Genomic DNA, 57,671 nt, shown 5'->3' with positions numbered 1-57,671 from the left:
ACAGCGCGATGATCGGCACTTGCGGCCGCTCGCGCGCGGCGCGCAGGCCGGTGGTGCCCGACGCCGTATAGGTTATGATCGCCGACAGTTTCAGAGTCTCGGCAATCTCGCGGGCGGCGAGCGAAATGGCGTCGGCGCCGGTTGCTTCCGGTTCCGAGCGCTGCGCGTTGATGATGCCGGCATAGGTCGGGTCGGTTTCGACCTTGGTGGCGATGCGGTTCATCATCGCCACCGCCTCGACCGGATAGGCGCCGGCAGCGGATTCGGCTGAAAGCATGATGGCGTCGGCGCCCTCGAACACGGCGATCGACACGTCGGACACCTCGGCGCGGGTCGGCACCGGCGCGGTGATCATCGATTCCAGCATCTGCGTGGCGACCACCACCGGCTTGCCGGCGCGGCGCGCGGCGCGCGTGATCTGCTTCTGGATGCCGGGCACCGCTTCCAGCGGCATTTCCACACCGAGATCGCCGCGGGCGACCATCAGCGCGTCGGAGAGTTCGATGATTTCGGCCAGCCGGGCGACGGCCTGCGGCTTTTCAATCTTGGCCATGATCAGTGCCCGGCCGCGCGCGATCTTGCGGGCTTCCGCCAAATCCTCCGGCCGCTGCACGAAGGACAGCGCCACCCAGTCGACGCTTTCCGCCAGCACCGCATCGAGGTCCTTGCGGTCCTTTTCGGTCAGCGCACCGACCGGCAGGTCGGTGTCGGGCAGGCTGACGCCCTTCTTGTCGGAAATGGTGGTGCCGGCGACGACGGTGCAGGTGATAGACTTGCCGTCGCTCTTCACCGCCCTGAGCTCCAGCTTGCCGTCATCGATCAACAGACGGTGGCCGGCCTCGACCGAGCTCAGGATTTCGGGATGCGGCAGGTAGACCCGGGTCGACGTGCCGGGCTCGGGATTGTTGTCGAGGGTGAAGGTCTGGCCCGGCGTCAGAACCTCCTTGCCGTTGGCGAACTTGCCGACGCGCAGCTTCGGTCCCTGCAAATCGGCCAGGATGCCGATCGGACGGCCAACTTTCTCCTCGACCGCGCGGATGCGGCCGACCAGCGTGCGCATCAACTCGTGATCGGTGTGGCTCATATTGATGCGGAAGACATCGGCGCCGGCTTCGAACAGCTTCTGCAGCATCTCCTCGGACGAGGAGGCAGGACCGATGGTGGCGAGGATCTTGACCTTGCGGCTACGTCTCATTGACTGTTTGTTCCCGGGGCGGCTGGAGCGCCTCCCGTTGTGGACTCATCGGTCAGCTGGACCATCCAGCTTGCCTGCTCGCCCGTGTCATATTCCTGGAATCCGGCGCGCTGGAAGCCCCGAGCGACGCAATCGGTAACGCCTGCGATCTTGAACTCTTTTTCAGCCACGCACATGTTGATCGGGCCATCCCAGCGCCCGCCGCGCTCGGCGTCTTCTGCATAAAGATAGTAAAACCTCGATGACAGCGGACCTTCGATCAGCGTCTTGCAGCTCGATCCTTCGATGTGCCACCACCCCTCGGTGATCCAGCCTGCCTTGGCGCGGTAGCCGATGCCGACGCCGACCAGGTTCTGCGTGGCGTTGCAGACGCGGAAATCGGCGCGGGCGGGCGAAGCCGCGACCAGCGCGGTGAGCCCTAGCGTCAGGGTCAGGAGCGGCACGGCAAAGGCGGTGCGCGCACGCGGCCTGCCGGCGGAACCCATCCCGAAACCCCTCAATAACGTCATCTGCATCTCTCAACGCCCCTTTTCGGAAAAGTCCGGGCGCATGTCAACGCGCCGTTCTGTCCAATTCCAATCGATTTAGAAAGGCCCCCGACACGCGATCTGCCGCGCGTCACAGGATTTTCGCAGAAACCGTGGCCAAACAACGGCATTGCGCAACAGTCCTCTTCGTGGGAATGACGATACCACCCTCCCCGGAAGCCAGCGAACAGACCTTTCCAGCCAATGACCCGATCCACAGTTTTCGCGCCTTTCGATATCGTCGAAGGCGACCGCAAGCGAGGCATCGTGCTTGTCGCCGACCATGCCCGCCGCGACCTGCCGGAGGAGTATGGCAGTCTCGGCCTGCCGGCGGCGGAACTCGATCGCCATATCGCCTACGACATCGGTGTCGAGACGGTGACGCGCGAACTTGCCGCAGCGCTCGACGTGCCGGCGGTGATCGCCAATTTTTCGCGGCTGCTGATCGATCCCAATCGCGGCGAGGACGACCCGACGCTGATCCGCCAGCTCTATGACGGCACCGTCGTGCCGGGAAACTATCCCATGGCACCGGCCGAACGCGAAAGGCGGCTCGACGGCTTCTACCGGCCTTATCAGGACGCGGTCGGCGCCATGATCGCGTCGGTGGCGCACGCCTCAGGCAAAGCGCCGTTCATCTTCTCCGTACACTCCTTCACCCCTGTCATGCAGGGCTTCATCCGCCCTTGGCATGTCGGCATATTGTGGGACCTCGACGACCGCGTGGCGCGGCCGCTGATCGACATGCTGGCGCAGGATAAAAACCTCGTCGTCGGCGACAATGAACCCTATGACGGCGCGTTGCGCGGCGACACCATGTTCAAGCACGCCATCGTCAACGGCTTTGCCCATGCGCTGATCGAGATCCGGCAGGACCTGATATCAGACCGCAAGGGGGCGCTGGCCTGGGCGGAACGGCTGGCGCCGATCGTTGACGCCATCGACCGCCGTCCCGATATACATCAGGTGAAGATGTTCGGCTCGCGCACCGGGCCGCTGTGAGGATCCAAGGCAATGACCGAACTCAGCGATGACCAGAAACGCGATTTCGAGGCCGCGGCCTTCCGCCGGCTGGTCGATCATCTGCGCGAGCGCAGCGATGTGCAAAACATCGACCTGATGAACCTCGCCGGCTTCTGCCGCAACTGCCTGTCGAACTGGTATCGCGAAGCGGCCGAGGCTGAGGGCGTCGATCTCGGCAAGGATCAGTCGCGCGAAATCGTCTACGGCATGCCCTATGCGCAATGGCAGGCGCTGAACCAGACCGAGGCTTCGGACGCCAAGAAAGCGGAGTTCGAGGCAAGACGGCCGAGGGATCACTGAAGTAGCGCGCGGTTCACAGGATTGACGTCGGCGGGACAGCGCCTAACGGTTTCCCCTTAGATGTGGCCACAAGCTTTTCGCAGCCCAGCGCTTGACGAGAAATTGAATCGATCTAATTTGCCGCGCAAAGCCATTCCTTGACCGGATTCGGGCCATGAACGCGCAAAACACCATGCAGAGCGCCCTTCAGGGGCGATGGGCCGTAGCCGCGATCTTCCTCGCCAACGGATTCCTGACCGGCAGCTGGGCGCCGCAGATTCCGGTGTTCCTGACCCGGCTCGACATCTCGAAATTCACCCTCGGTCTGCTGATCCTTCTGTTCGGCGTCGGCGCGGTCGCGGCCATGAGCTGGTGCGGCCATCTGATCTCCAGGCATGGCTCGCGCACCGTGTTGCGCTGGTTCGGCCTGTGCGGCAGCCTCGGCCTGCTGATCGTGGCGCTGGGGCCCAACGTCCCGCTGGCGGCGATCGCCATGATCATCTTCGGCGGCTCGATCGGCGGCATGGATGTCGCCATGAACGCCAATGCGGTGGTGGTCGAGCGCCGGCTCTCCCGCGCCATCATGTCGTCGTCGCACGGCTTCTGGAGCCTCGGCGGTTTCGCCGGTGGCGGTCTGGGCGGTTACGCCATCCAGACTTACGGCCACCTCGCCCATGCGGCTGTAGTCACGATCATTGCTTTTGCCGTCATCGCCGTGGCGGTCGGCTACCTCATCGCCGAGGACAAGCCGCAGGCCGCCGAGCATCACAGATTAACGCTGCCGGCCAACCCGCTGGTCTATCTTGTCGGGCTGATGGCGCTGCTGACGATGATTTCCGAGGGCGCCGTGCTCGACTGGGCAGCGCTTTATCTCCGGCAGGAGCTCGGCGCCGACCTCGCCATCGCCGGCCTTGCCTACGCCGCCTTCTCCGGCGTCATGGCTGTCATGCGCTTTTTCGGCGACGGCGTGCGCAACCGCTTCGGCGCGGTGGCGACGCTGCGCGGCTCGGCGGTGGTCGCCGCCGCCGGCATGCTGGTCGCCGGCCTGTCGCCTTCGCCCTGGATCGCCATCGCGGCTTTTGCCCTGTGCGGCTTCGGCATCGCCAATATGGTGCCGATCATCTTCTCGGCCGGCGGCAACCAGGAAGGCATGTCGTCGGGCACCGGCATGAGCGTGGTCACCACCATGGGCTATTCCGGCATATTGGTAGCGCCGTCGGCGATCGGCTTCGTCGCCGAGCATTCCAGCTTCGGGCCGATCTTCGTCGCCATGTCGGGGCTGTTGATCGTCGTGCTTTTGATGGCCGGGCTCGCTCACCGCGCCGAATTCGCGGCCGCCCCCGCCGAATAGCGCTTCAGCTCCTCATAGAGGAAATCCGCGACGCGGCGGATGCGCACGCTGGTGCGCACGTCACGATGCATGGCCAGCCACACCGGCAGGCTGGGCAGTGGCAGGCCGGGCAGCAGTTTCTCCAGCGACGGGTCGCTGTCCGCCAGCGGCTCCTGGCCAAGACCGACGCCGTTTCCCGCCCGCAGCGCTTCCCACAGAACGATCTGGTTGTCGGCCCTGAAGCGGAAGCTGCTCCGGGTGACGGGGATGCCGGCCTGGGTAAAGCCCCGGATCATCTCGTCGCTGCGGTCGAAGCCGATCAGCGGATGGTCGAGAAGGTCGGCGGGCTTGAGCGGGCGGCCGTGCCTGTCGAGATAGGATTTCGCCGCGCAGCAGCAGAGTTTGATATCGCAGACCTTGCGCGCCGTCAGCTCGTTCTGCGCCGGCTTGACCATGCGGATGGCGATATCGGCATCCCTTCGCAGCAGGTTCTCGACCTGGTTCGAGGCGACGATCTCGACCTCGATGCCGGATTCCTCGATGCCGAGCCGCGCCGTCATCCTCGGCAGCACATAGGCCGCCACCACCTCGCTGGCGGCAATGCGCACCGTGCCTTCGATCGCCTCGACCGAGCCCAATGCCAATAGTGAGAACGCGCTCGCCTGCTCGCTCACGGCCTTGCCGCGTTCGAACAGCGTGGCGCCTGCTTCCGTCAGCGCATAGCCGCGCCGCCCGCGCCGGAACAAGGTGACGCCCAACGCCTGTTCGAGCTCACCGATGTGACGCCCGAGCGTCGGTTGGCTGGCCGACAGTTTGCGCGCTGCGGCCGACAGGCTGCCGGTCTCCGCCACGGTGACGAAACTCTTGATCAGGTTCCAGTCGATGTCTTCCATTCATTTATGAATAACAAATCTGCATCCATAGTCAATTTTCATTCGCGTATGAACGCATCATATTCGCCGTGCAAACACAGACACGGAGAAGAAAAATGACCAAGATCGCAATTCTAGGCGCCAATGGCCGGCTCGGCCGCGTGGTTGGGAAAGCCTTCATCGACGCCGGTTTCGACGTCCGCGCCGTCACCCGCAGCGGCAAGGTCCCAGCCGAACTCAAGGGCGCCACCGCCGTCGCCGGCGATGCGCTCGACCGCGAGGCGCTGATCCGCGCCACGCAGGGTGTCGACATCGTCTTCAACGGTCTCAACCCGATCTACACCGACTGGAGCAAATGCCTGCCGATGGCGGAGAACGTCATGGCCGCCTGCCATGCCAACGGCGCGCTGCATCTTTTCCCCGGCACTGTCTACAATTACGGCTCGCCGATGCCTGAGGTGGTCACCGAAGACGCGCCATTTCGTCCGACGACCGAGAAGGGCCGCATCCGCTGCGCCATGGAAGCGCTGTTTCGCCGCGAGGCGGATGCCGGCCGCGTCCGCACCATCATCCTGCGCGCCGGCGATTTCTTCGGCGGCACGGGCAGCGGTTCATGGTTCGACCTCGTCGTCGCCGCCAAGATGAACAAGGGCGTCTACACAGCGCCTGGCCCTGCCAACCTCGTGCACGAATGGGCCTATTTGCCGGACTTCGCCATCGGCTTCGTCGGCCTGGCGCGCAATCAGGGCAAGCTCGGCTTCTTTGAGGCGCTCAACTTCCCCGGCCACGCCGTCACCGACATGGACATAAAGGCCGCCGCCGAGAAGGCGCTGGGCCGTCCGCTGAAACTGACCTTCATGCCTTGGTGGGTGCTGCGCGCCGGCAGCCCGTTCGTGGCGATGTGGCGCGAGATCGTCTCGATGTCCTATCTGCGCTTCGAACCGCACCGGCTCGTGTCCGACCGGCTGGCAAGCATCATCGGCGAAGTCCCGCACACGCCGCTGGACGAGGCCGTGGCCGAGGCATTGAAGGACATCGGCATCAGCCTCGACAATGCAAAAGACGCCGCTTAAATGCATGTCGCCCAGAAGTGTGCGCGGTTCTGGGACAACGACATGCATCAAAACAAAGACTTTAGACAAAAATCTCTCTCGCGGTGCTGGCCCAATCGCTGGAAATCAGCAACCGGATGGTCATTATGAGGAGACTGTTTATAACGGTCGGCGAGATCACCATCACCAAGGGGAGACGATGCGTTACATACGTCCGCTTTCAATCGAAGACGCCGTTGGCCTGCTGGCCGACGCTTCCGGCACATCAGCCATTCTCGCTGGAGGCAGTGACCTCCTCGTTCGGATGAAGGGCGGGTTTGTCGATCCCGACCTGATCGTCGATATCAAGGCGATCGAGGGCTTGAGCGAGATCAGGGAGACGGCCGACGGCTTCAGCATCGGCGCCACCGTCCCCTGCGCCGTCCTGGGCGAGAGCGCGGTTCTGAAGAAGGCCTGGCCCGGTGTCGTCGAAGCGTCGAAGCTGATCGGCTCTAAACAGGTCCAGGGCCGCTGCACCATCGTTGGCAATCTGTGCAACGCATCGCCGGCCGCCGACAGCGTCCCGGCCTTGGTGGCCGCCGCCGCAAAGGCCGTGGTTGCCGGTCCGTCGGGCAAGCGCACCATTCCGGTCGAGGCTGTGCCGATCGGGCCTGGCAAGACCTCGCTCACCAAGGGTGAGATCGTCGAGGCGATCCTGCTCGACAAGCGCGCGCCGCGTTCGGGCGACGCCTACCTCAGATTCATCCCGCGCACCGAGATGGACATCGCGGTGGTCAGCGCCGGCGTGAAGCTGTCGCTCGACGAGCATGGCGTCATAACAGCCGCCCGCGTCGCGCTGGGCGCCGCGGCCCCGACCGTGCTTCTGGTGGAAGAAGCAGCCGAGGCTCTCATCGGCAGGAAGCTGGATGAGGCGGCACTTGAGCGGCTCGCCAAGATCTGCGCTGGGGCCTGCCGCCCCATCGACGACAAGCGCGGCACCATCGAGTTCAGACGAAAAGTTGCGGGCGTGCTGGCCGGACGGGCCGCGACGACCGCCTACGCACGCGCAGGAGGCAAATGATGGCCGGTGTAGCAGTTTCAACGACGATCAACGGCGATCAAGTCGAATACCTTTGCCAGCCCGACGAGACGTTGCTCGACGTCCTGCGCGATCGGCTCGGGCTGACCGGCGCCAAGGAAGGCTGCGGCACCGGCGACTGCGGCGCCTGCTCGATCATTCTCGACAATCGGCTGGTCTGCTCCTGCCTTGTGCTTGGCGCTGAAGCCGAAGGCCGGCATATCGAAACCGTCGAGGGCATGGCGCATGGCGATCAGTTGCATCCGCTGCAGCAGAAATTCCTCGAGCATGCAGCCTTGCAATGCGGCATCTGCACGCCGGGCTTCCTGATCGCGGCGAAGGACCTTTTGGCCAAGAACCCCGATCCGACCGAGGAAGAAATCCGCTTCGGCCTCGCCGGAAACCTCTGCCGCTGCACCGGCTACGACAAGATCGTGCGCGCGGTCCAGGATGCGGCCAATGTGATGAAGGGAGCGCACGCATGAACTTCGATCCACGCTTTTCGGGCCGCAAATTCTCCTCCGTCGGCACGCGGCCTATCCGTCCCGACGGCGTCGACAAGGTGACGGGCCGCGCGCGCTACGGCGCCGACTTCAACATGGCGGGACAGCTGGTCGGGCGTGTCCTGCGCAGCCCGCATGCGCATGCCAGGATCCTCAAGATCGACACTTCGAAAGCGGAAAAGCTCGCCGGCGTGAAAGCGGTGATCACCGCCGCCGACCTGCCCGATCTCACCGATGGCGATGCCGCCATGTACGACGTCCTCGACAATTGCATGGCGCGCGGCAAGGCGCTCTATGACGGCCACGCCGTGGCCGCGGTCGCCGCCGTCGATGCCCGCACGGCCAGGCAGGCGCTGAAGCTCATCGAGGTCGAATACGAGCTGTTGCCGCATGTGACCGATGTCGACGAGGCGATGAAGCACACCGCGCCGTTGATCAACGACACGATCTTCACCGAGGGTCTCGAGGAAAAGCCGGCAAAGCCGTCCAACGTCACCAAGCGCAGCCAGTTTGGCCATGGCGATGTCCATCAGGGCTTTGGCCACGCCGATGTCATCGTCGAGCGCTCCTTCAAGACCGAACAGACGCATCAGGGCTATATCGAGCCGCACGCCTGCGTTGCGAGCGTCTCGTCCGACGGCACCGCCGACCTCTGGGTCTGCACGCAGGGCCATTTCGTCTACCGCCAGCATTGTGCGCAACTGCTCGGGCTGGAAGCCTCGAAGCTGCGCGTCACCTCGTCTGAAATCGGCGGCGGCTTTGGCGGCAAGACCCACGTCTGGGCCGAGCCGGTGGCACTCGCTCTGTCGCGCAAGGCAGGACGGCCGGTGAAGCTGGTGATGACCCGCGACGAGGTGTTCCGCGCCTCGGGTCCGACCAGCGCCACCTCGATCGACGTCAAGATCGGCGCCCGCAAGGACGGCACCATCACCGCCGCCGAAGCGACGCTGCGCTACACCAGCGGCCCCTATGCCGGCACATGGGCCGAGATCGGCGCCATGACGGCCTTCGCCTGCTACAAGCTCGATAACGTCAAGACGGTCGGCTTCGAAGTGCTGGTCAACCGGCCGAAGACCGCGGCCTATCGCGCACCCTCCGCACCGATGGCGGCGTTCGCGGTGGAAAGCGCTGTGGATGAGCTGGCCAAGGAACTCGGCATGGACCCGGTCGAGTTCCGCATCAAGAACGCCGCGCAGGAAGGCACCCGCTCTTCCTATGGCCCCGTCTACGGCCCGATCGGCATCGGCCCGACGCTGGAGGCGGCCAAGCACCATCCGCACATGAAGGCGCCGCTGGGCAAGAACCAGGGCCGCGGCATGGCTTGCGGCTTCTGGTTCAACTTCGGTGGCCAGACCTGCGTGGACCTGAACATCGGCATGGACGGCTCGGTGTCGCTGGCCGTCGGCACGGTGGACGTAGGCGGTTCGCGCGCGTCGCTGTCGCTGGTGGCGGCGGAGGAGCTCGGCATCGACTATGCCCAGCTCAAGGCGGTGGTCGCCGACACGTCCTCGCTCGGCTACAACGACATGACCGACGGCAGCCGCGGCACCTTCTCGTCCTCGATGGCGACCATCTCGGCTGCCCGCAACGCCATCAAGATCCTGCGTGAGCGCGCCGCCCAGACGTGGGACATCCCTGTCGACGACGTGGTCTGGGAAAACGGCCACGCCATCGCCAAAGGCGAGAAGTACGGCAATCTTGCAGCCCTGTCGCTGAAGGAGATCGCCGCCGCTTCCGGCAAGACCGGCGGGCCGATCGCCGGCCACAGCGAGCTCGTCGCCGACGGCGCCGGCGTCTCCTTCGCCACCCACATCTGCGACATCGAGGTCGACCCCGATACCGGCTCGACCAGGGTGATCCGCTACACGGTGATCCAGGATGCCGGCAAGGCGGTGCACCCGACCTATGTCGAGGGCCAGTACCAGGGCGGCGCCGCGCAAGGCATCGGCTGGGCGCTCAACGAGGAGTACATCTACGGCAAGGATGGGCGTCTCCAGAACGCCGGCTTCCTCGACTACCGCATCCCGGTCTGCTCGGACCTGCCGATGATCGACACGCAGATCCTCGAGATACCCAACCCCAACCACCCCTATGGCGTGCGCGGCGTCGGCGAAACCTCGATCGTCCCGCCGCTGGCGGCCATCGCCAATGCCGTCTCGAACGCAGCCGGCGTGCGCATGACCCACATCCCGATGTCGCCGCCACGGGTTCTCGCCGCGATCGAGGCGGAACGGGGAGGCTAGGGCAAAAATGAGGTTCTTGCCCTAATGGTCGAAGTGACGCTCTGGGGCGCGCTGGGCCAGCTCGCCGGCGGCCAGAGCAAGGTCGAGGTCGAGGCCAAGGACATAAGGGAGCTGTTCAGGAAACTGGCTGAACAGTATCCCGGCATCGAGCCCTGGATCGAGAAGGGCATTGCGGTGGCGATCGACGGCACGATCTATCGCGATACGTGGTCGAAGGAATTGCCGCCGGGGGCGGAGATTTTTCTGCTGCCGCGGCTGGCTGGGGGGTGATGGGGAGCTGCCGCCGCATCGCCTGGCATCAAGGCCTTGAACGTCTTGGATTGGGCCCGCAAGCAGACTGTCAGGTTTAGCGAATTGGGGTTTGGTGAACTGACATTTGGGAGAACCAGCAACATGGTTAGCCGCCGGTAAGAATTCCAAAACCACCAATCTAGTGGCATCTCATTGAAACCTGCCCTCTATTAGACGATTGTATAACTACCAGTTTTTCATCGCCTCTTGAGATTTACGCGTATCTCATCACCCAGGAACCAACCACCTCCCTCGCTCCACGAAGAGATGATTCCGCGAGTCTCAAGCCATTGGACCAATGCACGATTTTCATCTGATCTTGGCAATCTTGGAGTGTGATATCCTGTCGTGATCTCAGAGAACGGATCTGGAAGCGCCGCAAGCACTTCGCGCGCTTCGTCGACCGCCATAGTCGAGTGAAACTTGTTGAACAGGGAAATCTGCGTCTCAACGGGCCTTGAATTCAGGATCAGTGACCGCGCTTTAGCCGCATCAATGCCGGATATACGAACGTTGGTTCGGTCAAGAATCGGGCCTATGAGTGCCGCTCGTTTGGGCAGTTCCGTTAGCGTATTCAAATCGATCAGGTCGATTATCGCGCGCTTATCGTCATCTGTTATGTCGGCTTGAAGGAGCCCTTCTCGGAAGACGTCGTCGAGACCAAACATTCCGGGATCGGTGAGATAAGCTTCGATGTTTTCTGCCAAGAAAAGGACCGGCAAGCCTGTATTGGCGTCTAGGCTTTCAAGAGTCTCCTTTGAAAAGGTGATTTTACGCTCCTCTATGAGAATAGTATTTTTCGAAGAATCTAGGCTTTTGGGAAAATTATTGAACGGATTGGGCAACGCTCGGACATACTCCCGGTAACTGTCATCGCTCAGTGCATTCGCGTTAACAAGGAATTGGCGTAGCGGCAGTGTCTCGGGACCGTTACGCAGACTGTGCTTCAGAATTACCGCGCGCACATCTTTCTGATCAAGATAGGCCACCAGGATTTCCGCTGCGAAGCCACTGCCTCCCATGAACGAGATACAATTGTCCCATTTCGGCTCGATACGTCGCAGCTCAAATACCGTGGCGTGCAACTTCTCCGGAACACCCTCCAGCGCTGGCAGGAGAGCGGTCTGTCGACCGAGAAATTCACGAAGATTGTCTTCGTCAAGTCCCTCGCGACCTAGGAGATCGGTTATCGCTGCCGCATCTTCTTCAGAATTGTCGTGAAGCTCAAGGAGCACGTCGCTAAGATAGATATCAAGATCGCGTTCGACCCTGGTGATCAAGGCAGGATCTGTGAGCGAACGCAGCGTAGTGTAATTGCGCTCGCGAAACGCCATGAGATTGGTCTCGCCTATGACCTCGCGATAGATGTGTTCCACATTGGCAATCGAGAGTTCAAAAAGACCTCGTCTTGCCATGAAGCGCACGATGCCGGTGAACTTCCCTATTGCCGGAAGGTCTCGAACCTCGAAGCCAATGCGCTCGAGGCGTTCGGGTGCCAAGTCAGGTGCAAGTGCCAGAATTTCAGGGAGTTTCGCCGCGACGAAATCAGGGAACTCGTCGCCATCGCGCGCTAGTGTTTCTAGCGCCCTTTCCGGCAGGTTGGTTACCAATTGTGTGATATGGTAAAGATTGCGCTTGCTGGCGATTGCCATCGGAACGAACTGCCTCCATTCGTCAGCCAGGCGGGAAAGCAAGTTGGGGACGGCGCGTCCCGTGGCGTAGTAGGCCTCTAAGAAATCTTCGCAGCCTTCGAACTGGGACGCGATAACTCGAAAAACTTACGAGTCTGATCGCTGTAGCGGCTCGCCTCGTTTAGAAGGCAGTCAACCAATTTGACGTTAAGAACATAGCTTTGCCCGAAATCTGCTTCGCGCATCGCTGCGATGACCTCATCCGGGTTGTCAATCTGAAAGTCGGGGTCGGGAGTAAGGAACGCCCGTATCTGGATCAGAAACTTGTTGTCATTAGGCGACAGCCGACCAGAATGGAACAGTGACGTATATTGATAATACGTATCGTCGAGATGGCCTTCTAGAATCAAGAAGCGAGCCAGCTCGCCCTTTTCGCCGAAGCCGTCGAAAAGATCAGTTACACGGTCGGCGCTTGAACGCACGAGTTCATTGAACTTGGCTGTTCGAAGTGTCGCGATCTTCGCTCTAAGCTCGCGAATCCGTTGCAAGCTCTCGCTCTTGTTGGCCTCAGATTTGCTTTCAACTTCCGCCTTGCGCTGAAAGTAGGTTTTCTTGCTATCCACTTCGCTCTGCAAGGCGGAGATATCGATCCGCTGTCGGTTATTATAGAAATCGGGGTAGGTAATATGCGGAACTGCGACTAACTGTTCAAAGGCGTCGTGCCCAACAAGCGACTGAAATGCGATCCAAGACTGCCCGTCAAGGCTGATGCTATTGACGTTCGCAGGAAGCATCTGAACGAGCGTCATTGCGTAGATTTGGCGCAATTCTTTCAGGTCAGAAGGTGTCTGCCTTTCGGCAACGTCAATCTTTCCTTCGATTTCCGCTATCTCTGCCTTACAGGCCACCTCCTCGTGCGCAACGAGTTCATCGTGGCGGCCTAGAATGTCAGCGAGATTGCCTTCGCCCCGGTGCAGTTGTTCGAAATCCCTGGGGTAGACGTTCTTATATATCAGGACCGCGAGAAGCTTGTTGGCGTTGAGAGTATTTTCGTCGTCGGTCTCCAAATTGGCGACGTAGATGGCGTATTCATTGAAGATATTCTGAATAAGTCTCAGGTCGTCCAGATACCGTGAGACTTCTAGAAGGAACTGTCGATCAAGACGACCGTCGAGCTCAAGCCTCTTTCCCTGCTCCAGCACCATATCAATCGAATTCGAAGCGTTTATGATGGGGATAACAGGAATGACGAATTCGAAGAACTTGGTCCGGTCTGTATTGATAAATACGTCGTCGCGCAGAGCGTAAAGAAATCTAATAGTTCGCCTGACTCCCGCGTTCGCATTCACCAAGCCGTTGATTTCACGCAACGTCACGAATATTTCTGTATCTTCGAATCGGTCCAGATCCTCAATTATTACGAGATCGTATTCTGTTGACTGAAAGAAGTAGATAATTTCATCCAAATGACGGTTAAGTATTGAATCGAGATTGTCTGATGCTGGCCTTATTTCTATGTCTTTTAGAGAGATACTTTTGAGTGACAGCCCAAAGCTGGCGACATAAAAGTTGTGCAGCGCGACCCACAAAAAAAGCAACGAAAACCCGAATATCGTGAAATTCGGCCAATTGCTGAATTCGAGTGGATCGAAAAAGGTGCCGCTGATTATCGCTTCCCGCTTTGTGAATACGTACCAAATCGAAAGTAAGCCGAACATGATGTACAGCGATTTGAAGATCGACAGGACGCCTGGGGATTGAATTCGCTTAAAGCGCGACAGTGGAAGTTTGTTGGCATCTGCACCATACAGCATTTGCTGTAGTATGCTTCTTTCAATCTCCTGCTGGCTCACTTTGAGGCTTGGGGTGCTAGCTTCTTTGTCGCTTGGTGGGCTGGCCTCTTTCACGAACGCCGCGAGAGATATGTGAAGTGAAGGTCTTCGGTATCTTTTCAGGAACGATTGGATGATGCTGCTTTTTCCTGAACCATAAGGCCCCGTCAGCGCTATATTGTTCACCTTCGGGTCTGTCGTCGCGAATAGCAAAGCTTCGGAATATACACCGGCCTTGTCAGCTTGGTCGGTCGGTGCAAGATTTACAAATTTTGCCTTTGTAACGGCGGGTCGCCCAATACCTTCCAAGAAGGCGCCGAAACTAGTGAACCAGCCACCCAGCCAATTTGTTAATGTTGGAATTCGTTCGCCCATAAGTAACCTAAATATCACTGATCCAAGCGAACAATATCACTGAGGAGCCGGAAAACACCTACTTTTCGTCTCCAAGAGCTCCGCATTGGGAATCGATCAGTAGAGCCCCGCGCCCGCAATCATAGCGGGAAGTAGCCAAAGGCAATAGTCTCGATGATTGGCAGCTTTCGGGCGCTCACGGTATCAGCCGCAACGACCGAGATTGGGCGCAAAGCGGCCTGTCATGTACGACGGAGCTAAACTGCGGGTAAACGCGGTCTCCGAGGCCGAGGCCCGCATCACCTATCGCGGCCTCGCCCCTAAGCCCCCAGCGTCGGCTCGGTATTCACCTCCAGCGCCTCTTCCGCTTCATCCTCCTCGCCCAGCACCTCGCCATGCACCCCCAGCGGGCGCCCGATCCAGAGGGGATCGACCAGATGGTCGCGCTTGGGGTTGGTGGTGTTGGGGTGGATGAGGATGCTCAGGCCGCCATGGTTCAGCATCAGCCATGGGACCAGCGTGGCGAAGATCTCGGTGGCGAAGGAGACCTGGTACATGGCCTGCTCGTGCGGGCCGACCGGCTCGTCGCGCCAGTTGCCCAGGCGCACGCGGAAGCGTTCGCCGATGCGCAGGCGCAGCCATTCGGCCTGCTGCCGTTCGGCTTGCCCGTCATAGTAGATGTGGGCGTGATAGCTGGCGATCTCGGCGAGCGGCCTGGGCGGGCTGGCGGTGTTCACCTTGATGGCTCCCTCGGTGATTGTGGTGCGGGCAGCGTATACGCAAGGGTGCGGGGTGGCCAAGGGGGCACAGCGTGTCCTCGTCATCTCGATTTCGGGCCAATCGCATATGGAGCTCCCCCACTCCGTCTCGGCTTCGCCGAGCCACCTCTACCCCCACATTCGTGGGGGAGAGGAAATGCTAATCGCCGAGGTCGCTGCCTTGAAAAGCTTGGCATTTCCTCTCCCCCATGGACATGGGGGAGAGGTGGCCGCGAAGCGGACGGAGTGGGGGCGGGCGCCGCCGTATGCCTATTGCCAGCACTTCATCGGGCGAGGAACCGCTGATCGCAGAGGTCTCTTGCCCCAATCAAACCCTGCCCATCAGCACCAGGATCAGCAGCACCACAAGCACAACGCCGACTATTCCGGACGGCCCATAACCCCAGGAGCGCGAATGCGGCCAGGCCGGTACGGCGCCGATCAGGATCAGGATCAGAACTATGATGAGAATGGTGCTGACGGTCATAAGAGTCCCTCGCTTTGCTCTTCAGATGCGAGGGGACAATGCAAAAGGCCGCCCGGTTGTTCCGGACGGCCTTTTGTCTGCCTGGGGAAAGCTGGGCTATTCCGCTGCTTTCGGAAAGGCGATTGCAGGCTCGTCGAGCGGACCCGGTCGCGGCCCCATAGGCGCATCGGGCTTCTTGTCGCGGCCGAACAGCCGGCGGAAGAAGGCATAGAAGCGGCTGTTCTTGCTGCGCGTGAAGATCATCAGCATGGACGGCGTCACCACCAGCGTCAGCAGCGTGGCAAAGGACAGGCCGAAGACGATCGCCGAGGACAGCGAAATCCACCATTGCGTCGACGGCGCGTTGATCGTCGTCTCGTGATGGAAGATTTCCAAGCCGAGGCCAAAGGCGATTGGCAGCACGCCAAGGATGGCCGAGACCGCCGTCAGCACCACCGGACGGGCACGTTCGCGGCAGGTCTGCAGCACCGCCTCCATCTTGTCCCAGCCCTCTTCGCGCAGCCGGTCATAGGTGTCGATCAAGACGATGTTGTTGTTCACCACCACGCCGGCCAGCGCGATGACGCCGATGCCCGACATGACGATGCCGAAGGCTTCGCCGGTCAGCAGCAGCCCCAGGAACACGCCGATCGTCGCCATGACCACGCAGGACAGCACCAGCAGCACGCTGGTGAACTTGTTGAACTGCATCAACAGCACCAGGAAGATCAGGAAGATCGCCGCACCGAAGGCCTTGCCGAGGAACGCGCTGGCTTCGGCGCTGTCCTCGTTCGACCCCGCCAACTTCCAGCGTATGCCGTTGTCGAGCTTCATGTCGGTGACCGCCTTGGTCACCTCCGCCTGCACCGCCGCAACCTGCGTGCCGGCGGCGACGTTGGCCTGGACGACCACGGTGCGGGCGCCGTCGATGCGGTTGAGGATGCCGACGGTCGGCTCCGGCTTGCGCACGACGAAGTTCGAGATCGGCACCGAGCCTTGCGCGGTCTGCACCCGGAGTTCGTCGAGCGTCGACAGCGTGCGCCGGTCTTCGGGCAGGCGCAGCCTGATGTCGACGGCATCGTCGGCGCCGGCCGGCCGGTACTCGGACAGCTTCAACCCATTGGTCACCAACTGCACCACGGTGCCGACGGCGGTCGGGCTGATGCCGTACTGCGCCGCCTTGGCGCGGTCGACCTCGAGCGCCCAGTCGACGCCGGGCGGCGGCAGGCCGTCGGAAACGTCGATCACGCCGGGCACCTTGGCGATGCGCGCCGCGACCGCGCGGGCCTGGTCGTCGAGCCCTTTTGGATCGATGGCCGAAAGCCGGAGCTGGACCGCCTTGCCTGTGGGAGGACCGGCCTCCGGCACGCGCACTTCGACATCGACGCCGGGAATGCCGGCCATGACGGTGCGCAGCTCATCCAGGATATTGTTCGCCGATTTGCGCTCGCGCCAGTCGATGAACTCATACTGGATGACGCCGACGACGTCCTCCGGCACGTCCTGTCCGCCGCCCTGCGTCTTGCCGACGCGGGTATAGACCGATTTGACGCCAGGCCAGCCAAGCAGCCGGTTTTCGGCGATCCTGGTCGCCGTGTCCATTTCGGCCAGCGAGAGATTGCCGCGGGCGTGCACATAGAGCAGGCCGTAATCGGGCTCGACGCTGGGGAAGAACTCGACGCCGGCGCCATATTTCGAATAGGCGAAGCCGACGCCGGTGAGCAGCACGGCTGTGAGCACCAGCACAGTGATCGGGAAGCGCACCGCCTGCTTGACCAGCGCCATGTACCAGCCGTCGCGATTTTGTTCCTCGTGATGCTCCGGCGCCTTGGCGAAGAGCGCGCCCAGCGTCGGCGCGAACACCAGCGCATAAAGCATCGAGGCCGACAGCGTGACGATCAGCGTGATCGGCATGTATTTCATGAAGTCGCCGATGATGCCGGGCCAGAACAGCAGCGGCGAAAACGCCGCGATGCGCGTCATGGTCGCGGCGATGACCGGACCGGCCATGCGCTTGGCGGCAAGCGTGAAGGCTTCCGCCTTCGGCATGCCTTCGCCCATGCGCCGTTCGGCGAATTCGGTGACGATGATGGCGTCGTCGACCAGCATGCCGACCGCCAGGATAAGGCTGAACAGCACGATCATGTTGATCGTGTAGCCCATCATCGCCAAGAGCAGGATGCCGATCAGGAAGGATGACGGAATGGCAAGCCCGATCAGCAGCGAGGCGCGGCCCGACAGCGCATAGAGGATGACGATGAACACCAGGATGACGGCGATCATCACGTGGTTCTGCAGGTCGCCCAGCAGCTGGTTGACGAAGACAGACTTGTCCTGCGTGTAGGTGATGTTCATGCCTTCCGGCATCGTCTTGACGTAGGCGTCGGACACTTCCCGCACCTTGGCCAGCGTGTCGATCAGGTTGGCGCCGATGCGCTTCTTGACTTCGATGGCGATGGCCGGCTTGCCGTTGAGGCGAGTGATGGTCTCGGCGTCGGCGAAGGTCGAACGCACCGTGGCGATGTCCTTCGCCTGCACGACGGCATTGGGGCCGGCGACCACCGGCAAGGACGCGACATCCTCGGGTGTCTCGATCAGCGACGGCACCTTGACCGCGTATTTGCCTTCCGAACCCTCGATATTGCCGGCGGCGACCAGGCTGTTGGAAGCGCCGACCGCGCCGATCAACTGGTCGAGCTGCAGGCCGTAGGAGGACAGCTTCATCGGGTCGATGACGACCTCGACGAGATCGTCGCGCGCGCCTTGTATGGTGCCCTCAAGAACGCCCGGGACTTCCTCGATGCGGTCGCGCAGTTCGCGCGCCGCCGCCGTAAGCACACGCTCGGGCACATCGCCGGACAGCGTGACGACCAGGACGGGAAACTCGGAAATGTTGACCTCGGTAACAACCGGTTCTTCTGCCGCTTGGGGAAGGTCAGCCTTCGCGTCCTGAACCTTCGAGCGTGTATCAGTCACCGCGGTGTCGACTTTTATAGACGGCAGAAACTCAAGGAAGACAAAGGCACCGCCCTGATAGGCGGATGATTTCATCTCCTTTAACCCCTTGAGACTCTTAAGCTTTGCCTCCAGAGGCCTAAGCAGAAGTCTTTCAGCGTCTTCGGGCGCGATGCCTTGATAGGCAACATTTATATAAACATAAGGGGTAGGAACGTCGGGTTCCGCTTCCTTCGGTGTCGACTGATAGGCGACCCAGCCCGCCAGCAGCAGGAAGACCAGCACCGCAATGGTCAGCCGGGCATTGTTGATCGCGAGTTTGACGATATCCATGGCCTGTTCTCAAGATTTCAGGAGCCGCATTGCGGCCGGTTGCCCCCGTCCGGGGCCACCCGGCGCTACTGCGTTGTCGCTTCGCCCAACAGTTTCTGGATGGTCGCCTGGTCGGCCTCGACCGGCTTGACGACGTCCCCTTCCTTGACGAGCTCCTGGCCGGCGACGATGACGCGGGCATCGGCTGGAATGCCGCCAAGCACCAGGCCCTTCGGCGAGTCGTCAACGAGGTCGATCGGGAAGAACACCACCTTGTTGTCCTTGTCGACGGCACGGATGCCAAGGTCGCCCTTGTCGCCCAGCGTCACCACGGAGCGCGGCAACATGACGGCATCGGTCGGCTGCGCGCTGAGCGAAATCTCGGCCGTCATGCCGGCCGGCACGGAGCCATCGGCATTGGGCACGGCAATCTCGACGCGGAAGGTGCGGGTCGCCGACGAGGCGTCGCGGCTGATGTAGCGCACCGTGCCTTCGACGGTCTGGCCGCTGACCAGCCGCACAGCAGCCTTGTCGCCGAGCTTGAGATAGCCGAGGTCGCGTTCGCTGACTTCGCCGCGCGCAATCACCGGATCGAGCTTGAGGATGGTTGCCACCTCGCCGCCCTGCATGACGGAACTGCCGAGCTCCACCGGCACCCGGTCGATGACGCCGTCGAAGGGCGCCTTGACCAGATTGCGGTCGAGCTCGGCCTGCGCCGTTTCCAGCTGCGACTGCGCAGCGGTCAGGTTCGAACGCGCCGTGTCGAGCTGTAGCTTGGGCAGATTGCCGGTCTTCATGAGCCGCAGCGATGCGTCGAGTTCAGCCTGGCGCTGCACGACGAGCTGCTTGGCATTGTCGACCATCGAGATCTTTTCTTCCGCCGCAAGCATCAGCACCAGATCGCCGGTCTTGACGTGATCGCCCTGCTTGACCGGCAGCTTTTCGATGACGCCGGCGACACGCGTCGCCAGCACGGCGCGCTTGTCGGCCTCGGTCAGCCCGGAAATGCGGATGGCGCGGGCATAGGTCTTGCGCGGCGGCGTCACCACAGCGACGGTGCGCAGCGGCGCCTTCGGTTCGGCCTCGGCCGCCTTGGCTGCATCCGGCGCCTTGGCCTGATCGCCGGTCTTGGCCTGATCGCTTGTCTTGGCCTGATCGCCTGCCTTGCCAGCACCTTCGACAGCGGCGCTGCCGACGGACGAGAACGCGCCTGTTCCCATCCAGGCGGCGAAGCCGATGAGCACGACAATAGCGGCAAGCTTGTGAAACCTGATCTTCGGCATCATTGTTTTTCCACTGCGGGGTTCGGCCAAGTCGTTATCCAACAGGGTGTCCGTCGTCTAACAGCTACCGTGTCTTCCAACTCGGGCGCGTCGCCGATATGGGTGCGCGCCAGGCCGTGTTCAATTTGCCGTGAACGGCGAAGCCGCGCTTCTACATCAAAGTTGCATCGCAATACAGTCGAAAAGTTGCAGGGGCATTGCGCAAGGCAGGCGTAGTGTGGCCAACGGAAACGGTTTTATCGGCGCCCCGTCAGGCGGCGGAACCACAGTCTCGGAACCATACGGATGTTGGAGGCGCTTTGTTTTCAAGGCGTTTTGGGCACTGACATTCCCTGTGCCCGCACTAGTTTTTGACGCTCAAATGTGGGCGCGCCCTGCGTCGTCGCGACTTGAATGGCAGTAGGCGTCAGTATGATTTTGTATACCGTCACACGCAGAAGTTGCGCCGCATCGGGAAAGCCGCCGGCGCTGCTCCGAAAAACTCAGGCCCGCCGGCGTTCCGCCTCCGGCTTCTTGCGGGCGGCGAGAAATTCCTTCACCCGCCGTCCCGGTGCCGGCCCGCGCACCGGTTTGAAGCCGTCATCGAGTTCGCCGGAAAGATCGAGCGTCGGCCGCTTGCCGACGGCGTCGTAATTCTCCTCCAGCCAGTCGCTGGCCGCTATACGGCCAAGGTCTCTGAGATAGCTCAGGAAGGCCCATTCCGCATTGACCTTGGACGACGCCGACAGATCCTTGAACGCCTCGTCGGCATCGATGCGGTGCATGCGGATGTCGCGGTATTCGCCGCGCGGCAGCCGGCCCGCGGCGATCAGTTCCTTGACGAAGGCGATCGAGCGGAATTCGTTCAGCAGCCCGGCATTGAAGGTGATCTCGTCGATGCGGTTCTGGATCTCGTTGGCGCTTCTCGGCGTGCCTTCGCGCACCACCGGATTGATCTGCACCAAAAGCACATCCTCGGTCGCCGCCGTCTTGAAGAACGGGAACAGCGCCGGATTGCCGCCATAGCCGCCATCCCAATAGGGCACGCCCTTGATCTCGACGGCGCGGAACAATTGCGGCAGGCAGGCCGAGGCCATTACCGTGTCGAGGTCGATCTCGCCATCGGAAAAGACGCGCAGCTGGCCGGTCTCGACATTTGTCGCCGAAATGAACAGCTCCATCGACTTGCAGGCGTGGACATTTTTGAAATCGATCTCCTGCTCGACCACGTCGCGCAGCGGGTTCAAGCCCAGCGGATTGGCGACATAGGGCGAAAACACTCGCGACATGGTGTCGAAGAAGAAATAGCCGGGCGTGTTCTCGATCGACCAGTTGCCCCAGGCGACGTCCCACGGCATGCGCTGCACCGGGCTGAAGCGGCCCTTGGCCGCCACCGCGCGCCAGAAATCGTCGAGCTTTTGCCGTGCACCCTCGACGCCGGCGCGCACAAACCCATCGGCCAGCGCCACCGCATTCATGGCGCCGGCGCTGGTGCCGGACACCGCCGCGATCTCCAGCCTGCCATCCTCCAGCAGCCGGTCGAGCACGCCCCAGGAGAAGGCCCCGTGCGAGCCGCCGCCCTGCAGCGCGATGTTGATCTTCTTCGTTTCCTCCGCCTTGCCGTTTTTGGTCATGGCGTTCCTGTTCGGTTTGGTCGCTGCTGCCTCATTCCGCCCGGGGATCGGGCGGGTTCGACTGCAGCGGACTTATATTGCAGCGCAGCATATAAGGGATGACCAAGGCAAGAACACGAACACGGTCGCGTGATCACATGAAATTTTGGTCATGGGGAATGGTCCTCCACGCCCAGGTCTTCGCCCTACGAATACCCCCACCCTTGATCCCTCCCCACAAGGGGGAGGGAGACTTGGTAGACGCTGATCTCAGCAAACCACCGACGTTTCGGCGGCGCGCGCCAGCTGCCCTCCCCCTTGTGGGGGTCCGAAGGACGGGCGAGACCCGTGGCTCGCCCCGGCAAGCTAGGGTGGGGTCCTCTTCGCAACAATCTGAACTTGGAACCTCAGGCCACGAGGTCCGGCACCGGCCCGACATAGCGCGATTGTGGACGGATCAGCCGCCCCGTCGTCTGCTGTTCGCGCGCATGCGCGATCCAGCCGGCGACACGTCCGGCGGCAAAGACATTGCTGAACGCCTGTGGCGGAAAGCCAGCCGCCTCAAGCACAAGCGCTGTGTAAAACTCGACATTGGTCTGCAGCGAGCGCTGCGGCTTGGCGATCCGCAGCACTTCGAGCGCCGTCTGCTCGACCTGTTCGGCGAAGGCCAGGCGGCGGCCGGCTTCGCCCTCGCTGCCGAGCTGCCGCACGACGGCTTTCAGTACATCGGCGCGCGGATCGCGCACGCGGTAGATACGATGGCCGAAACCCATGATGCGCTCGCCATGCGCGACCTTCTCGCGCAGCCAACCGGCCGCGTCGCCATGCGCCTGGATTGCATCGAGCATCTCGATCACCGGGCCGGGCGCGCCGCCGTGCAGCGGCCCCTTGAGCGCGCCGAGCCCGGCCAGCACCGACGATGTCAGCCCTGCCAGCGTCGATGCGACGACGCGGGTGGCAAAGGTCGAGGCGTTGAGGCCGTGATCGCACACGGTGACCAGATAGGTGTCGAGTGCCCTTGCCAGCGCCGGCGACGGGACGGATCCCTCGAGCATCCTCAGCATGTCGGCGGCATGATCGGCCTTCGCGTCAGGTGCGATCGGCTGCTCGCCACGCGCCAGCCGCAGCAGAGCCGGCGTCAGCACGGCGGGCGCCGCGATCAGCCGCAAGGCGTCCGTCAGCGTCTCGCCATCCGGCAGCAGCGCCATGCCGGCGCGCATGGCGCCATAGATCTCAATCGGTGCGAGCAGCGGCAGCGAGGGTGCAAGCCGCTCGAACAGCTCGACGCGAGCCTTGCCCAGCCTCGCTGCCAGTTCGGCATCGCCGGGAAGGCCGTCGAAGAAGCCGTCGAGCAACAGGCGAACCACTTGCGCATAGCGCCAGCGTCCCGCCAATTCCGGCAGCGAATGACCGCGGATCGTCAGGCGGCCACCAAGGCCATCGACATCGGAGAGCACGGTCTCCGCCGCCACCACATCATCGAGCCCGTTCGCCATATCTCATCTCCTTGCAGCTTTTCTGCATGGGAGATAAGGGTTAGGCTGCGCCTCGATCAATCTTGATCAATATAATCAATGTATGGGCTAAAAATGTCCGAATGGCTGTCGCGGGAAGAGGCGCTGGAAAGGCTCAAGGTGCGGCCGCAGACGCTTTACGCCTATGTCAGCCGTGGCCGCATCGGCATGCGGCCGGATGAGAGCGACCCGCGCCGCAGCCAGTACCGCGCCGACGACATCGCCGCACTGGCGACCCACCGGGCGCGCGGCCGCAGTCCCTCGGCCATCGCCGAGAGTGCGATCGCCTGGGGCGAACCCTCGATTGCAACAGCAATTTCGACCGTTCTGCACGGGAGCCTCATCTACCGAGGGCAAGACGCCGTTGCGCTCTCCAAATCGGCGACGCTGGAGGAAACCGCCGCTCTGCTGTGGGCCTCGGCCGAACCGGTGACGTTCAAAGCTCCGTCACCTGAAGCGCCTCATCCAGTCGGCCGCGCCTCGGCCTTTGCGCAGCTTGCCATGCTTGCAGGCCACGGGCGGCCTTCGCTAGGACGCAGCGCCGCCTCGCTGTGCACCGAGGCCGCGCGCACAGTCGGAGCGCTGGCGCAGTCGCTGGGCGCTGAAGCCGGCACAGCGCCCGTCCATAAGCGCCTGGCGCAGGGCTGGTCGGTGGATGATGCCGGCGCGGAAGCGATCCGCTGCGCCCTCGTCCTGCTCGCCGATCATGAACTCAACGCATCGACCTTCGCCGCCCGCGTCGCAGCGTCCACAGGCGCCTCGCCTGCCGCATGCCTGCTGGCCGGCCTGGCAACGCTGTCCGGCCCGCGCCACGGTGGCGCCGGCGAAGCGGTGATGCAACTGGCTGAAGATGCAGCAGCCCACGGCGCGGATGCGGCGATCCGGCGCTGGCTCGGCCATGATCGGCCCTTGCCGGCGTTCGGCCATCCGCTCTATCCCGACGGCGATCCCCGTGCCACCGCACTTCTGGAAGTCATCCCTGTCGACGAGACGCTGCAACAGCTGCAAAAAGCCGCCATGGCGGCGGTCGGTGCCCAGCCCAACATCGACTTCGCCCTGGCCGCACTAACGCGCGGCCTTGGCTTGCCGCGCGATGCACCGTTCCAGCTGTTTGCGCTTGGACGCAGCGTCGGCTGGGCCGCGCATATGGTCGAACAGATCATTAGCGGCAGCATCATCAGGCCGCGTGGCCGCTATGAGGGACGCGTGACTTAAGCCGACCTGGCCGTGTTCCCGAAACGCGCACGGTACGCGACGGGCGTCGTGGCGAATTGCCGGCGGAAGTGATGCCGCAACGTGCCTGCCGCGCCAAAGCCGGCGGTCTCGGCAATCCGTTCGATCGGCATGGCGGTGTCTTCCAGCAGCGTGCGCGCCCGCGAAAGCCGTTCCGACAGCAGCCAGCGCGCCGGCGTGACGCCGGTTGCGGCCGCAAAGCGGCGCAGAAACGTCCGCTCGCTCATCCCGGCAAGCTCGGCCAAGATGGCGACGGGATAGTCGGCGGAAATATTGGCGCGCATCCTGTCGATCAACGGTCCAAGCCGGCTGCGCTCATGTGGCTCGGGAACGGAGCTCTCGACATACTGCGCCTGGCCGCCGTCGCGATGCGGCGGCACGACCAGACGGCGCGCCACCATGTTTGCAGCCTTGGTGCCGAAGTCGCGCCGAACCAGATGCAGGCAGAGGTCGATGCCCGCGGCACTGCCTGCCGATGTCAGCACATTGCCCTCATCGATGTACAAAACGTCCGGAATCACGGTGATGTCGGGGTACATCTCCGTCAGCTTCTCGCTGTAGCGCCAATGCGTGGTCGCTCTTTTGCCCGCAAGCAGGCCGGCGGCGGCAAGCACGAACACGCCCGAACAGATCGAAAGAATGCGAGAGCCGCGCTCGTGTGCCTTTCGAAGCGCCTCGATCAGCGCCGGCGGCACCGGAGCCTCCGTTCCGCGCCATCCCGGTACGATCACCGTGCCGGCCTGGCCGATCAGATCGATCCCGCCGTCGGCAACAATACGCACGCCGCCCAGCGCGCGCATTTCACCGGTATCAATACCGGCAACTGCAAAACGGTACCAATCCTCACCCATTTCCGGCCGGGGCAAGGCGAAGATCTCAACCGCCACGCCAAACTCGAACGTGCACAGGCCGTCATAGGCAACGGCAACGACAAGAGGGTTGGCAGGGCGCGGATTGGCAGAGGATGGCATGATCTTGACGATATATGGCAAAGCTGCCAGCTGCAATCGCCCTGCTTCCTGTCTTATCTCTCCGTCGCATCAGCAATGGAGATACGAGGATGAGCCACGTGACAGACATTCCGGCGGCATCGCCGGATATCGCCCGCGACCATTTTCTGCGCCGGCTTTCCGTCGAGACCGACTGTTCCGACGTCGCCGCCGCACTGCGTGCCGGGGAGCCGGACTTTGTTCTCCTGCATGTGGTCGGTTCGCCGGAAGCCTATGGACGCCGCCATGTGCCGGGCGCGCTGCATCTGCCCCACCGCGAAATATCGGCCGGGCGGATGGTGCAATGGCCCGAAAGGACGCTGTTCGTCGTCTATTGCGCGGGACCGCATTGCAATGGCGCGGATCAGGCGGCCTTCAAGCTGGCCAGCCTCGGTCGTCCCGTGAAGATCATGATCGGCGGCATAACCGGTTGGCAGGACGAGGACCTTCCTTTCGCTTCAGGCAAGGAGCCCGGTGTCTTGCACGCGTGAGGCCACGCGATATGGTCGGCCTTGAAGACTGAGCAAGCATGCAGAAGGCGATGGTTAGAATTCGTCCATTCGAGCGCCAGGATGTCGGTGCGGTGCTCGCCCTCATGCGGGCGCTAGCCGTCTTCGAGGGTTATGACGACAAGCTTCGCGTCACCGAAGCGAACCTCATCGAGCACGGGCTGGGGCCATCGCCCCGGTTCGGCGTGTTGGTGGCGGAGCGAGAGGGCGTGATCGTCGGCATCGCCGTCCACTACCTCATCCCCTGGACCTACGACCTGAAGCCGGTTGTCTGGCTGAAGGAACTCTACGTCACTGAAGCGACGCGCGGCATGGGGGTCGGCCATGCGCTTGTTGAACAGCTTCGCCAACACGCTTTGAGCATTGGCGCCTCCGCCATCAAATGGACGGTGCTGAAATCCAACTCGCCGGCCAAAGCCTTCTACCGCTCGCTCGACGGCCAGCCCGACGATATCTGGGAACCGTGGCAGCTGAAAATCGACCCGTGACAGCCGCCTCGACCAACTGAGGGCGGTCGACCATGCGGCGGTCGCTTACGACATGGTGTCAAGCTTGCGCTGCATGGCGGCGATCTGTTGCTTCAGTTCCTGAAGGTCGTCGCCGCTCTTTTCCGGGACATCCTTGCGGGCCGGCTCGGGTGCAGCCGCGGCCGCAGCATTTGTGGCGGCGGTCGGGAAGGGCGTGAACAGGCGCATCGCGTTCTGGAACATTTCCATGTTGCGGCGTGTCTGCTCTTCCAGCGCCTTGATCGGAGTGGCGATCTTCATTACATCCAGCGGCGACTTGCCGATCGCGCCCTTCATCTGCTCGCGGAACCGCTCCTGTTCCTTGGAGAAGGCCATCATCGACTGTTCGAGGAAGCTCGGCACGATCTGCTGCATCTGGTCGCCATAGAAAGCGATCAACTGGCGCAGGAACGGGATCGGCAGCATGTTCTGCCCATCCTTGTTCTCCAGTTCGAAGATGATCTGCGTCAGCACCGGATGGGTAATGTCGTCACCGGTCTTGGCGTCCTGGACGGTGAACTCCTCGCCCTTCTTGACCATCTCGGCCAGATCCTCGAGCGTCACATAGGTGCTGGTGCCGGTATTGTAGAGCCGGCGATTGGCATATTTCTTGATAATGATAGGGTCGTCTTTCGCGGCCATCAGCATCCTCCCGGGACACCGGCGCGCCTGAGTAAGCCGCCGGTAACGATTGCGCCATTTTTAAGGATATGCGCAAAAGCTCTATAATTCCAAGCGCTTTGTGCAGTGCGGCATCATTTATTGCTGCATGGCCGGCCAATTATGCTGCGCAGCAAAGGTTGGGCGATCCCGCCGGCCGCTCACGCCCTGCTTGCGGCGCTTGGCCGGCATGCCCATTTCCGGTTTGACTTGGGGTGTGGAACGAGCAAGAAAAGTCCCAACAAGCCCCCAAGAACACGACACCTCGAAGTCTGGAGAGAAAAATGTCCGCTTCCAATTCAATCGTCGTTGCCAGCGCCGCACGCACGGCTGTCGGCTCTTTCAACGGCGCCTTCGCCGCCACCCCGGCGCATGAACTTGGCGCCGTCGTCATCAGGGAGCTTTTGGCGCGCGCCGGCGTCGAGCCGGGTGAAGTCGACGAGGTCATTCTCGGCCAGGTGCTGACCGCCGCGCAGGGCCAGAACCCCGCCCGCCAGGCGTCGATCAATGCCGGCCTGCCCAAGGAGACCACCGCCTGGGGGCTCAACCAGGTTTGCGGCTCCGGCCTGCGCGCCATCGCGCTCGGCATGCAGCAGATCGCCGCCGGCGACGCCACGGTGATCATCGCCGGCGGCCAGGAATCGATGTCGCTGTCGCCGCATGCCGAGCACCTGCGCGCCGGCGTCAAGATGGGCGACTACAAGATGATCGATACCATGATCAAGGACGGGTTGTGGGACGCCTTCAATGGCTACCACATGGGCAACACCGCCGAGAACGTCGCCCGCCAGTTCCAGATCACCCGCGACGACCAGGACCAGTTTGCGCTGGCCTCGCAAAACAAGGCCGAGGCCGCGCAGAAGGCCGGCAAGTTCAAGGACGAGATCGTCGCCTTCACGATCAAGGGCAGGAAGGGCGACACTGTCGTCGACCAGGACGAGTACATCCGCCACGGCGCCACCATCGACGCCATGTCCAAGCTGAAGCCGGCTTTCGACAAGGACGGCACCGTGACCGCCGCGAACGCGTCGGGCATCAATGACGGCGCCGCCGGCGCGCTGCTGATGAGCGAGGCTGAAGCCACAAGGCGCGGCATCACCCCGCTGGTGCGCATCGCATCCTGGGCGACGGCCGGCGTCGATCCGGCGATCATGGGAACCGGACCTATTCCCGCCTCGAAGCGGGCGCTCGAGAAGGCCGGCTGGTCGGTCAAGGACCTCGACCTTGTCGAGGCCAATGAAGCCTTCGCCGCGCAGGCCTGCGCCGTCAACAAGGGCATGGGCTGGGATACGTCGATCGTCAACGTCAATGGCGGCGCCATCGCCATCGGCCATCCGATCGGCGCGTCGGGCGCCCGCGTCTTCAACACGCTGGTTTTCGAGATGCGCCGCCGCGGCGCCAAGAAGGGCCTTGCCACGCTGTGCATCGGCGGCGGCATGGGCGTCGCTCTGTGCGTGGAAGCGCTGTGAACAAGAAGTGAGTAGTGAATAGGGAGTAGTGAATAGGGAAGAAGGAGCAGCGCGGCGGGATATCGATCCCTACTCGCTATTCCCTACTCCCTATTCCCTTCTTCCGACCAAAGGGAGGAAGAACTTTCAATGACCAAAGTAGCGCTCGTCACCGGTGGATCGCGCGGCATCGGCGCCGCCATATCGATCGGCCTGAAGAATGCCGGTTACACCGTTGCCGCCAACTATGCCGGCAATGACGAGGCAGCGGGGAAGTTCAGCGCACAAACCGGCATCAAGGCCTACAAATGGTCGGTCGCCGACTACGACGCCTGTGCCGCCGGAATCAAACAGGTCGAGGCCGATCTCGGCCCGGTCTCGGTGCTGGTCAACAATGCCGGCATTACCCGCGACGCCATGTTCCACAAGCTGACGCGCGAGCAGTGGAAGGAAGTCATCGACACCAATCTGTCTGGGGTCTTCAACATGACGCATCCGCTGTGGGGCGGCATGCGCGACCGCAAATTCGGCCGCGTCATCACCATTTCCTCCATCAACGGCCAGAAAGGCCAGGCCGGCCAGGTCAACTATTCCGCCGCAAAGGCCGGCGACATCGGCTTCTCGAAGGCGCTGGCGCAGGAGGGCGCGCGCGCGGGCATCACAGTCAATGTCATCTGCCCCGGCTACATCGCCACCGAGATGGTCAAGGCGATCGACCAGAAGGTGCTGAATGAACGCATCATCCCGCAGATTCCGGTCGGCCGCCTCGGCGAACCGGAAGAGATCGCGCGTTGCGTCGTCTTCCTCGCTTCCGAAGACGCCGGCTTCATCACCGGTTCGACCATCACAGCCAATGGCGGCCAGTATTTCGCCTGAACGACAGCATTTCGCCCGGTAGGACGGGCCGGCTTATGGCCCGTTTTTTCATCGCCGGCCGGCGATGTTCCCGGGCTGCGCGCTAGACATTGACCCGTTCCGGCACGCAAAGATTAACGATTTCCAGGCGCCCTGTGCAAAACCCGGTTCGCAAGCTGTGAATTCTCGGTGGACAAGCTGTGGATAACACAACATGTTGGGGTGAACAAACCAGGAAAATCCCGCCATCGCTGATTCATCGCCGATTCGTTCCGGCTTTTAGCGCAACGTTAGCGACCAAGGCCGAAAATCACCGGCAAATGGTTAAGGCCGATTAAGAAAATTCAACAATTTCATAATGTTGGCCGAGGCGTATCGGATCACGACGATGCCCCGCCGGCAAAGGTTAACGCCAATGGTCGCCTTGCAGGAATCGGGCCAGTTTCCGCGATTCAGCATATGGTGAGACTCAGGCTCGCAAAATCCACATGTAGCCGTGAACAAAAGCTGAATCTGCCGGAGTCACTGATTCGTCGCCGATTCGTTCCAGACTCGTTCCAACTGTTAATTGAGACCTCAAAGACGACCGTGGGATTGCCGGCCGGAACATTCCGCTTTCGCTTCGCGCCTGAAATCCCTATGTGTCGCCTGTCATACGCGCCACGCGAGGCGCGCTCCCGACAACACGATGCAGAAAGCCTCATCTCCAGGCCGATGAACATCCAGCCGAAACACACCGAGCCGCTGATCCTGTCGGGCCGCGACGTGACTGCCGTGCTGGGTCCGACCAACACCGGCAAGACCCATCTCGCCATCGAGCGCATGGTGGCGCATGAGAGCGGCATTATCGGCCTGCCGCTCCGCCTTCTGGCGCGCGAGGTCTATGCCCGCGTCTGCGAAAAGGTCGGCGCCCACAAGGTGGCGCTCATCACCGGCGAGGAAAAAATCCAGCCGCCCGGCGCGAAATATTCGGTCTGCACCGTCGAAGCCATGCCGCGCGAGACCGACGTTGCCTTCGTCGCCATCGACGAGGTGCAGCTCGCCGGCGACCTCGAGCGCGGCCATATCTTCACCGACCGAATCCTGCACCTGCGCGGGCGCCAGGAAACGCTGCTGCTCGGCGCGGCCACCATGCATGGCATCCTGCAAAAGCTGCTGAGAGGCGTCTCGGTGGTGACGCGCCCTCGCCTGTCGCACCTGGCCTATGCCGGTTCGAAGAAATTGACCCGCCTGCCGCGGCGTACGGCGATCGTCGCTTTCTCCGCCGACGAGGTCTATGCCATCGCTGAGCTGATCCGCCGCCAGCAAGGAGGAGCGGCGGTCGTGCTAGGCGCGCTGTCGCCCCGCACCCGCAATGCCCAGGTGGCAATGTTCCAGGCAGGGGACGTCGACTATCTCGTCGCCACCGACGCCATCGGCATGGGGCTCAACCTTGATCTCGATCATGTCGCCTTCGCCCAGAACCGCAAATTCGACGGCTACCAGTACCGCAACCTGACGGCGGCCGAGCTCGGCCAGATCGCCGGCCGCGCCGGCCGGCATCTGCGCGACGGCACCTTCGGCGTCACCGGCCAGGTCGATCCGCTGGACGAGGAACTGGTCAAGCGCATCGAGGGGCACGAGTTCGATCCGGTGAAGGTGCTGCAATGGCGCACCGCGCATTTCGACTTCGCCAGCCTCGACGCGCTGAAGCGCTCGATCGAGGCCAACGCGCCGGTCGAAGGCCTGACGCGCGCGCTGCCGGCGGTCGATGCGCAGGCGCTCGAACATCTCTCCCGCGACGAGGACATCCGCGCGCTGGCTACCAATGCCAAGCGCGTCGCGCTGCTGTGGGAAGCCTGCGCGTTGCCGGACTACCGCAAGATCGCGCCGGCCCAGCACTCCGACCTGATCGCTTCTATCTACACCGACCTCGCCAAACACGGCCATGTCGACGAGAACTACATGGCCGAGCAGGTGCGCCGCGCCGATACGACCGAGGGGGACATCGACACGCTGTCGCACCGCATTGCGCAGATCCGCACCTGGACATTCGTGTCCAACCGGCCGGGCTGGCTGGCCGATCAGGCACACTGGCGGGAAAAGACGCGCGAAATCGAAGACAGATTGTCGGATGCGCTGCATGAGCGGTTGACGAAACGGTTTGTAGACCGCAGGACTTCCGTCCTCATGCGGCGCCTTAGAGAAAATACAATGCCTGAAGCCGAAATCAGTCCTACCGGAACCGTCCTTGTCGAAGGCCATCATGTCGGCGAGTTGCAAGGGTTCCGTTTCACCGCCGACCAGAGCGCCGGCGGCGAAGACGCCAAGGCCGTGCGCACGGCAGCGCAAAAAGCGCTGGCCGCCGAGTTCGAGGCACGTGCCGAACGCTTCGGCGCCTGCGCCAATGGCGACCTTGCGCTTGGCTCCGACGGCACGCTGCGCTGGATCGGCGCGCCGATCGGCACGCTGGTTGCCGGCGAGGACGCGCTGAAGCCGCGCCTGGTGCTTTTGGCCGACGAGCAGTTGACCGGTCCCGCCCGCGACAAGGTCGCCGCGCGCGCCGAGCGCTTCGTCAACTTCCAGATCGAATCCTTGCTGAAGCCGCTGGTCGACTTGAAGAATGCCGAGCAGATCGCCGGCATCGGCCGTGGCATCGCCTTCCAGCTCGTCGAGCATTTCGGCCTCATCAACCGCCGCGACATCGCCGAGGAAATGAAGTCGCTCGACCAGGAGGGTCGCGCCGCCTTGCGCCGGCTCGGTGTGCGCTTCGGCGCCTACCATGTCTTCGTGCCGGCGCTGATCAAGCCGGCGCCCGCCGGACTGATTACGCTGTTGTGGGCGCTGAAGAATGACGGCAAGGACAAGCCCGGCTTTGGCGACGTGGTGCACGCACTGGCTTCCGGCCGCACCTCGGTGGTCATCGATCCGGCTTTCGACAAGACTTTCTACAAGCTTGCCGGCTACCGCAATCTCGGCCGCCGCGCCGTGCGCATCGACATTCTGGAACGGCTGGCTGACCTGATCCGCCCGGCGACCAACTGGAAGCCCGGTCTGGGACAGCGCCCGGACGGCGCCTATGACGGCCAGTCCTTCATGGTGACGCCGCCGATGATGTCGATCCTCGGCGCCACCGCCGACGACATGGAAGAGATTCTGAAGGGCCTCGGCTATCGCGCCGAGCCGAAGCCACCGGCAGAGGTGAAGGCGCGGCTCGAAGCGCAGGACAATGCCGCGCGGCAAGCGGCTGCGGCCAAGCTGGCTGCGGACGCGGCTGCAAAAGCCGAACAGGCCAAGGCGGCGGAAGCCGCTGCAAGAGAAGCCGCCGCTGAAGCGCCGGCCGTTGGATCGGAGCCGGATGCGGTTGCCGCCGCTGAGTCTGCGGCTGAGCAGCCCGTCGCCGAAGCCGCAGCGGAGGCTGTTGCTGCGGACGCTCAGCCGGGCGGGCCTCAAGAGGGTACGGAGCCAACTCCGGCCGCTGAAGCTACCGCCGAAGCTCCAGCCATCGCGGAAGCAACGGCAGAGCCTGTCGCGGACGAGCAAGTCGAAGCTCACGCAGAAATCGCGGAAGAAGCTCCGGCTGTTGCGGGAGCTGACGACACTGCCGACGCCACCGTCGCCGAAAACGCCGACGCCCTTACCTCTCCCTCGATGGCGGAGGTCGCGGCGCAAAGCGACGCGGGTGACAGCGCTGACGAAGCAGATAGTGCAAACGATGCAAGTGCAACCGCCGACGCCGACGCTGCCCCCACCCCGGCGCTGCGCGCCGACCTTCCCCACGAGGGGGAGGGTGGAAGCGCTGAGCCTGTCCCCGAGGCCGAAGCGCCAAAGCCCATCTTGCTGTGGCGGCAGGGTCGTTTCGAGCAGCGCCCGCGCCATCGGCAAGACAACCGCAGAGACAATCGCCCGCGTAACGGCCAGGCTAGCCGCGCCGATGCGCCGGCCGACGCTGCCGGCGGACAGCCGGCACCGGGCGAACGGCCGGCCTATCAGGGCCGGCGCGACCAGCGCGACGGTGCCGCCAAGCCACGCTTCGACCGTTCGAAGTTCAAGCCCAAGCCGCAGGCCGAGGGCGAACAGCGCCGCGACGGCAAGCCGCAAGGCGAGCGTCCGCGCGAGGGCGGGCCTGACTGGAAAGGCGGCAGGCCGGAAGGCAAAGGCGGACCGCAAGGCGCCAAGCCGGCTTTCCAGGCCAAGCCACGCGAGGAACGCCCGGCGCGCTTCGATCCGGACTCGCCCTTCGCCAAGCTCGCCGCCTTGCGCGACCAGTTGAAGAAATAAGCCCCAGGTTCGCTGCGATGATTGCTGAAGGTCGTCAGCGCATCGACAAGTGGCTGTTCTTTTCGCGCGCGATAAAATCGCGCTCGCTGGCGGCCAAGCTGGTTGTCGCCGGACGCGTCCGCATTAATAGCGACAAAGCAGCGCAGGCCTCCGATCTGGTCAAGCCTGGCGACGTTTTGACCATTACGCACGAGCGCCGCATCTTCGTTTGGAAGGTGCTTGGCACCGGCGTGCGGCGCGGTCCGGCCGAGGAAGCGCGCACGCTCTACGAGGACATGTCCCCGCCGCCGGCCCCAAAAGGCGAGGCTGTTGCCGATGCCATTCCGGCGCTGCGCGACGCCGGCAGCGGCCGGCCGACCAAGAAAGAGCGCAGGCAAACCGACCGGCTGTTCGGCGAAGACTGAAGCCTTGGCCGTCTGCGCCATGCCGGCGGTCTGGAATTTCATTCCGGACACGCGGGCCCCGCCTGCAATGGCTGCCCTTGCAAGCGGCAGGCAAAGGCGTTACCTCACCAAAAAAGCCGCCGCATCGGCCCGAAAATCGGAAATCGATTTTTCGGAAGGCACGATGCGCAGATTCAAAGTGTCAGAGCGTACTTTATGCGTCCAAGTGGACGCACGTCGCTCTAGCAAGAACGGGACGTCCCGGAGCCGACCAATGACCTATGTCGTGACCGACAACTGCATCAAATGCAAGTACATGGACTGCATCGAGGTCTGTCCGGTCGACTGCTTCTACGAGGGCGAGAACATGCTTGTCATACATCCCGACGAGTGCATCGACTGCGGCGTCTGCGAACCGGAATGCCCGGCCGATGCAATTAAGCCCGACACCGAGCCGGGCCTCGACAAATGGCTGCAGGTCAACACCGAATACGCCGAGAAATGGCCCAACATCACCGCCAAGAAGGCGCCTCCGGCAGATGCCAAGAGCTTCGACGGCGAGGCCGGCAAGTTCGAGAAATATTTCTCCGCCGAGCCCGGCGAAGGCGACTGAGCACATGACGCTGGAATCGGAATCGATTTCGGAAAGGGTGATGCGCAAAGCAAAAAAGTGCGGCCTATTGGATCGTCATAACGCTGCGTAACGCGCATCATACATTAACTGCCTTGACAGGCGGCGAAGGCGCTCGACCTTCGCGTTTGCAGCAAAACCTTGATTCTTCCGACTTTTTGTGCTACACCAGTTGAAACATGCCGGTGACACAACGTCGATTTATGGCGCAAGCGCCCCAAATCACTGAAAGGTGAAATCCCCAATCGGACCAGAGCGATCTGGGCCAGGCAGTCGCTATGTATGCGGTTTGCCGGTCCCGGCTTTTTCCGATGGGTTCATCTGTTGTGCGGCTAACGATCGGTGTCCCCGGTCGCATGCGTTCGGACCGGCAGGCCGCCGGTGCCACAACAAGGAGTTCAGGGCGTAATGGCAACGATCACCCCGCAGAAGAAGTCCACCTCGGCACGCCACGGTTTCAAGACCGGCGAGTACATTGTCTATCCGGCACACGGCGTCGGCCAGATCGTCTCGATCGACGAGCAGGAAGTTGCGGGCCACAAGCTGGAACTGTTCGTCATCGACTTCCAGAAGGACAAGATGCGCCTGAAGGTTCCGGTCGCCAAGGCGACCTCCATCGGCATGCGCAAGCTGTCGGAAGAGGATTATGTCGAGCGCGCGCTGAAGGTCGTCCAGGGCCGCGCCCGCGTCAAGCGCACCATGTGGTCTCGCCGTGCGCAGGAATATGATGCCAAGATCAATTCGGGCGACCTGATCTCGATCTCGGAAGTCGTGCGCGACCTCTACCGTGCCGACAACCAGCCGGAACAGTCCTATTCCGAGCGTCAGCTCTATGAGGCGGCACTCGACCGCATGGCGCGCGAGATCGCGGCAGTCAACCGCATGTCGGAAACCGAAGCCGTGCGCCTGATCGAGGTCAACCTCAACAAGGGCCCGAAGCGAGGCGCCAAGGCCGACAATGAGGAAGCCGAGCAGGAAGAAGCTGCCTGATCGCTTTCACCGTCGAAATCATGAAAAACCCGGCCTTGTGCCGGGTTTTTGTTTTTACCCCCTTGTGGGGTTCCAAGGACGGGCGAGACCCGTGGCTCGCCCAGGCAGGGTCGCTGCGAAGCAGCGAGGATGGGGGACGGCACCAGACCCGACCCGGACCTTCCGTCCGACCTCCCCACAAGGGGGAGGTAGAAGGCTCAGCCGCCGGCTTCCTTCTCCGCCTCCTGCTTCAGCGTCGCAATAAAACGCTTCGTCCGTTCACGCTCCGGGTTGGAGAACACCACGGCGGACGGCCCCTTCTCGACGATGACGCCGGCGTCGAGGAACACCACTTCCTGCGCAATCTTGGAGGCAAGGCGAAGGTCGTGCGTGGCCATCACCATGGTCGTGCCTTCGCTGGCGAGCTTTCCCAGCACGTCGACCACTTCCTGCGCCAGTTCCGGATCGAGCGCCGAGGTCGGCTCGTCGCAAAGCAGCACTTTCGGCGACGGCGCCAGGGCGCGGGCGATGGCCACACGCTGCTGCTGGCCGCCCGACAGCGTTGCCGGCCAATCGTCCGCCTTGTGCGCCATGCCGACCTTCTCGAGCAGCGCCAATGCCCGCTCGCGCGCCTTTGCCGTCGGCCATTTCAGCACCGTCACCAGGCCTTCCATGACGTTCTCGATCGCGGTGCGATGCGGGAACAGCTGGAAATTCTGGAACACCATGCCGGTCTGCAGCCGCAGGCGCTGGATGTCGCGGCTGGGGATCTTGACGCCGGGACGGAATTCCAGCGTCTCGTCGCCGATGCGCACCATGCCCGAGGTCGGGATCTCCAACAGGTTGATGCAGCGCAGCAGTGTGCTCTTGCCGCCGCCGGAGGGGCCGACAAGCGCGGTGACGCTGCCTTCGGCAATGGTGACCGTCACGCCCTTCAGCACCAGATTGTCGCCGAAGCGCTTTTCAATGTCGGTGAGGCCGATCATGAGCGCGCCTCCAGGAAGCCGCCATAACGGTTGAGCCGCTCCTCCAGCCGCGTCTGCAAGGCCGAAAGCACCGAGCTCATCGCCAGATAAAGGATCGCCGCCTCGACATAGAGGATCAGCGGCTCATAGGTGGTGGCGACGATGCGCTGCGCCGCCTGGAACATCTCCGGCACAGTGATGGCGGCGGCCAGCGACGTATCCTTGACCAGCGAGATGAAGGTGTTGGACAGCGGCGGCACGGCGACGCGGCCGGCTTGCGGCAGGATGGTGCGCCGCATCGCCTGGCTCCAGGTCATGCCGATCGAATAGGCCGCCTCCCACTGGCCCTTCGGCACCGAGCCGATCACGGCGCGGATAATTTCCGAACTGTAGGCGCCTATGTTGAGGGTGAAGCCAATCAGCGCCGCCGGAAAAGCGTCCAGCAATATGCCGACCGAAGGCAGGCCGTAAAAGATCAGGAACAGCTGCACCAGAAGCGGCGTGCCGCGAAAGATCCAGACATAGAAGCGGACCACGGCAACCAGAGGCTTGGGACCGAACAGCCGCACCAGGGCGACAACCAGGCCGACGAACAGGCCGAGTGCGAACGACAGCAATGTCAGCGGTACGGTGAAGATCAACGCCGCCCACAGCAGTGTCGGCAACGAGTCCAGCATCAGGTGTAGCCAGTGCGGCACGAACGGCTCCTCCCCCACAGACCGCCGCGGTGACGGCAGTGCGATTGTGTGCTTCTCATATCATGCGAAAAACGGCGAGCCGTCAAAGACGGCCCGCCGCTATTTGTCATTGCCGGCAAACCGCCGGGAGATGGCCTTTACTGCGAGACATCCTGGCCGAAATAAGTGTCGGCGATCTTCTTGTAGGTGCCGTCGGCCTTGATGTCGGCCAGCGCCTTGTTGATCGCCGCGACCAGCTCCGGATCACCCTTGCGCACGATGACGCCGGAATAGTCGGCGTTCTCTTCCTGCGCGGCGATCTTCACATTGGCGTCCGGCTTGTGCTTCTTGAAGTCGAGGAAAGACAGGCTGTCATTGATGGTGGCGTCGGCGCGGCCGGTGAGCAGCAGCTGGATCGACTGGTCGAAGCCGTCGGTGCCGACGAGTTCGGCGCCGTTGGTCTCGGCGAGCTTGCCGAAATTCGATGTCAACGACTGTGCCGACTTCTTGCCCTTGAGGTCGGCGAAGGTCTTGATGTCGGTATTGTCGCCGCGCACGATCAGCACGGCCTTGGAGGCGATGTAAGGATCGGAGAAATCGTACTTGGCCTTGCGCGCGTCGGTGATGCCGACCTCGTTGATCACGGCGTCGTAGCGGTTGGCGTCGAGGCCGGCGATCAGCCCGTCCCATTTGCCTTCGAGGAACTCGACCTTGACGCCGAGCTTGTCGCCGATCGCCTTGGCGATCTCGACGTCGAAGCCGACCAGCGCGCCGGAAGCATCATGATAGGTGAAGGGCGCATAGGTGCCTTCGGTGCCGACCTTGAGGGTGCCGGCCTGCTTGATCTGGTCAAGATTGGCGCCGGCATGACCTGATGTAACAGCCAGAACCTGAAGCGTTCCGGCGACGATGAGCGAATTGAGCCATTTCATTTCTGTGTGATCCCGTCCTTGGCCGGTGTCCGGCGCTTGTGAGAGCCGGAAACTGACAGATACAGCGCAGCAAAATAAGGAACCAGATTTCAAAAAACGACGATCCAGAAATCAGATTCTCAAAGCAGCTCGGATCGGTGCCAATAGTCCCGATCTGCGGTGTCGATGCGCCCTGTCGGACCGCACAAAACAACCGCCATCGGCGGCGGAACCAATCCCCGGTGTGGCACGTTCATGGCTTGTTGTAGGGCGCGGCGTTTCCATTTCAAGAACCCTTGGCTGCGCTAGGCCCGAAGCAATTCCAGGAAAGTGGGAAAGCGGTTTCCTTCGGAATTGCGTCAAACAGAGATAACGGCCGCCAGGCCGTCCGAAAATGTCCGGAGCAGGAGCGCGGCATGATCGAAGACACGGCAGGACGGACCATGGTCCGCACGGCAATGAAAGCCCCTTACCTCGAGCGCGATGAGGAACATGTTCTCGCCTTGCGCTGGAAGGAAAACCAGGATCAGCAGGCGCTGCATCAGATTACCGTCGCCCATATGCGGCTGGTCATCTCCATGGCTTCGAAATTCCGACATTACGGCCTGCCGCTCGGCGATCTGGTCCAGGAGGGCCATGTCGGGCTGCTGGAAGCAGCCGCGCGTTTCGAGCCGGAGCGCGAGGTGCGCTTCTCGACCTATGCGACATGGTGGATCCGCGCTTCGATGCAGGACTACATCCTGCGCAACTGGTCGATCGTTCGCGGCGGCACCTCTTCGGCGCAAAAGGCGCTGTTCTTCAACCTGCGGCGCCTGCGCGCCCGTCTTGCCAATGGCGCCGAGCCGATCTCTAACGCTACGCTCTACCGCGAAGTCTCGGTAGCCCTCGGCGTCTCCGAGGCCGATGTCGAGAAGATGGATTCCAGGCTTTCAGCACCTGACTCTTCGCTCAACGCACCGCTCGCCGATGAGGCCGGTACCACCGAGCGGATGGACTTCCTGATTTCGGACGATCCATTGCCTGACGAGGTCGCCGGCGACACCATCGACGTCGAACGGCGCCTGATGTGGCTGAAGACGGCGCTCCGCGCGCTCAATGCCCGCGAACTCAGGATCATCGAGGAGCGTCGGCTGACAGACGAAGGTGCGACGCTTGAGGCGCTCGGCGAGACGCTCGGCATTTCCAAGGAGCGTGTCCGTCAGATCGAGGCCCGCGCCATGGAAAAGCTCAAGCTCGCGCTGGTCAAGCAGAATCCGGAGTTCATGGCGGCCTGAGATTGCCAGGAACGGGGGTACCGCCCCGAGTTATCTCAGAAAAGTTATCTCAGAAAAAAGCACTACGAAGGCTGGGGTTTCTGACGAAGACCGGCGCTATCTGTCCGTGACGATCTTGACCTTGTCGCCGGCCGAAACCGAGGCGCCCGGCGACATCGCGTTGAGCACGCGGAACAGATCGAGCTTGCGGTCGACGCCGACCATCTGCGCCGAAAGTGTGCCCATCGTCTGCCCGGCCTGTACCGTGACGACGCGGATATGCAGCGGCTTCAGTGCCGCTTTCTCGGCGGGGCTGAGCACGCGGAACGAACCGCTGACCGAGCGTGCCACCGGATCGAGTGTCGTGCTGGCCGAGGGGGCGGCCGTCAGCAGGCGATAGACCTGGCCGCCGGCGCGGATCACTGCAATGTCGAACTGCCAGCCATCGGCGCCGGCGTGCGCTGTCGCCGCCTCGTTGCCGTCGATCGTCTCCTGGCGCACACTGGTCTCGTCGAGACCGGCCACCCAGCCGCTTCTGATGTAGTCGGTCAGCGCACGATCCTTGTCGATCGACACACCGTCGAAGCGGATCGCCATGTCGCCAGGACCGGTCGCCGTCACCGCCGCTGCCGAATTGTCGATGATGAAGCCGTCGGGCACGGTGAACGAAACGCCGAGGCCCGGATGCAGGAAGGTCTGGCCGCGCACATAGCCCTCTTCCGGCGTGTCGCCATAGAGCAGGCCGTCTATCCCGGCCAGGAAGGAATCGCGGTCGCGGGTGCCGATGCCCGGCGCGCCGAACTGGCGGGCGTGGCGCTGCGCCAGATCAATTCGCTGCGGCGTGTTGGGGTGCGTGGCCAGGAAGTCGAGGCTGGCGTCGGTGGCGCCGCTGATCGAGCGGAAATCGGTATAGGCCGACATCGACTGCAGGAAACGCCCGGCGGCATAGGGATCGTAACCCGCCTCGCCGATCGACTTGATGCCAATCGCGTCTGCCTCCAGCTCCTGGTTGCGCGAGAACTGCGCCAGCCTCAGCTTGCCGCGGATCAATGCCTGCTTGGCGGTCGGGCTGTCGCCCAGCACATCGGAGACCACCTTGGTCGCCAGGCCTTCCTCGGCCTCGAGCTGCTGGCGCTGCAAGCCGTGATTGGCGGTGACGTGGCCCATCTCATGCGCGATGACGGCGGCGAGTTCGGCCGAATCATTGGCCAGCGCCAGCAGGCCGCGGGTGACGTAGAGATAGCCGCCCGGCAGCGCGAAAGCGTTGACGTTTGGCGAATTGAGGATGGTGATGCGATAGGTCTGGGTCGGATTGGCCGACACCACGGTCAGGCTGCCGACAACCTTGGCCACCATGCGCTCGAGCTTGGGATCGGAATATTCGCCGGCATAGGTGGCAAGGATGCGCGGATGCTGTGCCTTCGCCAGTTCGGCAAGCTTGCTGTTGGCGGCGACATTATCGACCGTGATCGGCTTGTCGGAAGGCTGGAAGCCGGATTCCTGCACTTCGGGAGGCGTGAACATCTGGCAGCTGGCCAGCGCCACGGCAAGGCCGGCCAGCGCGAGGAAGCGCACCAGCGGTCTGCGTTTCAAAGTGTCAGTGCCGGTCGGCAGCACGGCGTTCCTTCAGCTCTCGGCGCATGATTTGGACCGGGGCCCGCGCCAGCGAAAAATCGGTTTTCGTTGGCAATCCTGCACATCAAAAAACCTACAGCGTTTACGCATCCGGCCGGGTGCGGCGCTGTAGGGGCAAATCACGGCTCGTGCCGGACCAGTACTAAGCGGACCTAGCCACATCGACTGGACCATGGCAAGCAAGCGCCACATCGCCTGTAGCCGGTTTGGTCGTAAATTATGTCCGCTTCCGGGCAATATCGCGTGATCCGCCCGAACTTGCGCCGATATAGCGCCGAAACGCTTCAGGGCCAGTGCCGTCGAAAAAATCGGCGGCAGGTCCCGTCGCGGTAACCCTGCCATTGTCCAGAAAAACCATCTGCTCGCCGATACGGCGAGCGTCTTCCGGCTGATGCGTGACGAACAGCACCGTCATCGCCCGCTCGGCATGAACGCCGGACACCAGGTCGAGCATGTCGTCGCGCAGCGCTGGCCCGAGCGAAGCGAACGGCTCGTCGAGCAGCAGCACCGGCCGGTCGCGCACCAGAACGCGGGCGAGCGCCACGCGCTGCCTTTCGCCGCCGGAGAGTTCGCGCGGCAGGCGCATTTCCTTGCCGGCCAGGCCGACGCGGTCAAGCGCCTCGGCGATTGCGGCGCGATCGGCGTCGGTCAGGTTGAGCGATGGCGAGCGGCCGAGCCCGACATTCTTCTCCACCGAGAGATGAGCAAACAGATTGTTTTCCTGGAATACCATCGACACCGGCCGCACCGAAGGCGGCTCGGCGCCGACATCGGCGCCGCCGATCAGCACACGACCGAACTCCGGCGTCTCGAAACCAGCCACCAGATTGAGCAAGGTCGATTTGCCCGAACCACTTGCCCCCATGATGGCGGTGATCTTCGATGTATCGAATTCGACATCGAACAGGAATGACGTTTCGCCATAGCTGAACGAGACCTTGTCCAGCCGGACAGTCGTTCCTTTCTCCATGGCGGACGTCACGATCTCTCTCCCCGTCCCAGCCAGTCTGCCGCGACCACCAACGCAAGGCAGACCGCCCCGAGCAGCAAAGCCAGCCCGGCAGCATCGGCCGTGCGATAGCTGCCCATGCGCGCCAGCAGGAGATAGGGCAAGGTCTGCACCGAATCGCTGCCGAACAGCGCGATGACGCCGAGATCGCCGAGCGACAGTGCCATGGCGAAAGCAAAGCCGGTGGCCAGCGGCCGCCGGAGCGATGGCCAGTCGACCAGAAGCAGCCGGTTCCAGCCCGCAATGCCGAGCTGTGCGCACAGCTTTTCGTGGCGCTCGCTCGCCGCATCATAGGCCGGGCGCATCGCGCGGATGGCAAAGGGCATCGCCATCACCGCATTGACGGTGACGACCATGACCGGCGCGATGGCAAAGACATCGCTGACCGTGCGCAGCAGGAGAAACCAGCCGGCGCCGATGACGATGGGCGGCACGACGAGGACGAAGCCGGCGCCGGTGTCGGTGGCATGTTCGAGCAATGAACGGGCACTGGACCGGCGGCGCAGCGACAGTGCCCGCCGAGCCATGATCAGCGACAGCGACAGCGCCACCGAAAGTAGCGCCGCCGAGAGGGCGAGACCGGCGCTGGTCAGGGTCGCCTGACGCACGGCACTCTCGCCCGCCAGCCGGCCGAGATCGGCGCCGAGGCCGGACGCGACGGTGGCCGCCATTGGTCCGGCGACGAACAGCAAGGCGAGCACGATCAGGACGGCGTTGAACGCTGTTTCTGCTTTGCCGGCCAAGTGATAGCGGCGCGGCGCGACAGGCAAATTGGCGTCGCCGGTCACATTGGCGCCGAGCCGCGTCAGCGCCAGCATGACGGCAAAAGTCAGCGCGATCTGCAGCACCGTCAGCGTCACCGCTCGCGCCGGATCGAAGTCGAAACGCAGCGCCTGATAGATGGCGACTTCCAGCGTCGTCGCCGCCGGCCCGCCGCCGAGGATCAGGACGATGGTGAAGGAGGTGATGCAAAGCATGAAGACAAGCCCGGCGACGCCCGGCAGCGCGGCGCGCAGCACCGGCCACTCGATCAGCCGGAAGGCTGGCCTCGCTCCCATGCCGAGCTGGCTCGCCAGCCGCCATTGATCGGCCGGCACCGTTCCCAGCGCTTCGAGGAACAGCCGGGTGGCCAGCGGCAGGTTGAAGAAGACGTGGGCGACGAGGATGCCCGACAGCCCATAGATGTCGGGCCAGCTCTGGCCACCGATCGCGGCGAAATAACCGGCGCGGCCATAGAGCGCCAGTATGCCCAGCGCTGCGACAATCGCCGGCAAGGCAAGGGGCACAGTGAACAGCTGCAGGATGAAGCCGCGTCCGAAGAAGCGCGGATGCCGCGACAGCGCCCGGGCGACGAAGAGCGCCGGTACGGCGGAAAGCAGAGTCGAGAGCGCAGCCTGCCAGAGCGTGAAGCGGACAACGCGCAGGAGATAGAGGTCAAAGGCGGACGCGGCGCCGGAAAGGTCGTGCGCGCCTTCGCGGATAAGGCCGGCGAAGGCGCCACCGATCAGTAGCGCGATTGCCGCAAGCGCGACAATGCCGGCCGTGATGCGGGGGTCAGAGGGATAGTGCGCACGCATTTCGCGCTATCCAACCCTACGGCGCACGTTCGCTGCTGACGCAAATATTTCACGGAAGTCGAGTTCCCGCCCACCCCTCTCTGGCCTGCCGGCCATCTCCCCCGCAAGGGGGGAGATTAGCAGCTTCGCTCCCCGCCCCATCCTCGCAGCGTTGGAGGTTGGCGAAAGCTTCCGAGCGCTTGATCTCCCCCCTTGCGGGGGAGATGGCCGGCAGGCCAGAGGGGGTGTTCAAGCGCCATCCTGAATTCCTACTTGCTCATCACCGCCAGCCATTCATCCACCCAGGCCTTGCGATTTGCCGCGACCTCTTCCGGGCTGAACAGCAAGGTCTTCGCCGGCTTGACCAGCCTATCAAAAGCCGGATTGAGCGGCTTGTCGGTTTTCCCAGCCGGGAACATCCAGTTGGTCTCCGGAATGACATCCTGGAATTTCGGCCCGGTCATGAAGGCCAGAAACTTTGCCGCCAGCGGGTTCTTCGCGCCCGTGGTGGTGATGCCGGCGACCTCGACCTGCAAATACTCGCCTTCTTCGAACGACGCCGCCTGGAAGCGCCCGGTGTTCTCGGCCACCATGTGGTAGGCCGGCGATGTCGTATAGGACAGCACCATCGGCGCCTCGCCCTTGGTGAACAGGCCATAGGCCTCGCTCCAGCCGGGCGTCGCCGTCAGCACTTTGCCCTTGAGTTTGGCCCAGGCTTCCGGCGCCTTGTCGCCATAGACCGACTTAACCCACAGCAGCAGGCCGAGGCCCGGCGTCGACGTCCTCGGATCCTGGATGACGATCTTGTCGGCGGCATCGCCCTCGACCAGTTCCTTCAGGCTCTTCGGTGGGTTCTTCAGCTTCTCGGTGTCGTAGACGACGGCGAAATAACCATAATCATAGGGCACGAAAGTGTCGTCGCTCCAGCCGCCCGGCACGTTGTTTTCAGCCACCGCGCCATGTCGGACAAACAGGCCGGAAGCCTTGGCTTCCGCGGTGAGGTTGGTGTCGAGGCCAAGCACGATATCTGCTTTGGTCGAGGCTCCTTCCAGCTTGACGCGGTTGAGAAGTGCGACGCCGTCGGCCGCCGAGACGAAGTCGACGCTGCAGCCGCACTCGGCTTCGAATTCCTTCTTCACCTGGGGGCCCGGACCCCAGTCGGCAGTGAAACTCTCATAGGTATAGATCGTGAGTTTTTCCTGCGCTGACGCAGGGCTTGCCAGTAGCGAAACAGCAAGCCCCAGCGCTGGGACAAGACGGGACAAAAACATGCGCATCGGCGCCTCCTTCATTCGTGTTGAAAGGAATTGAGGCGTCGGGCTGTCCGAAGCGTCTAATCCCTCCGCCGGTACAAACCGGATCAGGTTCAGCGGGTTGGCGAGACTGCCTCTCAGCCGGTCCGCGAAGATCGCGTCCGGCACCCCGTTAGAGCGTTTCGACACATAGGCCCGGCCAAGGTGCCACGCAAGTGGAAGTTTGCCCGAGCATGATCCCGGAAAGTGGAATCCGTTTCCGGAAAAGATCATGCTCCAACAAAGAGTGACGGTGCCGCTCGGCCTTCCGTTTCGTCGGCGGGGCTGGTAAGGGCCAGCGGATATGAGCACATTCACCATCCTGCTTGGCGGCGATCTCGTCCGCACGCCGCGGCTCGACCGGCAGGTCGCGGGCACGCGCGTCATCGCCGCCGACGCCGGCATCGATCATGCCCGCCTGCTCGGCCTGATGCCGGAGCTGTGGGTCGGCGATTTCGATTCCGTGCCGGCGGACCTGCCTGCCGATCTCGCCGCCGTGCCGCGGGAGGTGTTTCCTCCCGAAAAGGACAAGACCGATGGCGAACTGGCGATCGCGGCGGCATTGGAACGCGGCGCCACCAGCCTGGTGCTGGCCGGCGCTTTCGGCGGCAAGCGCGCCGACCACGCCTTCCTCCATCTGGCGCTCAGCCTGCGGCTGGCAGAGACAGGCACAAAAGTGCTGTTGACCAGCGGAGCGCAGGAAGGCGCCCCTCTGCTGCCTGGCAAGGCCGGCTTCGACTATGCCGACGGAACGCTGTTTTCGGTGCTCGGCTTTTCCGATCTTTCGGGCCTCACCGTGTCCGGCGCGAAGTGGCCGCTCGACCATGTCGAGGTCGTGTTCGGCTCGTCGCTGACCATCTCGAACGAGGTCAAGTCCAACACGACCGGGGGCGGCCTCGAAATCGCGCTCGGCCATGGCCGCGCGCTGCTGCTCGCCCACCCCTACCCCTTGCCTGAAAGCTGACATGGCCCCGCCCCTTCTCAACCTCGACGGCATAAGACTGACCTTTGGCGGCACGCCGCTGCTCGACGGCGCCGAACTGACGGCGTCCGCCGGTGACAAGATCGCGCTCGTCGGCCGCAACGGCTCCGGCAAGTCGACGCTCCTGAAGATTGCCGCCGGTCTGATCGAGCCGCAAGACGGCGAGGTCTTCCGCCAGCCTTCGGCAACGGTGCGCTATCTCCCGCAAATGCCCGACATGGACGGCTTTGCCAATGTGCGTGCCTATGTCGAGGCTGGGCTTGGGCCTGCCGACGATCCCTACCGCGCCACATATCTGATGGAGCATCTCGGCCTCGCCGGCACGGAGAACCCCAACGATCTCTCCGGTGGCGAGGCGCGCCGCGCAGCACTTGCCCGCGTCATGGCGCCCGAACCCGATATTCTGCTGCTTGATGAGCCGACGAACCATCTCGATTTGTCGGTCATCGAATGGCTGGAAGAGGAGCTCGTCCGGACGTCTTCGGCGCTGATCGTCATCTCGCACGACCGTCGCTTCCTCGAACGCGTCTCGCGCGCCACTGTCTGGCTCGACCGTGGCCAGACCCGCCGCCTCGACAAGGGCTTTGGCCATTTCGAGGAATGGCGCGACCTTGTGCTGGAAGAGGAAGAGCGCGAACAGCACAAGCTCGGCCGCCAGATCGTGCGCGAGGAGCATTGGCTGCGCTATGGCGTGACGGCTCGCCGTAAACGCAACATGCGCCGCCTGGGCGAACTGCAGACCATGCGCCAGCGTTTTCGCGGCCATCGCGGCGCCGAGGGCTCGGCCACCATGGTGGCCAGCGACGCCGCCGAATCCGGCAAGCTGGTGATCGAGGCCAAGAACATCGAAAAGAGCTTTGGCGACCTCACCGTGGTCAAAAGCTTCTCGACCCGCATCCAGCGCGGCGATCGCGTCGGCCTTGTCGGGCCGAACGGGGCCGGCAAGACGACGCTGTTGAAGATGCTTACCGGCGAGATGAAGCCCGACGCCGGCTCGGTGCGGCTCGGCACCAATCTGGAAATCGCCACGCTCGACCAGAAGCGCGAGGCGGTCGATCCGGCCGAGACCCTGGCGCAGTATCTCACGGACGGGCGCGGCGAAAACCTCGTCATCAATGGCGAGCAGCGCCATGTCGTGTCCTACATGAAGGATTTCCTGTTCAAGCCGGAACAGGCGCGCACCCCGGTGCGCGAGCTGTCCGGCGGCGAACGGGCGCGGCTGCTCCTGGCGCGTGTTCTGGCGCGGCCGGCCAACCTTCTGGTGCTCGACGAGCCGACCAACGATCTCGACATGGAGACGCTGGAACTGTTGCAGGAACTTGTCGCCGGCTTTGCCGGCACGGTCATCCTGGTCAGCCACGACCGCGACTTCCTCGACCGCACCGTCACCAGCATCATCGCCCCGGACGGAGGCGGCCGCTGGATCGAATATGCCGGTGGCTATTCCGACATGCTCGCGCAGCGCGGCGGCACCCGGCTCGACGACCGCAAGGCGCGCGCCAAGGCCGAAGCCAGCGATGCGCCGGCGCCCGGCAAGAGCGAGCCGGCAGCGCCAAAAGGGCCGTCTAAGAAACTGTCGTTCAAGCAGAAATTCGCCCTGGAATCCTTGCCCAAGAAGATCGAGGCGATAATGGCCTCGATCTCGCGGTTGGAAAACAACATTGCCGATCCCGCCTATTACGAGCGCGACCCGGCCTCGTTCCAAAAGACCATCGCCGCCCTCGACAAAGAACGCGCCACGCTGGCCGCACTCGAGGAAGAGTGGCTGGAACTGGAAATGCTGCGTGAGGAGATGGAGGGGTAGCATTGCCTGCGGTCTTTTATGCGCGTATGTTGTGCGCATGAAAGGAGGCATCTCCGTGCTTCAATCGACGCCAAAAACTCAGCGGACCTCTGTGAACACGTCCATTGACTCTCAGTTGATCAAGGACGCCAAAGCGTTGGGCATCAACATCTCCCGCGCTGCCGAAGCAGGGATCGCGAAAGCGATTGCGGCGGAGAAAACGCGTCGATGGCAAGAAGAAAACAGGGAAGCCATCGAAAGCTCCAACGAATATGTCCGAAAGAACGGACTGCCATTGGCTAAACACCGGCCGTTCTGATGGCGCGTTACGATTTCTATCGGAGTACCGAGAGCGACGGTTATCTTCTCGACGTGCAGTCAGATATGCTTGAAGGGCTGAGCACGAGGGTGGTCGTTCCTTTGATGCCGCCCGAGATTGCCCCGCTTCCTGGCCGCCGCCTGAACCCGACCTTCGCTATAAACGGCAAAGATCTTGTGATGGTCACACAGTTTGTGTCGGCCTTCAGCGCGTCCGAATTGCGGATGCCAGAGGGAAACCTTTCTAGACATCACGACGACATCGTCGCCGCGCTCGACATGCTGTTCCAGGGCTTCTGAGCGAAGGCAGCCGCTACTGCCGCCCGTCAACCTGCCGTCTTGGCCTGCCAGGCCTTCAGCGCCTCGTCGAACACCTTCTCGCCCGGAATGCCCTTTTCCATGGTCAGCAGCGCCCGGCGTCCGGTCTTGTAGACCACCGGCACGTCGATCCAGTCCTGGCCTCGAAGCAAGGTCATATTGGCGTCCTCGTCGGCCTTGGTGTCGTTGAGCGCCACCAGGAAGAAGCCGTCGGCGATCTTGGCCGGAATGCCGATCAGCGGGCTGCCGGCATCCTGTTCCGAACTCTTCATGGCGACGCGCAGGATGTTGTCGACGCCACCGCCGTCAAAGCCCTCGGGCGTCAGGAAGATCATCTCGATGATGTGGCTGGCCGGCAGCGTCTGGTCGGTATTGCGGCGGATGGTCATGCGCAGCTGGATGTCCTTGCCGGGAATGGTCGCCTCGGCGCGGATCGCCGGCTCGGGCGGCAGGTCGCCGCCGGGCGATTCCTGCACCAGCGACCAGACGATGCTGCCGGGTTCGGCCGAACCTTGCGCGGTCGAGGTGCGTTCCTCGTAGAAGATCGCCTTCTGGCCGACCGCAACGGTCGGCGCGGGAGCGGCGGCCGCCGGCGCAGCGGGCGGCGTGCCGGCCGCGGGCGGCGTGGCGGCGGCATCAGCCGGTGCTGCCCCGTTGGCCGGCGGAGCGACGCCATCGGCGCGCGGCGTTGCCGGTGGCGTGGCGGAAGCGTCGGGCGCCGGCGTGGCGGGCGCGCCCGTGGCTGCGGCGTCGCCGGCCGGCGGGGTCGCAGGCGCTGGAGCCGCAGGTGGCGCTGGAGCCGGGGGTGGCGGTGTGGTCAGCGCGGCGACGGACTCGCCCTCGCCGATGCCGCTTTGACCGGCCGCGGGACCGGGGTCGGTTTCACCGCCTTCGGGCGACAGGCGCTGGGTGAACTTCGTTCCCTCGCCGGCAGCGGCCGGTGCCGGTGCATCGGCCGCGGGCTTGGCCGGCGCCGGCTTTACCAGCGGTTCGGTCGAGACCGTCTTGGTGTCGCCGCCGAGGCCCAGCATCGAGCCAAAGGCATCCTTGTTCAGCCAGATGCCATAGCCGCCGCCGGCGACCACCAGAAGCGCGACGACAGCCGCGATCAACCCGCCATAGCTGCGCCTGCGCTCGGCTGGGCGCAGGCGCTGGAACGTGTCCGCGACCGGCTGCTCGTCATTGGCGAACACATCGGCGCTGTCGTCGTCGGCGTCCAGCTCCACGGCTTGCTTGTCGATGGTTTCTGCACGCGCCGCAGGCGACGGCGGTGTCGGCGCGGGCCTCTGCCAGCTCGGCTCTGTCCTGGCGGTCGGCGCCGGCTGCACGGGTTTCGCCGGCTGCCAGGCCGGCGCAGGCGTGGCGGAAGGCTTTACATGACTGGACTGGTTCTTGTTGCGGTCTATGGAGGAGAAGATGTGCTCCAGCTCCGCCAGCGGATCGGATGCCGGCACCGCCCTGGCATAGTCGCGCTCGACGCTCGATATGGCATCTTCCAGGGATCGCTTCTGCGTGCTTATGGCTTCGGCGGCCAGCGGCGGCGAATACTCCGCAAGCTTCTTCGCCAGCATGGTACGAACGCTTTCATAGATCCGCGTACGCTTTTCGGGCGTTTCGTCGCCGTGCTTGTCGAGCGCCTTTTTCAGAATAGCAACGAAATCTGCCATGCTTCAGTCGACCTGTATTTGTTTCCGCGCCGGCCCCCGCAAATCGGCCGCGATGCCCGGAAAGGCTTCAGAAAACTAGTCTTGAAACGGATCGGTCACAAGTATCGTGTCGTCCCGTTCCGGGCTGGTGGAAAGGAGCGCGACGGGTGCCCCGATCAGCTCCTCGATGTAACGGACATATTTGACGGCCTGCGCCGGAAGGTCGTTCCAACTGCGCGCGCCGGCTGTGGTGCCTTTCCAGCCTTCGAGCGTCTCGTAGACCGGCTCGACACGCGCCTGCGCGCCCTGGCTGGCCGGCAGATAGTCGATCGTTTCGCCGTCGAGACGGTAGCCGGTGCAGACCTTGATCTCATCCAGCCCGTCGAGCACGTCGAGTTTGGTCAGGGCGATGCCCTTGATACCGTTGACGGCGACGGCCTGGCGCACCAGCACGGCGTCGAACCAGCCGCAACGGCGTTTGCGCCCGGTGACGACGCCGAATTCGTGGCCACGCGTACCGAGAAATTCGCCGATCTCGTTCTTCTGCTCGGTCGGGAACGGGCCTTCGCCGACACGCGTCGTATAGGCCTTGGTGATGCCCAGGACATAGCCGATGGCGCCGGGGCCCACCCCCGAGCCGGCGGCTGCCTGGCCGGCAACGGTGTTGGACGAGGTGACGAACGGATAGGTGCCGTGGTCGATGTCGAGCAGCGTGCCTTGCGCGCCCTCGAACAGGATGCGTTCGCCGGCGCGGCGCTTGTCGTCGAGGATTTTCCAGACGCGGTCCATATAGGGCAGGATCTCATCGGCGACCGAGGTCAGCTCGGTCATGATCGCCTCATGCGTGACTTCGCCATGGCCAAGCCCGCGACGCAGCGCATTGTGATGCGTCAGCAGCCTGTCGACCTTGAGGGGCAGCGTTTCCAAATCCGCCAGATCCATCACCCGAACCGCGCGCCGGCCCACCTTGTCTTCATAGGCTGGGCCGATGCCACGACGCGTCGTGCCAATTTTCGTCCCGGAATTGGAGGCGGCGTCCTCGCGGAATCCGTCCAGCTCCCGGTGCAGCGACAGGATAAGCGCGGTGTTTTCGGCTATTTTCAGGCGGTCCGGCGTGACCTCGACGCCTTGCGCCTTGAGTTTTGCCACTTCGGCGACAAAGGCGTGCGGGTCGAAGACGACGCCATTGCCGATGATCGACAGCTTGCCTTGCCGCACCACGCCCGACGGCAGCAGCGACAGTTTGTAGACCTTGCCATCGACGACCAGCGTATGGCCGGCATTGTGGCCGCCCTGGAAGCGCACGACCACGTCGGCGCGCTCCGACAACCAGTCGACGATCTTGCCCTTGCCTTCGTCGCCCCATTGCGAGCCGACGACCACCACATTGGCCATGTTTCTTTTCCCTTGAGATGCCGCCCTGGCGGCCTGGATATGGTTCGAAACGACAGGCCTCTATAGCGTCAAGACCTCGCAAGCGCGACCTTTCTTTGCCGCCGAAAATGCCCTGAGGCACAACAATTTTCGGCTTTGACATCATTTACTTGCGTCGGCGGGGGCAATAGGCCGGCAAACACAACTTCCCAGGCGGCCGGAATCCCGCAATGCATCGACGCGCCTACCTGTTCCTGCTGCTGACCACCTTGTTGTGGGGCGGCAATTCCGTCGCCGGCAAGCTGGCGGTCGATCACGTCTCGCCGATGACGCTGGTCTTCCTGCGCTGGGTGCTGGCCGTCGCGATCCTGCTGCCGATCGGCTGGCGCACGATCAGGGAGGACTGGCCGGTGGTGCGCAAACACTGGTTCGTCCTGGCTGCACTTGGCGCCAGCGGCTTCACTCTGTTCAACACCATTTTCTACACCGCGCTCAACTACACGACGGCGATCAATGTCTCGATCGAACAGGCGGCGATGCCGGTCTTGATCATCATTGCCAATTTCTTCTTCTTCCGCCTGCGCGTGAGCTGGGCTCAGATTGCGGGCGTGGTGCTGACCATCTTCGGCGTCATCTTGACTGCCTGCCACGGCGATCCGCGCCGGCTGCTCACATTGGAACTCAATTTCGGCGACGCCATCATGCTGGTCGCGGTCGTCCTCTACAGCGGTTATTCGGTCGGGCTGCGGCTGAAGCCGGTGATGCGCTGGCAGAGCCTGATGTTGTCCCTGGCGATCGCTGCCCTCATCACCTCGCTGCCGTTCTTCCTGTGGGAGGTCGCCGCCGGCAAGGTTATCGTCCCCGATATCAGCGGCTGGGTGGTCATCGTCTATACCGCGATCGGCGCTTCGGTCATTTCGCAGATCACTTACATCAGGGGCAACGAACTGATCGGCGCCAACCGTGCCGGGCTGTTCATCAATCTGGTGCCGATCTTCGGCACGCTGCTGTCAGTGCTGATCGTCGGCGAGACATTCCAGCTCTACCAGGCGCTGGCGCTTGCCCTGGTGCTGGGCGGCATTTCGCTCGCCGAATACAGCGGGCGCAAGATGGCGGCACCGAACCCCTGCGGATAACATTTGGCCGCTGCCGCGCTGCGCCGCCGTCGCGATAACTGCTGCCGCGCGCCGACCTGGAACATTTTACCTCTGGCGTAGTTTGCTTGCGTGGGAGGCAACAAGATGAGCCACAACCCTCGCAGCACAGCAAGCATTGCCGGTCACCCCATTCATCCAATGCTGATTCCGTTTCCGATCGCCTTCTTTGTCGGCGCCTTCGTTTGCGATCTGATTTTCTGGCAAACAGCCGATCCAGGGTGGGTCACCGGATCGCTTTGGCTTCTCGGCGCCGGCCTGATCATGGGCGCCTTGGCCGCTCTTACCGGCCTGACGGATGTTCTCGGCGATGTTCAGATCCGCAATCTCACGACGGCATGGCTCCATGCCGGCGGCAACGTGCTCGTCGTGCTGATCGAGCTTTATAACTGGTACTCGCGTTATGTCGGTGGAGCGGCGGCTGTGATCCCGACCGGCTTTATCTTATCGCTGATCGTGGTTCTGATCCTGCTGTTTACAGGGTGGAAGGGCTGGGAACTGGTCTATCGGCATCGCGTAGGCGTCTCCGACGGCTCAGACGAATTGACCTGAACCGGCCTCTGCGACGGCCGCCCAATGATGGGGGGAGGACCGCCGCATCCGCCACGCCGTCAACTACATTGCGTTGACGTCGAACTGCAGCCGCTTGGCCGAGTCGATGGACTTGTGCGCCTTGACCTGTTCCAGCACTTTCTCCGGGAACGGCGCGTCGAGATAGAGCAGCGCGATGGCGTCGCCGCCCGGCCGGTTGCGTCCGAGCTGGAAGTTGGCGATGTTGACGCCGTTCTCACCGCACACCGTGCCGAGCAGGCCGATAATGCCGGGCGCATCGGCATTGGTTGTGTAGAGCATGTGCTGGCCGACCTCGGCGTCGAGATTGATGCCCTTGATCTGGATGAAGCGCGGCTTGCCGTCGGAGAAGCAGGTGCCGGCGATCGAGCGCGTCATGTGCTCGGTCTTCACCGTCAGCTTGATGTAGCCGTCGAACACGCCCGACTTGTCGCGCTTGACCTCGGCGACGATGATGCCGCGCTCCTTCACCATGATCGGCGCCGACACCATATTGACGTCGGCGACCTGCGGCCGGATCAGTCCGGCAAGCGTGGCACTGATCAGGGCACGCGTGTTCATCGTCGCGGTCGAGCCGTCGAACAGGATCTCGACCTCGTTGATCGGGTCCTCGGTGACTTGGCCGACAAAGGCGCCGAGCACTTCGGCGAGCTTGACGAACGGCTTTAGCCGCGGTGCTTCCTCGGCCGTGATCGAGGGCATGTTGATGGCATTCGAAACCGCACCCTTGATCAGATAGTCGGCCATCTGCTCGGCTACTTGCAGCGCAACATTTTCCTGTGCTTCCGCTGTCGAGGCGCCGAGATGCGGCGTTGCCACCACATTCTCCATGCCGAACAGCGCGTTGTTCTCCGCCGGTTCGACCTCGAACACATCGACGCCGGCGCCCGCCACCTTGCCGCTCTTCAGCGCCGCGACCAGATCGGCTTCGACGATGAGCCCGCCACGCGCGCAATTGATGATGCGCACGCCGTTCTTCATTTTGGCGATCGCCGCCGCGTCGATGATGTTGCGCGTCTTGTCGGTCAGCGGCGTGTGCAGCGTGATGAAATCGGCGCGGGCGAAAAGCTCGTCCAGCTCGATCTTGTCGACGCCGAGTTCCTCGGCGCGCTTGTCCGACAGGAACGGATCGAAGGCAACGACATGCATCTTCAGGCCGACGCCGCGCGTGGCAACGATCGAGCCGATATTGCCGCAGCCGATGACGCCCAGCGTCTTGCCGGTGATCTCGACGCCCATGAAGCGGTTCTTTTCCCATTTGCCGGCATGGGTCGAGGCATTGGCCTCCGGGATCTGCCGGGCGAGTGCAAAGATCATGGCCACCGCATGTTCGGCCGTGGTGATCGAATTGCCGAAGGGCGTGTTCATCACGATGATGCCCTTGCGGCTCGCCGCGGGGATGTCGACATTGTCGACACCGATGCCGGCGCGGCCGACGACCTTGAGTCTTGTCGCTGCGTTGATCAGTTTTTCCGTGACCTTGGTCGCCGAGCGGATGGCAAGACCATCATACTGGTCGATGACTTCGAGCAGCTTTTCCTTGTCCTTGCCGAGATCGGGCAAATAGTCGACCTCGATGCCGCGGTCCTTGAATATCTGGACGGCGGTGGTGGAGAGTTTGTCAGAGACGAGAACGCGGGGCGCCATGGCGGCCTCCTTGAACTGGATTGTTGGGAAAGGGCGGCCCGCAGGCCGCCACGAATTCTCAGGCTGCGGCCTTCACCGAAGCCTTCTGCGTGGCGAAGGCCCAGTCGAGCCAGGGCAGCAGCGCCTCGAGATCGGAGGTCTCGACGGTGGCGCCGCACCAGATGCGCAGACCGGAAGGTGCGTCACGATAGGAGCCGATGTCGTAGGCGACGCCTTCCTTGTCGAGCACAGAGACGATCGCCTTGGCGAAGGCCGCCTGCCCGTCGGCGTCGAGCGCCGCGACATCGGCGTCGGTGAAGGACAGACATACGGACGTGTTGGACCGTGTCGCCGCATCGACCGCGAGATGGCCGAGCCAGGACGACTTGTCGACAAAGCCATCGAGCACGGCGGCATTGGCATCGGCTCTGGCAATCAACGCATCGAGACCGCCGATCGACTTCGCCCAATGAAGCGCATCGAGATAGTCCTCGACGCACAGCATTGACGGCGTGTTGATGGTCTCGCCCTTGAAGACGCCTTCGATCAGCTTGCCGCCCGAGGTCAGGCGGAAGATTTTCGGCAGCGGCCACGCCGGCTTGTAGGTTTCCAGTCGCTCGACGGCGCGAGGCGACAGGATCAGCATGCCGTGTGCGCCCTCGCCGCCCAGCACTTTCTGCCAGGAGAAGGTGACGACATCGAGCTTCTGGAAATCGAGCCTCTGCGCGAATGCGGCCGAGGTCGCGTCGCAGATGGTCAGGCCTTTGCGGTCGGCTGGAATGAAATCGCCATTCGGCACGCGCACGCCTGAGGTCGTGCCGTTCCAGGTGAAGACCACATCGCGGTCGAAATCGATTTTGGTGAGATCCGGCAGCTCGCCATAGCCTGCCTCGATCCTTCTGATATCGACGAGCTTCAGCTGCTTGACCACATCGGTCACCCAGCCGGAGCCAAAGCTTTCCCATGCCACCATGTCGACACCGCGTTCACCGAGCAGCGACCACAGCGCCATCTCGACAGCACCCGTGTCCGACGCCGGCACGATGCCGATACGGTAATCGGCCGGAACCTGGAGAATCTCGCGCGTCAACTCGATGGCCTGTTCGAGCTTGGTCTTGCCGATCTTGGCGCGGTGCGAACGGCCGAGCGCGGCATTCTTCAGCGCCTCGACCGACCAGCCGGGGCGTTTTGCGCAGGGACCTGAGGAGAAATTGGGGTTTGCCGGACGGAGTCCGGGCTTCGTATGCGTCGTCATCGTGGTCTATCCTTCCAGATAGTGGCCCCTCGTTGGGGAGGGGTGGCCCACGGACGGCGATATGCGTTCAGCCCTCAGGCGTCAAGAGGAAAGTTTTTGTCGCTGACAAGATAGAAGCAGTCCGGGATCAGGATGTCGTGAGCCCAAACGCAAACGGCGGATCGAAGAGATCCGCCGTCGGGTTTCGTATCTGCAGCCAGCCTACCAGAGGTCGTAGCGCAGCCCGAGCTTGACCGTCTGATAATTGATGCCCTTGTGGATGTTGAAGGCGCCGCTGTCATAAGCGACATATTTGGCGCCCGGCACCGAGAAATATTCGTAGCCAAGGTCAACCGACACGTTCTTGGCCACCTGATAGGAAAGACCGCCCCCGATCGAATAGGCAAGGTTGAATTTGCCCTCCTTATCCGTTGCACCCTCGTAACCGGCCGGATCATCACAAGAGAACCCGCCCGTGCCGGACGAATTGGGGGCCACTTCCACGCAATCCTTCGCCCCAATGCTCCTGTAATATTTATTGTATGCGACACCGACCCCTCCGCCAAGATATGGAGTGATTCCAACATAGGTGCCGAGATCCACATAGCCATTGGCCATGATGCTGTAGCCTTTGTTGGAAGCATTGTCGGAAAGATCGCATGCCTGCGTAGCCGCGACGGAATTGATGGTGCCAAAACCGTCGTCCACAAGCGTATGGCCGTCGCAAGTGGCTGCCAACTTGGCGTGTTCCCCGAATTTGTCGGTCGGAAGAATCCCGCCGTTCAGTTCGACCCGAAGATAGTCGTTGACATGATACCCCATACCGAAACTGCCTGTGAAAAGGCTGCTCTCATCGGTAAAGCTGTTAAGCGGGCCGGTTGTCGCTTCCTCATGCTCGAAGGGATGGCTGAACGCGTAGCCGACATCGCCGCGCAGATACCAGCCCGAGCCGACCTCGACCGGTTGATAGTCCGGCGCCTGATCGACATAGATCGGCGGGTCGTAGTCCGCGGCTTGCGCCGGCGTCAGCAGCGCTAGCGCGAGTGCGGCAAGTGCCGGCGCTGTCAGCAATTTGAAATTCATGGGTCCCCGGCTCCTGAAATTGGCGCTCTTCATTTTGATCGCAAGCGCCGTTTCAGTGGGCATTGTTAACCATAGTGGTTAAGTGCGGGTTAAGGATAACGCGACGTTACCGATTTGATTTCGATAGGCTTTCTCCTCCGCACGCCGCGGCCTGGAAGTGCACCGCAATCGGCAAACAAAAACCGCCCGGCATGGCCGGGCGGTTCGCAAATTCCTGGATTTCGAAGCGACTACTTGGTGTAGACCGGCTCCGGTTCGGGAACGTAGGGCTCCGGCGGCGGGGCGCAGTCCGACCGGCCGAACTGGTAGCGCAGGCCGCCGCGCACTTCGTGCACGTTGATGCCTCGATCGAAGCCCGGGCCGACATCGCTGTCGGAGGCGTAGTTGAACATCTTGCCACCATTGATGTGGCTGTAGCGATAGCCGAGATCGAGCTTGACCCGGTCGGTCAGGCAGTAGGAGGCGCCGGCCATGAGGGCATAGGCAAAGCGCCAGCCCTTGCCGCCGCTGTGCTCGAAGGAGCCATCGAGATCGGTATTGTGCAGCGTATCCCACTTGACCCAGGCACCACCGATGCCGGCGCCGACATAGGGCGTCACGCCGTGCCAGGTGCCGATATCGACATAGGCATTGGCCAGGAGCAGCATCGCCGAATAGGACGATGTGTCGACGGAGGTACAAGCTATGCCGCCGCCGCAGAAACCATTGGTCGAGCCGCGGAAATTGGACTTGCCCATCCAGTCGAAGGTCAGATCGGTGCGGAAGTACCGGTT

48 protein-coding genes, 1 pseudogene and 1 riboswitch (2 of these 50 cut by a window edge) are annotated in these 57,671 nt (G+C 62.9%); of the genes and pseudogenes, 24 read left to right on the top strand and 25 right to left on the bottom strand.

Going from position 1 to position 57,671, the window contains the following annotated elements; translation table 11 throughout:
* Together pyk and NKL04_RS27905 are read right to left on the bottom strand one after the other, a co-directional pair.
* Positions 1–1,195, bottom strand: the 5' portion of a protein-coding gene (gene pyk, locus NKL04_RS27910) for a pyruvate kinase (protein ID WP_023673117.1). It extends 251 nt beyond the left edge of the window; 1,195 of the gene's 1,446 nt are visible here — the first part of the coding sequence; it begins with the start codon at positions 1,193–1,195; its stop codon lies beyond the left edge, outside the window.
* Positions 1,192–1,680, bottom strand: a complete 489-nt coding sequence (locus NKL04_RS27905) for a DUF1036 domain-containing protein (protein ID WP_023673118.1) — start codon at positions 1,678–1,680, stop codon at positions 1,192–1,194. The genes pyk and NKL04_RS27905 overlap by 4 nt, the downstream gene beginning before the upstream one ends.
* Positions 1,681–1,926: 246 nt before the next feature.
* Here NKL04_RS27905 and NKL04_RS27900 point away from each other — a divergent pair, with 246 nt between their 5' ends.
* The 3 genes from NKL04_RS27900 (at position 1,927) to NKL04_RS27890 (ending at position 4,375) form a co-directional block, all read left to right on the top strand.
* On the top strand, positions 1,927–2,724 hold the full coding sequence (locus NKL04_RS27900; protein WP_023684035.1) for an N-formylglutamate amidohydrolase: 798 nt from the start codon (positions 1,927–1,929) through the stop codon (positions 2,722–2,724).
* A gap of 12 nt (positions 2,725–2,736) precedes the next feature.
* Entirely contained in the window at positions 2,737–3,045 is a 309-nt protein-coding gene (locus NKL04_RS27895; protein ID WP_023673120.1) for a DUF1244 domain-containing protein, read from the top strand.
* A gap of 154 nt (positions 3,046–3,199) precedes the next feature.
* The gene (locus NKL04_RS27890; RefSeq protein ID WP_023702781.1) at positions 3,200–4,375 is read left to right on the top strand and encodes an MFS transporter; all 1,176 of its coding nucleotides are present in this window, start codon (positions 3,200–3,202) and stop codon (positions 4,373–4,375) included.
* Here NKL04_RS27890 and NKL04_RS27885 read toward each other — a convergent pair.
* On the bottom strand, positions 4,339–5,247 hold the full coding sequence (locus tag NKL04_RS27885) for a LysR family transcriptional regulator (RefSeq protein ID WP_023702782.1): 909 nt from the start codon (positions 5,245–5,247) through the stop codon (positions 4,339–4,341). The two genes, NKL04_RS27890 and NKL04_RS27885, sit on opposite strands and share 37 nt — an antisense overlap.
* Before the next feature lie 95 nt (positions 5,248–5,342).
* Here NKL04_RS27885 and NKL04_RS27880 point away from each other — a divergent pair, with 95 nt between their 5' ends.
* The 5 genes from NKL04_RS27880 to NKL04_RS27860 all read left to right on the top strand — a co-directional run bounded on the left by NKL04_RS27880 (position 5,343) and on the right by NKL04_RS27860 (position 10,351).
* Positions 5,343–6,299, top strand: a complete 957-nt coding sequence (locus NKL04_RS27880) for an SDR family oxidoreductase (RefSeq protein ID WP_023684037.1) — start codon at positions 5,343–5,345, stop codon at positions 6,297–6,299.
* Positions 6,300–6,477: 178 nt separating this feature from the next.
* The gene (locus tag NKL04_RS27875) at positions 6,478–7,338 is read left to right on the top strand and encodes an FAD binding domain-containing protein (protein WP_031209844.1); all 861 of its coding nucleotides are present in this window, start codon (positions 6,478–6,480) and stop codon (positions 7,336–7,338) included.
* On the top strand, positions 7,338–7,820 hold the full coding sequence (locus NKL04_RS27870; protein WP_023702784.1) for a (2Fe-2S)-binding protein: 483 nt from the start codon (positions 7,338–7,340) through the stop codon (positions 7,818–7,820). The genes NKL04_RS27875 and NKL04_RS27870 overlap by 1 nt, the downstream gene beginning before the upstream one ends.
* Positions 7,817–10,081 (top strand): xanthine dehydrogenase family protein molybdopterin-binding subunit, encoded by a 2,265-nt coding sequence (locus NKL04_RS27865; protein WP_023702785.1) that lies wholly within the window; start codon positions 7,817–7,819, stop codon positions 10,079–10,081. The genes NKL04_RS27870 and NKL04_RS27865 overlap by 4 nt, the downstream gene beginning before the upstream one ends.
* 24 nt (positions 10,082–10,105) lie before the next feature.
* The gene (locus NKL04_RS27860; protein WP_023684042.1) at positions 10,106–10,351 is read left to right on the top strand and encodes a MoaD/ThiS family protein; all 246 of its coding nucleotides are present in this window, start codon (positions 10,106–10,108) and stop codon (positions 10,349–10,351) included.
* 218 nt (positions 10,352–10,569) lie between these two features.
* On the opposite strand, the pseudogene NKL04_RS32200 reads toward NKL04_RS27860, so the two are convergent.
* From NKL04_RS32200 to NKL04_RS27820, 7 genes and pseudogenes are all read right to left on the bottom strand, one after another.
* Positions 10,570–14,210, bottom strand: a pseudogene (locus NKL04_RS32200) (YobI family P-loop NTPase).
* A 299-nt stretch (positions 14,211–14,509) separates the two neighbouring features.
* Complete coding sequence (locus tag NKL04_RS27845) at positions 14,510–14,926, bottom strand: DOPA 4,5-dioxygenase family protein (protein WP_023702788.1); 417 nt, start codon at positions 14,924–14,926, stop codon at positions 14,510–14,512.
* 349 nt (positions 14,927–15,275) lie between these two features.
* Complete coding sequence (locus NKL04_RS27840) at positions 15,276–15,434, bottom strand: DUF3309 family protein (protein WP_023702789.1); 159 nt, start codon at positions 15,432–15,434, stop codon at positions 15,276–15,278.
* A 96-nt stretch (positions 15,435–15,530) separates the two neighbouring features.
* Positions 15,531–18,701, bottom strand: coding sequence for an efflux RND transporter permease subunit (locus NKL04_RS27835; RefSeq protein ID WP_023702790.1), 3,171 nt, complete (start codon positions 18,699–18,701; stop codon positions 15,531–15,533).
* 65 nt (positions 18,702–18,766) lie between these two features.
* Positions 18,767–19,963 carry an efflux RND transporter periplasmic adaptor subunit gene (locus NKL04_RS27830; protein WP_031209847.1) on the bottom strand — a complete coding sequence of 399 codons (1,197 nt, stop codon included), beginning with the start codon at positions 19,961–19,963 and terminating at the stop codon, positions 18,767–18,769.
* Positions 19,964–20,445: 482 nt separating this feature from the next.
* Positions 20,446–21,576: a patatin-like phospholipase family protein gene (locus NKL04_RS27825; RefSeq protein ID WP_023702792.1), complete on the bottom strand. Its 1,131-nt coding sequence runs from the start codon at positions 21,574–21,576 to the stop codon at positions 20,446–20,448.
* 386 nt (positions 21,577–21,962) lie between these two features.
* Positions 21,963–23,051, bottom strand: a complete 1,089-nt coding sequence (locus tag NKL04_RS27820) for a citrate synthase/methylcitrate synthase (protein ID WP_023702794.1) — start codon at positions 23,049–23,051, stop codon at positions 21,963–21,965.
* 93 nt (positions 23,052–23,144) lie between these two features.
* Here NKL04_RS27820 and NKL04_RS27815 point away from each other — a divergent pair, with 93 nt between their 5' ends.
* Positions 23,145–24,284, top strand: coding sequence for a citrate synthase (locus NKL04_RS27815; protein ID WP_023715057.1), 1,140 nt, complete (start codon positions 23,145–23,147; stop codon positions 24,282–24,284).
* Here NKL04_RS27815 and ftrA read toward each other — a convergent pair.
* Entirely contained in the window at positions 24,281–25,273 is a 993-nt protein-coding gene (gene ftrA, locus NKL04_RS27810) for a transcriptional regulator FtrA (RefSeq protein ID WP_023715058.1), read from the bottom strand. The two genes, NKL04_RS27815 and ftrA, sit on opposite strands and share 4 nt — an antisense overlap.
* 89 nt (positions 25,274–25,362) lie before the next feature.
* Between ftrA and NKL04_RS27805 the strand changes: the two genes are divergently transcribed.
* Together NKL04_RS27805 and NKL04_RS27800 are read left to right on the top strand one after the other, a co-directional pair.
* Entirely contained in the window at positions 25,363–25,782 is a 420-nt protein-coding gene (locus NKL04_RS27805; RefSeq protein WP_023702797.1) for a rhodanese-like domain-containing protein, read from the top strand.
* A gap of 50 nt (positions 25,783–25,832) precedes the next feature.
* Positions 25,833–26,288, top strand: a complete 456-nt coding sequence (locus NKL04_RS27800) for a GNAT family N-acetyltransferase (protein WP_031194243.1) — start codon at positions 25,833–25,835, stop codon at positions 26,286–26,288.
* A 45-nt stretch (positions 26,289–26,333) separates the two neighbouring features.
* On the opposite strand, the gene phaR is transcribed toward NKL04_RS27800, so the two are convergent.
* Positions 26,334–26,948, bottom strand: a complete 615-nt coding sequence (gene phaR, locus NKL04_RS27795; protein WP_023685813.1) for a polyhydroxyalkanoate synthesis repressor PhaR — start codon at positions 26,946–26,948, stop codon at positions 26,334–26,336.
* Positions 26,949–27,250: 302 nt separating this feature from the next.
* Between phaR and NKL04_RS27790 the strand changes: the two genes are divergently transcribed.
* From NKL04_RS27790 to NKL04_RS27765, 6 genes are all read left to right on the top strand, one after another.
* Positions 27,251–28,435 (top strand): acetyl-CoA C-acetyltransferase, encoded by a 1,185-nt coding sequence (locus NKL04_RS27790; RefSeq protein ID WP_023673832.1) that lies wholly within the window; start codon positions 27,251–27,253, stop codon positions 28,433–28,435.
* 129 nt (positions 28,436–28,564) lie between these two features.
* A complete protein-coding gene (gene phbB / locus NKL04_RS27785; protein WP_023673831.1) occupies positions 28,565–29,290 on the top strand; it encodes an acetoacetyl-CoA reductase in 726 nt (241 codons plus the stop codon).
* Positions 29,291–29,983: 693 nt separating this feature from the next.
* A complete protein-coding gene (locus NKL04_RS27780; RefSeq protein ID WP_023702798.1) occupies positions 29,984–33,529 on the top strand; it encodes a helicase-related protein in 3,546 nt (1,181 codons plus the stop codon).
* A 17-nt stretch (positions 33,530–33,546) separates the two neighbouring features.
* On the top strand, positions 33,547–33,933 hold the full coding sequence (locus tag NKL04_RS27775) for an RNA-binding S4 domain-containing protein (protein WP_023702799.1): 387 nt from the start codon (positions 33,547–33,549) through the stop codon (positions 33,931–33,933).
* Positions 33,934–34,186: 253 nt separating this feature from the next.
* The gene (gene fdxA / locus NKL04_RS27770) at positions 34,187–34,525 is read left to right on the top strand and encodes a ferredoxin FdxA (RefSeq protein ID WP_023702800.1); all 339 of its coding nucleotides are present in this window, start codon (positions 34,187–34,189) and stop codon (positions 34,523–34,525) included.
* 426 nt (positions 34,526–34,951) lie between these two features.
* Positions 34,952–35,533, top strand: a complete 582-nt coding sequence (locus tag NKL04_RS27765; protein ID WP_023673664.1) for a CarD family transcriptional regulator — start codon at positions 34,952–34,954, stop codon at positions 35,531–35,533.
* A 197-nt stretch (positions 35,534–35,730) separates the two neighbouring features.
* Here the strand turns inward: NKL04_RS27765 and NKL04_RS27760 are convergent, their stop codons facing one another.
* The 3 genes from NKL04_RS27760 to NKL04_RS27750 all read right to left on the bottom strand — a co-directional run bounded on the left by NKL04_RS27760 (position 35,731) and on the right by NKL04_RS27750 (position 38,086).
* Positions 35,731–36,498 (bottom strand): amino acid ABC transporter ATP-binding protein, encoded by a 768-nt coding sequence (locus NKL04_RS27760; RefSeq protein ID WP_023702801.1) that lies wholly within the window; start codon positions 36,496–36,498, stop codon positions 35,731–35,733.
* The gene (locus tag NKL04_RS27755) at positions 36,495–37,175 is read right to left on the bottom strand and encodes an amino acid ABC transporter permease (protein ID WP_023693608.1); all 681 of its coding nucleotides are present in this window, start codon (positions 37,173–37,175) and stop codon (positions 36,495–36,497) included. The genes NKL04_RS27760 and NKL04_RS27755 overlap by 4 nt, the downstream gene beginning before the upstream one ends.
* 137 nt (positions 37,176–37,312) lie before the next feature.
* Entirely contained in the window at positions 37,313–38,086 is a 774-nt protein-coding gene (locus NKL04_RS27750; RefSeq protein WP_023702802.1) for an amino acid ABC transporter substrate-binding protein, read from the bottom strand.
* Between the two features lie 395 nt (positions 38,087–38,481).
* On the opposite strand from NKL04_RS27750, the gene NKL04_RS27745 reads away from it, so the two are divergent.
* The gene (locus NKL04_RS27745) at positions 38,482–39,339 is read left to right on the top strand and encodes an RNA polymerase factor sigma-32 (protein WP_023702803.1); all 858 of its coding nucleotides are present in this window, start codon (positions 38,482–38,484) and stop codon (positions 39,337–39,339) included.
* 96 nt (positions 39,340–39,435) lie between these two features.
* Here NKL04_RS27745 and NKL04_RS27740 read toward each other — a convergent pair whose 3' ends face one another.
* From NKL04_RS27740 to thiB, 4 genes are all read right to left on the bottom strand, one after another.
* Positions 39,436–40,842, bottom strand: a complete 1,407-nt coding sequence (locus NKL04_RS27740; RefSeq protein ID WP_245271475.1) for a M48 family metalloprotease — start codon at positions 40,840–40,842, stop codon at positions 39,436–39,438.
* A 328-nt stretch (positions 40,843–41,170) separates the two neighbouring features.
* The gene (thiQ, locus tag NKL04_RS27735; protein WP_023702805.1) at positions 41,171–41,923 is read right to left on the bottom strand and encodes a thiamine ABC transporter ATP-binding protein; all 753 of its coding nucleotides are present in this window, start codon (positions 41,921–41,923) and stop codon (positions 41,171–41,173) included.
* Positions 41,924–41,931: 8 nt separating this feature from the next.
* Positions 41,932–43,539, bottom strand: a complete 1,608-nt coding sequence (gene thiP, locus NKL04_RS27730) for a thiamine/thiamine pyrophosphate ABC transporter permease (protein ID WP_023702806.1) — start codon at positions 43,537–43,539, stop codon at positions 41,932–41,934.
* 248 nt (positions 43,540–43,787) lie between these two features.
* Positions 43,788–44,795: a thiamine ABC transporter substrate binding subunit gene (thiB, locus tag NKL04_RS27725; RefSeq protein ID WP_023825042.1), complete on the bottom strand. Its 1,008-nt coding sequence runs from the start codon at positions 44,793–44,795 to the stop codon at positions 43,788–43,790.
* A 43-nt stretch (positions 44,796–44,838) separates the two neighbouring features.
* A riboswitch (TPP riboswitch) is annotated at positions 44,839–44,953 on the bottom strand.
* 161 nt (positions 44,954–45,114) lie between these two features.
* Here thiB and NKL04_RS27720 point away from each other — a divergent pair.
* Genes NKL04_RS27720 through NKL04_RS27705 form a run of 4 tightly spaced genes read left to right on the top strand, consistent with a single transcriptional unit; the run spans position 45,115 to position 48,193 of the window.
* Positions 45,115–45,774, top strand: coding sequence for a thiamine diphosphokinase (locus NKL04_RS27720; RefSeq protein ID WP_023702808.1), 660 nt, complete (start codon positions 45,115–45,117; stop codon positions 45,772–45,774).
* A 1-nt stretch (position 45,775) separates the two neighbouring features.
* Positions 45,776–47,596, top strand: a complete 1,821-nt coding sequence (locus NKL04_RS27715; protein ID WP_023702809.1) for an ABC-F family ATP-binding cassette domain-containing protein — start codon at positions 45,776–45,778, stop codon at positions 47,594–47,596.
* Between the two features lie 55 nt (positions 47,597–47,651).
* Positions 47,652–47,894, top strand: coding sequence for a type II toxin-antitoxin system CcdA family antitoxin (locus NKL04_RS27710; RefSeq protein ID WP_023693600.1), 243 nt, complete (start codon positions 47,652–47,654; stop codon positions 47,892–47,894).
* A complete protein-coding gene (locus NKL04_RS27705; protein WP_023673676.1) occupies positions 47,894–48,193 on the top strand; it encodes a CcdB family protein in 300 nt (99 codons plus the stop codon). The genes NKL04_RS27710 and NKL04_RS27705 overlap by 1 nt, the downstream gene beginning before the upstream one ends.
* Before the next feature lie 26 nt (positions 48,194–48,219).
* Here the strand turns inward: NKL04_RS27705 and NKL04_RS27700 are convergent, their stop codons facing one another.
* Together NKL04_RS27700 and NKL04_RS27695 are read right to left on the bottom strand one after the other, a co-directional pair.
* Positions 48,220–49,878: a hypothetical protein gene (locus NKL04_RS27700; protein ID WP_352724681.1), complete on the bottom strand. Its 1,659-nt coding sequence runs from the start codon at positions 49,876–49,878 to the stop codon at positions 48,220–48,222.
* Positions 49,879–49,953: 75 nt separating this feature from the next.
* Positions 49,954–51,252, bottom strand: coding sequence for an adenylosuccinate synthase (locus NKL04_RS27695; protein ID WP_023684197.1), 1,299 nt, complete (start codon positions 51,250–51,252; stop codon positions 49,954–49,956).
* A 209-nt stretch (positions 51,253–51,461) separates the two neighbouring features.
* Between NKL04_RS27695 and NKL04_RS27690 the strand changes: the two genes are divergently transcribed.
* Together NKL04_RS27690 and NKL04_RS27685 are read left to right on the top strand one after the other, a co-directional pair.
* Positions 51,462–52,367, top strand: a complete 906-nt coding sequence (locus NKL04_RS27690; protein WP_023703187.1) for a DMT family transporter — start codon at positions 51,462–51,464, stop codon at positions 52,365–52,367.
* Positions 52,368–52,472: 105 nt separating this feature from the next.
* Positions 52,473–52,937 (top strand): DUF2231 domain-containing protein, encoded by a 465-nt coding sequence (locus tag NKL04_RS27685; RefSeq protein WP_031209981.1) that lies wholly within the window; start codon positions 52,473–52,475, stop codon positions 52,935–52,937.
* A 63-nt stretch (positions 52,938–53,000) separates the two neighbouring features.
* Here the strand turns inward: NKL04_RS27685 and serA are convergent, their stop codons facing one another.
* The 4 genes from serA to NKL04_RS27665 all read right to left on the bottom strand — a co-directional run.
* Positions 53,001–54,602, bottom strand: coding sequence for a phosphoglycerate dehydrogenase (gene serA / locus NKL04_RS27680; protein ID WP_023703185.1), 1,602 nt, complete (start codon positions 54,600–54,602; stop codon positions 53,001–53,003).
* 58 nt (positions 54,603–54,660) lie between these two features.
* On the bottom strand, positions 54,661–55,836 hold the full coding sequence (locus NKL04_RS27675) for a phosphoserine transaminase (RefSeq protein ID WP_023703184.1): 1,176 nt from the start codon (positions 55,834–55,836) through the stop codon (positions 54,661–54,663).
* Positions 55,837–56,037: 201 nt separating this feature from the next.
* Positions 56,038–56,898 carry an outer membrane protein gene (locus NKL04_RS27670; RefSeq protein WP_023694608.1) on the bottom strand — a complete coding sequence of 287 codons (861 nt, stop codon included), beginning with the start codon at positions 56,896–56,898 and terminating at the stop codon, positions 56,038–56,040.
* A 230-nt stretch (positions 56,899–57,128) separates the two neighbouring features.
* Positions 57,129–57,671: the 3' portion of an outer membrane protein gene (locus NKL04_RS27665; RefSeq protein WP_023673590.1), read on the bottom strand. It continues 303 nt past the right edge of the window; 543 of the gene's 846 nt are visible here — the last part of the coding sequence; its start codon lies off the right edge, out of view; it ends in the stop codon at positions 57,129–57,131.

The sequence above is a fragment of the Mesorhizobium sp. C264A genome, from assembly GCF_040324515.1.
Lineage (GTDB): Bacteria > Pseudomonadota > Alphaproteobacteria > Rhizobiales > Rhizobiaceae > Mesorhizobium.
This window is presented reverse-complemented; position numbering and strand designations above follow the sequence as displayed.

Bases quoted from the DNA above. Each gene is read 5' to 3' on its own strand.
- NKL04_RS27745 (WP_023702803.1), top strand. From the start codon at position 38,482: ATGATCGAAGACACGGCAGGACGGACCATGGTCCGCACGGCAATGAAA.
- NKL04_RS27695 (WP_023684197.1), bottom strand. From the start codon at position 51,252: ATGGCCAATGTGGTGGTCGTCGGCTCGCAATGGGGCGACGAAGGCAAG.
- NKL04_RS27750 (WP_023702802.1), bottom strand. From the start codon at position 38,086: ATGAAATGGCTCAATTCGCTCATCGTCGCCGGAACGCTTCAGGTTCTG.
- thiQ (WP_023702805.1), bottom strand. From the start codon at position 41,923: ATGGAGAAAGGAACGACTGTCCGGCTGGACAAGGTCTCGTTCAGCTAT.
- NKL04_RS27880 (WP_023684037.1), top strand. From the start codon at position 5,343: ATGACCAAGATCGCAATTCTAGGCGCCAATGGCCGGCTCGGCCGCGTG.
- fdxA (WP_023702800.1), top strand. From the start codon at position 34,187: ATGACCTATGTCGTGACCGACAACTGCATCAAATGCAAGTACATGGAC.
- NKL04_RS27805 (WP_023702797.1), top strand. From the start codon at position 25,363: ATGAGCCACGTGACAGACATTCCGGCGGCATCGCCGGATATCGCCCGC.
- NKL04_RS27775 (WP_023702799.1), top strand. From the start codon at position 33,547: ATGATTGCTGAAGGTCGTCAGCGCATCGACAAGTGGCTGTTCTTTTCG.
- phaR (WP_023685813.1), bottom strand. From the start codon at position 26,948: ATGGCCGCGAAAGACGACCCTATCATTATCAAGAAATATGCCAATCGC.
- NKL04_RS27685 (WP_031209981.1), top strand. From the start codon at position 52,473: ATGAGCCACAACCCTCGCAGCACAGCAAGCATTGCCGGTCACCCCATT.
- NKL04_RS27800 (WP_031194243.1), top strand. From the start codon at position 25,833: ATGGTTAGAATTCGTCCATTCGAGCGCCAGGATGTCGGTGCGGTGCTC.
- NKL04_RS27765 (WP_023673664.1), top strand. From the start codon at position 34,952: ATGGCAACGATCACCCCGCAGAAGAAGTCCACCTCGGCACGCCACGGT.
- NKL04_RS27905 (WP_023673118.1), bottom strand. From the start codon at position 1,680: ATGGGTTCCGCCGGCAGGCCGCGTGCGCGCACCGCCTTTGCCGTGCCG.
- NKL04_RS27790 (WP_023673832.1), top strand. From the start codon at position 27,251: ATGTCCGCTTCCAATTCAATCGTCGTTGCCAGCGCCGCACGCACGGCT.
- NKL04_RS27895 (WP_023673120.1), top strand. From the start codon at position 2,737: ATGACCGAACTCAGCGATGACCAGAAACGCGATTTCGAGGCCGCGGCC.
- NKL04_RS27690 (WP_023703187.1), top strand. From the start codon at position 51,462: ATGCATCGACGCGCCTACCTGTTCCTGCTGCTGACCACCTTGTTGTGG.
- NKL04_RS27720 (WP_023702808.1), top strand. From the start codon at position 45,115: ATGAGCACATTCACCATCCTGCTTGGCGGCGATCTCGTCCGCACGCCG.
- NKL04_RS27865 (WP_023702785.1), top strand. From the start codon at position 7,817: ATGAACTTCGATCCACGCTTTTCGGGCCGCAAATTCTCCTCCGTCGGC.
- NKL04_RS27740 (WP_245271475.1), bottom strand. From the start codon at position 40,842: ATGTTCACGCCTCCCGAAGTGCAGGAATCCGGCTTCCAGCCTTCCGAC.
- NKL04_RS27675 (WP_023703184.1), bottom strand. From the start codon at position 55,836: ATGACGACGCATACGAAGCCCGGACTCCGTCCGGCAAACCCCAATTTC.
- NKL04_RS27885 (WP_023702782.1), bottom strand. From the start codon at position 5,247: ATGGAAGACATCGACTGGAACCTGATCAAGAGTTTCGTCACCGTGGCG.
- NKL04_RS27825 (WP_023702792.1), bottom strand. From the start codon at position 21,576: ATGACCAAAAACGGCAAGGCGGAGGAAACGAAGAAGATCAACATCGCG.
- NKL04_RS27830 (WP_031209847.1), bottom strand. From the start codon at position 19,963: ATGCCGAAGATCAGGTTTCACAAGCTTGCCGCTATTGTCGTGCTCATC.
- NKL04_RS27815 (WP_023715057.1), top strand. From the start codon at position 23,145: ATGTCCGAATGGCTGTCGCGGGAAGAGGCGCTGGAAAGGCTCAAGGTG.
- NKL04_RS27860 (WP_023684042.1), top strand. From the start codon at position 10,106: ATGGTCGAAGTGACGCTCTGGGGCGCGCTGGGCCAGCTCGCCGGCGGC.
- ftrA (WP_023715058.1), bottom strand. From the start codon at position 25,273: ATGCCATCCTCTGCCAATCCGCGCCCTGCCAACCCTCTTGTCGTTGCC.
- NKL04_RS27780 (WP_023702798.1), top strand. From the start codon at position 29,984: ATGAACATCCAGCCGAAACACACCGAGCCGCTGATCCTGTCGGGCCGC.
- thiP (WP_023702806.1), bottom strand. From the start codon at position 43,539: ATGCGTGCGCACTATCCCTCTGACCCCCGCATCACGGCCGGCATTGTC.
- NKL04_RS27870 (WP_023702784.1), top strand. From the start codon at position 7,338: ATGGCCGGTGTAGCAGTTTCAACGACGATCAACGGCGATCAAGTCGAA.
- NKL04_RS27820 (WP_023702794.1), bottom strand. From the start codon at position 23,051: ATGGCGAACGGGCTCGATGATGTGGTGGCGGCGGAGACCGTGCTCTCC.
- thiB (WP_023825042.1), bottom strand. From the start codon at position 44,795: ATGCGCATGTTTTTGTCCCGTCTTGTCCCAGCGCTGGGGCTTGCTGTT.
- NKL04_RS27900 (WP_023684035.1), top strand. From the start codon at position 1,927: ATGACCCGATCCACAGTTTTCGCGCCTTTCGATATCGTCGAAGGCGAC.
- NKL04_RS27760 (WP_023702801.1), bottom strand. From the start codon at position 36,498: ATGATCGGCCTCACCGACATTGAAAAGCGCTTCGGCGACAATCTGGTG.
- NKL04_RS27890 (WP_023702781.1), top strand. From the start codon at position 3,200: ATGAACGCGCAAAACACCATGCAGAGCGCCCTTCAGGGGCGATGGGCC.
- NKL04_RS27670 (WP_023694608.1), bottom strand. From the start codon at position 56,898: ATGAATTTCAAATTGCTGACAGCGCCGGCACTTGCCGCACTCGCGCTA.
- NKL04_RS27715 (WP_023702809.1), top strand. From the start codon at position 45,776: ATGGCCCCGCCCCTTCTCAACCTCGACGGCATAAGACTGACCTTTGGC.
- NKL04_RS27705 (WP_023673676.1), top strand. From the start codon at position 47,894: ATGGCGCGTTACGATTTCTATCGGAGTACCGAGAGCGACGGTTATCTT.
- serA (WP_023703185.1), bottom strand. From the start codon at position 54,602: ATGGCGCCCCGCGTTCTCGTCTCTGACAAACTCTCCACCACCGCCGTC.
- NKL04_RS27835 (WP_023702790.1), bottom strand. From the start codon at position 18,701: ATGGATATCGTCAAACTCGCGATCAACAATGCCCGGCTGACCATTGCG.
- NKL04_RS27875 (WP_031209844.1), top strand. From the start codon at position 6,478: ATGCGTTACATACGTCCGCTTTCAATCGAAGACGCCGTTGGCCTGCTG.
- NKL04_RS27840 (WP_023702789.1), bottom strand. From the start codon at position 15,434: ATGACCGTCAGCACCATTCTCATCATAGTTCTGATCCTGATCCTGATC.
- phbB (WP_023673831.1), top strand. From the start codon at position 28,565: ATGACCAAAGTAGCGCTCGTCACCGGTGGATCGCGCGGCATCGGCGCC.
- NKL04_RS27700 (WP_352724681.1), bottom strand. From the start codon at position 49,878: ATGGCAGATTTCGTTGCTATTCTGAAAAAGGCGCTCGACAAGCACGGC.